This window comes from Pedobacter sp. GQ55 (assembly GCF_059758925.1).
Window position 1 is genome coordinate 1 of sequence record NZ_JCAXEI010000017.1, and the last position, 57,671, is coordinate 57,671.

General features: G+C 37.2%; 50 protein-coding genes and 6 tRNA genes (1 of these 56 running past the window's edge). 38 read left to right on the forward strand and 18 right to left on the reverse strand.

The window, feature by feature from the left end; translation table 11 throughout:
• The 3 genes from AC6CH7_RS25190 to AC6CH7_RS25200 all read right to left on the reverse strand — a co-directional run.
• Window positions 1-685, reverse strand: a 685-nt coding sequence (locus AC6CH7_RS25190) for a phage integrase SAM-like domain-containing protein (protein ID WP_498265345.1), incomplete at its 3' end; no start/stop codon positions are given.
• 185 nt (window positions 686-870) lie between these two features.
• Window positions 871-943: transfer RNA gene (locus tag AC6CH7_RS25195), tRNA-Phe, on the reverse strand.
• Window positions 944-1,067: 124 nt separating this feature from the next.
• Entirely contained in the window at window positions 1,068-1,970 is a 903-nt protein-coding gene (locus AC6CH7_RS25200; protein ID WP_498265346.1) for an AraC family transcriptional regulator, read from the reverse strand.
• A 326-nt stretch (window positions 1,971-2,296) separates the two neighbouring features.
• Between AC6CH7_RS25200 and AC6CH7_RS25205 the strand changes: the two genes are divergently transcribed.
• From AC6CH7_RS25205 to AC6CH7_RS25225, 5 genes are all read left to right on the forward strand, one after another.
• Window positions 2,297-4,633, forward strand: a complete 2,337-nt coding sequence (locus AC6CH7_RS25205) for a glycoside hydrolase family 95 protein (protein ID WP_498265347.1) — start codon at window positions 2,297-2,299, stop codon at window positions 4,631-4,633.
• A gap of 136 nt (window positions 4,634-4,769) precedes the next feature.
• Complete coding sequence (locus AC6CH7_RS25210) at window positions 4,770-8,018, forward strand: SusC/RagA family TonB-linked outer membrane protein (RefSeq protein ID WP_498265348.1); 3,249 nt, start codon at window positions 4,770-4,772, stop codon at window positions 8,016-8,018.
• Between the two features lie 11 nt (window positions 8,019-8,029).
• Window positions 8,030-9,445, forward strand: coding sequence for a SusD/RagB family nutrient-binding outer membrane lipoprotein (locus AC6CH7_RS25215; protein WP_498265349.1), 1,416 nt, complete (start codon window positions 8,030-8,032; stop codon window positions 9,443-9,445).
• 378 nt (window positions 9,446-9,823) lie between these two features.
• The gene (locus tag AC6CH7_RS25220) at window positions 9,824-10,189 is read left to right on the forward strand and encodes a hypothetical protein (protein WP_498265350.1); all 366 of its coding nucleotides are present in this window, start codon (window positions 9,824-9,826) and stop codon (window positions 10,187-10,189) included.
• A 101-nt stretch (window positions 10,190-10,290) separates the two neighbouring features.
• Window positions 10,291-10,821, forward strand: coding sequence for a ferritin (locus AC6CH7_RS25225; protein WP_498265351.1), 531 nt, complete (start codon window positions 10,291-10,293; stop codon window positions 10,819-10,821).
• Between the two features lie 230 nt (window positions 10,822-11,051).
• Here the strand turns inward: AC6CH7_RS25225 and AC6CH7_RS25230 are convergent, their stop codons facing one another.
• Window positions 11,052-11,645, reverse strand: coding sequence for a thymidine kinase (locus AC6CH7_RS25230; RefSeq protein WP_498265352.1), 594 nt, complete (start codon window positions 11,643-11,645; stop codon window positions 11,052-11,054).
• A 98-nt stretch (window positions 11,646-11,743) separates the two neighbouring features.
• Between AC6CH7_RS25230 and AC6CH7_RS25235 the strand changes: the two genes are divergently transcribed.
• On the forward strand, window positions 11,744-12,670 hold the full coding sequence (locus tag AC6CH7_RS25235) for a DUF8457 domain-containing protein (protein WP_498265353.1): 927 nt from the start codon (window positions 11,744-11,746) through the stop codon (window positions 12,668-12,670).
• Between the two features lie 2 nt (window positions 12,671-12,672).
• Here the strand turns inward: AC6CH7_RS25235 and rodA are convergent, their stop codons facing one another.
• From rodA to purN, 7 genes are all read right to left on the reverse strand, one after another.
• Window positions 12,673-13,941, reverse strand: coding sequence for a rod shape-determining protein RodA (gene rodA, locus AC6CH7_RS25240; RefSeq protein ID WP_498265354.1), 1,269 nt, complete (start codon window positions 13,939-13,941; stop codon window positions 12,673-12,675).
• Window positions 13,934-15,880: a penicillin-binding protein 2 gene (gene mrdA / locus AC6CH7_RS25245; protein ID WP_498265355.1), complete on the reverse strand. Its 1,947-nt coding sequence runs from the start codon at window positions 15,878-15,880 to the stop codon at window positions 13,934-13,936. Before mrdA ends, rodA begins: the two co-directional genes overlap by 8 nt.
• Window positions 15,880-16,302, reverse strand: coding sequence for a rod shape-determining protein MreD (locus AC6CH7_RS25250; RefSeq protein WP_317044320.1), 423 nt, complete (start codon window positions 16,300-16,302; stop codon window positions 15,880-15,882). Before AC6CH7_RS25250 ends, mrdA begins: the two co-directional genes overlap by 1 nt.
• 82 nt (window positions 16,303-16,384) lie before the next feature.
• Window positions 16,385-17,224: a rod shape-determining protein MreC gene (gene mreC, locus AC6CH7_RS25255; protein ID WP_498265356.1), complete on the reverse strand. Its 840-nt coding sequence runs from the start codon at window positions 17,222-17,224 to the stop codon at window positions 16,385-16,387.
• Window positions 17,225-17,267: 43 nt separating this feature from the next.
• Complete coding sequence (locus tag AC6CH7_RS25260) at window positions 17,268-18,290, reverse strand: rod shape-determining protein (protein ID WP_048907325.1); 1,023 nt, start codon at window positions 18,288-18,290, stop codon at window positions 17,268-17,270.
• 88 nt (window positions 18,291-18,378) lie between these two features.
• Window positions 18,379-19,905 carry a bifunctional phosphoribosylaminoimidazolecarboxamide formyltransferase/IMP cyclohydrolase gene (purH, locus tag AC6CH7_RS25265; RefSeq protein ID WP_498265357.1) on the reverse strand — a complete coding sequence of 509 codons (1,527 nt, stop codon included), beginning with the start codon at window positions 19,903-19,905 and terminating at the stop codon, window positions 18,379-18,381.
• Window positions 19,906-19,978: 73 nt separating this feature from the next.
• Entirely contained in the window at window positions 19,979-20,557 is a 579-nt protein-coding gene (gene purN / locus AC6CH7_RS25270; RefSeq protein ID WP_498265358.1) for a phosphoribosylglycinamide formyltransferase, read from the reverse strand.
• Between the two features lie 397 nt (window positions 20,558-20,954).
• On the opposite strand from purN, the gene rpsT reads away from it, so the two are divergent.
• The 9 genes from rpsT (at window position 20,955) to AC6CH7_RS25315 (ending at window position 31,810) form a co-directional block, all read left to right on the forward strand.
• Complete coding sequence (rpsT, locus tag AC6CH7_RS25275) at window positions 20,955-21,209, forward strand: 30S ribosomal protein S20 (RefSeq protein ID WP_048907321.1); 255 nt, start codon at window positions 20,955-20,957, stop codon at window positions 21,207-21,209.
• A gap of 72 nt (window positions 21,210-21,281) precedes the next feature.
• Complete coding sequence (gene radC / locus AC6CH7_RS25280; RefSeq protein WP_498265359.1) at window positions 21,282-21,980, forward strand: RadC family protein; 699 nt, start codon at window positions 21,282-21,284, stop codon at window positions 21,978-21,980.
• Between the two features lie 80 nt (window positions 21,981-22,060).
• Window positions 22,061-24,460 carry a phenylalanine--tRNA ligase subunit beta gene (pheT, locus tag AC6CH7_RS25285; protein WP_498265360.1) on the forward strand — a complete coding sequence of 800 codons (2,400 nt, stop codon included), beginning with the start codon at window positions 22,061-22,063 and terminating at the stop codon, window positions 24,458-24,460.
• Between the two features lie 53 nt (window positions 24,461-24,513).
• On the forward strand, window positions 24,514-24,804 hold the full coding sequence (locus tag AC6CH7_RS25290; protein ID WP_048907317.1) for a coiled-coil domain-containing protein: 291 nt from the start codon (window positions 24,514-24,516) through the stop codon (window positions 24,802-24,804).
• 33 nt (window positions 24,805-24,837) lie between these two features.
• Window positions 24,838-25,128: a cell division protein ZapA gene (locus AC6CH7_RS25295; protein ID WP_068891351.1), complete on the forward strand. Its 291-nt coding sequence runs from the start codon at window positions 24,838-24,840 to the stop codon at window positions 25,126-25,128.
• A gap of 273 nt (window positions 25,129-25,401) precedes the next feature.
• Complete coding sequence (gene rny, locus AC6CH7_RS25300; protein WP_048907315.1) at window positions 25,402-26,955, forward strand: ribonuclease Y; 1,554 nt, start codon at window positions 25,402-25,404, stop codon at window positions 26,953-26,955.
• A gap of 103 nt (window positions 26,956-27,058) precedes the next feature.
• Window positions 27,059-27,559, forward strand: coding sequence for an Mpo1 family 2-hydroxy fatty acid dioxygenase (locus AC6CH7_RS25305; RefSeq protein ID WP_172661239.1), 501 nt, complete (start codon window positions 27,059-27,061; stop codon window positions 27,557-27,559).
• Between the two features lie 112 nt (window positions 27,560-27,671).
• Window positions 27,672-30,488 (forward strand): TonB-dependent receptor, encoded by a 2,817-nt coding sequence (locus AC6CH7_RS25310; RefSeq protein WP_498265361.1) that lies wholly within the window; start codon window positions 27,672-27,674, stop codon window positions 30,486-30,488.
• Between the two features lie 125 nt (window positions 30,489-30,613).
• Complete coding sequence (locus AC6CH7_RS25315) at window positions 30,614-31,810, forward strand: beta-helix domain-containing protein (protein WP_498265362.1); 1,197 nt, start codon at window positions 30,614-30,616, stop codon at window positions 31,808-31,810.
• Window positions 31,811-31,879: 69 nt separating this feature from the next.
• On the opposite strand, the gene AC6CH7_RS25320 is transcribed toward AC6CH7_RS25315, so the two are convergent.
• Together AC6CH7_RS25320 and AC6CH7_RS25325 are read right to left on the reverse strand one after the other, a co-directional pair.
• Window positions 31,880-33,082, reverse strand: coding sequence for a hypothetical protein (locus AC6CH7_RS25320; RefSeq protein WP_498265363.1), 1,203 nt, complete (start codon window positions 33,080-33,082; stop codon window positions 31,880-31,882).
• Between the two features lie 222 nt (window positions 33,083-33,304).
• Window positions 33,305-35,056, reverse strand: coding sequence for a bifunctional lysophospholipid acyltransferase family protein/GNAT family N-acetyltransferase (locus AC6CH7_RS25325; protein ID WP_498265364.1), 1,752 nt, complete (start codon window positions 35,054-35,056; stop codon window positions 33,305-33,307).
• 14 nt (window positions 35,057-35,070) lie between these two features.
• Here AC6CH7_RS25325 and AC6CH7_RS25330 point away from each other — a divergent pair, with 14 nt between their 5' ends.
• The 4 genes from AC6CH7_RS25330 (at window position 35,071) to AC6CH7_RS25345 (ending at window position 37,223) form a co-directional block, all read left to right on the forward strand.
• Window positions 35,071-35,469 (forward strand): hypothetical protein, encoded by a 399-nt coding sequence (locus AC6CH7_RS25330; RefSeq protein WP_498265365.1) that lies wholly within the window; start codon window positions 35,071-35,073, stop codon window positions 35,467-35,469.
• Window positions 35,439-35,714 (forward strand): ComEA family DNA-binding protein, encoded by a 276-nt coding sequence (locus AC6CH7_RS25335; protein WP_498265366.1) that lies wholly within the window; start codon window positions 35,439-35,441, stop codon window positions 35,712-35,714. Before AC6CH7_RS25330 ends, AC6CH7_RS25335 begins: the two co-directional genes overlap by 31 nt.
• Window positions 35,711-36,238 carry an adenine phosphoribosyltransferase gene (locus AC6CH7_RS25340; RefSeq protein ID WP_498265367.1) on the forward strand — a complete coding sequence of 176 codons (528 nt, stop codon included), beginning with the start codon at window positions 35,711-35,713 and terminating at the stop codon, window positions 36,236-36,238. Before AC6CH7_RS25335 ends, AC6CH7_RS25340 begins: the two co-directional genes overlap by 4 nt.
• Before the next feature lie 247 nt (window positions 36,239-36,485).
• On the forward strand, window positions 36,486-37,223 hold the full coding sequence (locus AC6CH7_RS25345) for a LuxR C-terminal-related transcriptional regulator (protein WP_498265368.1): 738 nt from the start codon (window positions 36,486-36,488) through the stop codon (window positions 37,221-37,223).
• Here AC6CH7_RS25345 and AC6CH7_RS25350 read toward each other — a convergent pair whose 3' ends face one another.
• Window positions 37,224-38,273 carry a hypothetical protein gene (locus tag AC6CH7_RS25350; protein WP_498265369.1) on the reverse strand — a complete coding sequence of 350 codons (1,050 nt, stop codon included), beginning with the start codon at window positions 38,271-38,273 and terminating at the stop codon, window positions 37,224-37,226.
• A 209-nt stretch (window positions 38,274-38,482) separates the two neighbouring features.
• On the opposite strand from AC6CH7_RS25350, the gene AC6CH7_RS25355 reads away from it, so the two are divergent.
• On the forward strand, window positions 38,483-39,643 hold the full coding sequence (locus AC6CH7_RS25355) for an acyl-CoA dehydrogenase family protein (RefSeq protein ID WP_498265370.1): 1,161 nt from the start codon (window positions 38,483-38,485) through the stop codon (window positions 39,641-39,643).
• 102 nt (window positions 39,644-39,745) lie between these two features.
• Here the strand turns inward: AC6CH7_RS25355 and AC6CH7_RS25360 are convergent, their stop codons facing one another.
• Entirely contained in the window at window positions 39,746-40,117 is a 372-nt protein-coding gene (locus AC6CH7_RS25360) for a hypothetical protein (RefSeq protein ID WP_498265371.1), read from the reverse strand.
• A 155-nt stretch (window positions 40,118-40,272) separates the two neighbouring features.
• Here AC6CH7_RS25360 and rpsU point away from each other — a divergent pair, with 155 nt between their 5' ends.
• The 18 genes from rpsU to AC6CH7_RS25450 all read left to right on the forward strand — a co-directional run bounded on the left by rpsU (window position 40,273) and on the right by AC6CH7_RS25450 (window position 55,654).
• Entirely contained in the window at window positions 40,273-40,467 is a 195-nt protein-coding gene (gene rpsU, locus AC6CH7_RS25365; protein ID WP_008243148.1) for a 30S ribosomal protein S21, read from the forward strand.
• 128 nt (window positions 40,468-40,595) lie between these two features.
• Window positions 40,596-41,480 (forward strand): tyrosine-type recombinase/integrase, encoded by an 885-nt coding sequence (locus tag AC6CH7_RS25370; protein ID WP_498265372.1) that lies wholly within the window; start codon window positions 40,596-40,598, stop codon window positions 41,478-41,480.
• A gap of 16 nt (window positions 41,481-41,496) precedes the next feature.
• The gene (gene hpf / locus AC6CH7_RS25375) at window positions 41,497-41,844 is read left to right on the forward strand and encodes a ribosome hibernation-promoting factor, HPF/YfiA family (RefSeq protein ID WP_498265373.1); all 348 of its coding nucleotides are present in this window, start codon (window positions 41,497-41,499) and stop codon (window positions 41,842-41,844) included.
• A gap of 209 nt (window positions 41,845-42,053) precedes the next feature.
• A tRNA-Thr gene (locus AC6CH7_RS25380) sits at window positions 42,054-42,126 on the forward strand.
• Window positions 42,127-42,134: 8 nt separating this feature from the next.
• Window positions 42,135-42,217, forward strand: a tRNA-Tyr gene (locus tag AC6CH7_RS25385).
• A gap of 10 nt (window positions 42,218-42,227) precedes the next feature.
• A tRNA-Gly gene (locus AC6CH7_RS25390) sits at window positions 42,228-42,300 on the forward strand.
• 86 nt (window positions 42,301-42,386) lie between these two features.
• Window positions 42,387-42,458, forward strand: a tRNA-Thr gene (locus tag AC6CH7_RS25395).
• Window positions 42,459-42,583: 125 nt separating this feature from the next.
• A complete protein-coding gene (tuf, locus tag AC6CH7_RS25400; RefSeq protein WP_048907301.1) occupies window positions 42,584-43,771 on the forward strand; it encodes an elongation factor Tu in 1,188 nt (395 codons plus the stop codon).
• Between the two features lie 117 nt (window positions 43,772-43,888).
• A tRNA-Trp gene (locus tag AC6CH7_RS25405) sits at window positions 43,889-43,959 on the forward strand.
• Between the two features lie 13 nt (window positions 43,960-43,972).
• A complete protein-coding gene (gene secE, locus AC6CH7_RS25410) occupies window positions 43,973-44,170 on the forward strand; it encodes a preprotein translocase subunit SecE (RefSeq protein WP_498265374.1) in 198 nt (65 codons plus the stop codon).
• Between the two features lie 9 nt (window positions 44,171-44,179).
• The gene (gene nusG / locus AC6CH7_RS25415; protein ID WP_048907300.1) at window positions 44,180-44,722 is read left to right on the forward strand and encodes a transcription termination/antitermination protein NusG; all 543 of its coding nucleotides are present in this window, start codon (window positions 44,180-44,182) and stop codon (window positions 44,720-44,722) included.
• Between the two features lie 71 nt (window positions 44,723-44,793).
• On the forward strand, window positions 44,794-45,237 hold the full coding sequence (gene rplK, locus AC6CH7_RS25420) for a 50S ribosomal protein L11 (protein ID WP_008243137.1): 444 nt from the start codon (window positions 44,794-44,796) through the stop codon (window positions 45,235-45,237).
• 23 nt (window positions 45,238-45,260) lie between these two features.
• Window positions 45,261-45,959, forward strand: a complete 699-nt coding sequence (rplA, locus tag AC6CH7_RS25425) for a 50S ribosomal protein L1 (RefSeq protein WP_048907299.1) — start codon at window positions 45,261-45,263, stop codon at window positions 45,957-45,959.
• Between the two features lie 2 nt (window positions 45,960-45,961).
• A complete protein-coding gene (gene rplJ, locus AC6CH7_RS25430) occupies window positions 45,962-46,483 on the forward strand; it encodes a 50S ribosomal protein L10 (RefSeq protein ID WP_498265375.1) in 522 nt (173 codons plus the stop codon).
• Window positions 46,484-46,545: 62 nt separating this feature from the next.
• A complete protein-coding gene (gene rplL, locus AC6CH7_RS25435; RefSeq protein WP_041878234.1) occupies window positions 46,546-46,920 on the forward strand; it encodes a 50S ribosomal protein L7/L12 in 375 nt (124 codons plus the stop codon).
• Between the two features lie 154 nt (window positions 46,921-47,074).
• A complete protein-coding gene (gene rpoB / locus AC6CH7_RS25440) occupies window positions 47,075-50,878 on the forward strand; it encodes a DNA-directed RNA polymerase subunit beta (RefSeq protein ID WP_172661228.1) in 3,804 nt (1,267 codons plus the stop codon).
• 89 nt (window positions 50,879-50,967) lie between these two features.
• A complete protein-coding gene (rpoC, locus tag AC6CH7_RS25445) occupies window positions 50,968-55,254 on the forward strand; it encodes a DNA-directed RNA polymerase subunit beta' (protein ID WP_498265376.1) in 4,287 nt (1,428 codons plus the stop codon).
• 85 nt (window positions 55,255-55,339) lie between these two features.
• Window positions 55,340-55,654 (forward strand): DUF3467 domain-containing protein, encoded by a 315-nt coding sequence (locus tag AC6CH7_RS25450; RefSeq protein WP_498265377.1) that lies wholly within the window; start codon window positions 55,340-55,342, stop codon window positions 55,652-55,654.
• Here AC6CH7_RS25450 and miaA read toward each other — a convergent pair.
• The 3 genes in view from miaA to AC6CH7_RS25465 are tightly spaced (at most 57 nt apart) and all read right to left on the reverse strand, a layout consistent with a single transcriptional unit that may run on beyond the window.
• Entirely contained in the window at window positions 55,651-56,559 is a 909-nt protein-coding gene (miaA, locus tag AC6CH7_RS25455) for a tRNA (adenosine(37)-N6)-dimethylallyltransferase MiaA (RefSeq protein WP_498265378.1), read from the reverse strand. The two genes, AC6CH7_RS25450 and miaA, sit on opposite strands and share 4 nt — an antisense overlap.
• A gap of 8 nt (window positions 56,560-56,567) precedes the next feature.
• Window positions 56,568-57,221, reverse strand: coding sequence for an IS1096 element passenger TnpR family protein (locus AC6CH7_RS25460; protein WP_048907293.1), 654 nt, complete (start codon window positions 57,219-57,221; stop codon window positions 56,568-56,570).
• 57 nt (window positions 57,222-57,278) lie between these two features.
• Window positions 57,279-57,671 carry the end of a CCA tRNA nucleotidyltransferase gene (locus tag AC6CH7_RS25465; protein WP_498265379.1) on the reverse strand. It continues 1,014 nt past the right edge of the window, so only the last 393 of its 1,407 coding nucleotides appear in the window; the start codon falls outside the window, past its right edge; it ends in the stop codon at window positions 57,279-57,281.

Here is a 57,671-nt window from a genome sequence, read left to right on the forward strand (position 1 = left end):
ATTTTTGAAAGCGATTTGGATATTTTTCAAAAGGATAATGTTTGATGATCTCTATACCTTTCTCCATATCATTATAAAATTTCACAGCGTCTTTAAAGAGAGTACGCAAATCTCTCATGTGATTATGAAGGCCTCCTTCAGTTACCCCTTTAGAGCGTATAGAGCGCAGGTTCCCGAATTGATCGGGTCGAAACATTAATCTCGGTGTCTTAAGATGCTGTTCGTATTTAACAAGCATTTTTGAAGTGATCTCGGTAATAGGAGCGTTATCTGACTTAAAGAAATCCTGTAAACCGTACATAACTGCTTTGAAATTACCTATAGCTCCTTTACGCTTTTTCAGTTTGACAAGCTCAACCACACTCCAACCAAATGCAATAAAATTGATGTTTTCAGCTTTGATCTCCTTTTGATCAAGGTAGTCGGCCAAAGTATTTGCGTTATAAAGTTCTAGTTTTTCTCCTAGCGCAGAGATCTTATCTCTATAGATTTTGAGCACTGGATACAACGCATCAAGGATAAATTGATCCTTGATGGAATAATCTTTTTTGAGCTGTTTTCCGACCACGTAATGTTGCGTGTCAATGTGCGCTCTTTTTCTGTTTAGTGTTACTTCGATTTTTACGTTCCACGTATCATCTTTCCTTTTGTTGTGGGGAATTACCACGCCGCAAACTGTTACCATTTCGCATAATTTTTTGCGATTGAATTTTAGTAGCACCTATGTAGCACAAATTCAATCAAATTCAACAAGAAAACTTGTTTAGTTGAGATGAGCCTATTGAAAGACTTACATGGAAGTGTCGGTCAAATATAGCGTTTAAAACGCAAAAAGCCCGATTCCGTTATGAAATCGAGCTTTTTAAGTTGTGGTATGGGCCGGGATCGAACCGGCGACACATGGATTTTCAGTCCATTGCTCTACCGACTGAGCTACCGTACCTACTTCCCGTTTGGGATTGCAAATGTAGTGTCTTTTTTTGGATGACAAAATCTTTTTTTAAAATAATTTCAATTTGGTGTATTAGTGGTTGATTATCTGTGTGTTTATTTTTTTTCATTATTCTCTACCCAAGCTTTTTTCTTCTGTTGGTTCGATACTGATTTGGGGAAATGTGCATGTTTTTTTTAAACAATCGGGAAAAATGAAAAGGGTCGTCATAACCAAGAGAAGCAGCTATCTCTTTTACCTTGGTCTCTGAATTGTATAGCTGTACGCATGCCCTCTGTAATTTTAGGTGAATCAGATAATCCATTGGAGACATACCTGTAGACTTTTTAAACATTTTTGAAAAATGTGAAGTAGACAAATTGTTTTTATTCGCAAGATCTTCAACTGTAAGTTTCCTATTTAAATTGCCTTTCATGTACGCCACAGTTTCTTTAATCATATTCTTCTCGTCCTGAACTTTAAGGTTACTATGCTTGTCGGGATAAAGAAAAGTAGCCAGAAGATGATACATGCATAGATTTGTGTTTGTTAAATTTTCTTTACTATAACCAAGTTCTAAATTTTGGTACATGGATTCCCAAATCTGAATGCCCTTTTCATTTAATAAAATTTGTTGTGCACCATCATAAAGATTAATGTTAAATCCCTTGTTAAAAGAATCAATATCCTTTCCGCTAAAGTGTACCCAATAAATTGTCCACGGATCATTTATATCTGCCCCATAGCTCATCGGTACTTTTGTGGCGGGTACAATAATAAACTCATTCGGCCCAACATCTAAGCGTTTGTTGTTAATGATGAACCATCCTTTCCCTCTGGTACAATAGATCAGTATATTATCGCTGCAGCCTTCAGGCCTCTCTCTGTAATGGTAGGCGGCTTTAGGAAAATAGCCTATATAGGTAACATAAAGCTGATTCATTATGGGATTACCTTTAATTGCGCTTTTCCATGCTGAGGCCGGGATACTGATGTACTTTTCTCCCTCAAACCCATCCTGTATTTTTTTCTCGTTCATACGCTGTGTATCTAACAAGTATAAGGATTATTCCTCTTATTTGGCTTCTCTATTTGATTGGATTAATCATTCATGATCCAGGAATGCTATTTTATTTACCTATTCTTAGCGTGTGAAAAATCTGCTGGTGAGTGAATAGTTCATGAAGATGAATGTTTCCACTATTTTTTTATTTGCGGACTTCACCTATTTTTGTTTAATGCCGTAACTTTTTTCAGTAGAGGATAAGATAGTTTAATCCATTCTTTTTCAAAGTTTGTACATTTTAAACGAAATCAATGTCAGCTATTTTTACCTTCACATAACAACCAAGTATAACAAACCGAATGACTAGAAAACTATTTTCGCTATTTTTTTTATTAACCCTTGCTATCTTAAACATCAGTGCGCAGCAAAAACAATTAAAACTATGGTACGATAAACCTGCACAAATGTGGGAAGAAACCTTACCCCTTGGTAACGGAAGATTAGGCATGACTCCAGATGGGGGGATATCGAAAGAGAAGATTGTATTAAATGACATTACACTTTGGTCGGGTGGTTCTCAGGATGCTAATAATTACGAGGCTTACAAAAGTTTGCCGAAGATAAGAGAGTTGATACTTCAAGGAAAAAATGATGAAGCCCAGGATCTTGTGAACAAAGATTTTGTTTGTAAAGGACCAGGTTCTGGAGGTGCAAAATGGGGTAAATACCAGATGCTTGGAGACCTTGAAATTAATTTTAGCTACGGAAATCTAAAGCCTGATGAAATAGCTCCTGAAGCATATTACAGAGAATTGTCTCTGGATAAAGCGATTGCCAGCTGTAGTTATAAGGTAAATGGCGTAAACTATAAAAGAGAGTATTTCACAAGTTTTGGTGGCGACATTGACGTGATTAGAATAACTGCTGATAAACCTGGAAAGTTAAATTGCAAAATATCGATTAGCCGACCAGAAAAATCAGCAGTAAGAACCGAGGGGACTGAACTGCAAATGTATGGTCAACTTGATAATGGGACCGATGGGAAGGGGATGCAATATCAGGCTAGAGTTAGCACTAAGTTAAAGGGAGGAAAAGTTACAGCAGATAAGAATGCTCTTGTTGTAAAAAATGCAACAGAACTGATCATTTACGTTTCTGCTGCAACAGATTTTAAAGGCTTTGTTTTTAAAGAGAAAACAAAGCAATTGTTGTCTGCTGCTTTGAAAACTCCTTATGAACTCCAAAGAAACAAACATATCGCAAATTATACCAAACTGTTTAAAAGAGCAAGCATTGATTTAGGAGAAGGTAAATCTGCGAAGCTTCCAACAAACAAAAGATTGGAGCTTTTTTATAAGAACTTTGCCGATGATAAATCTTTACCTGCCTTATTTTTTCAGTTTGGCAGATATTTAAGCATAAGTAGCACCAGAGTAGGCTTGCTCCCCCCAAATCTTCAGGGCTTATGGGCAAATCAAATCAATACACCATGGAATGGCGATTACCATTTAGATGTGAATGTGCAAATGAACCATTGGCCGGTTGAAGTATCCAATCTTTCAGAATTGAATTTGCCATTGGCGGAATTGGTTAAGAGCCTGGTAAAACCAGGCGAGAAAACTGCAAAAGCATATTACAATGCCGATGGATGGATTGCACATGTTATTACCAATGTATGGGGCTTTACAGAACCAGGAGAGAGCGCGTCGTGGGGAGCAACAAATGCAGGATCAGGCTGGTTGTGTAATAATTTGTGGGATCATTATGCTTTTAGTCAAGATATTAATTATTTAAAAAGCATTTATCCTGTTTTAAAAGGCTCTGCGAAGTTCTATAAAAGCGTATTGATAAAAGACCCAAAAACAGGTTGGTCAGTAACCTCGCCATCTGTGTCGCCAGAAAACACTTTCTACCTTCCAAATGGTAAAACGGCAAGTATATCCATGGGACCTACCATTGATAATCAGATTGTAAGAGAATTGTTTACCAATGTGATCATAGCCTCAAAGCTTTTAAATGTAGATGCAGAGTTTAGAAACGAACTGCAGGAAAAACTGAAATCCGTTCCTCCGGCGGGAGTGATCAGTAAAGATGGAAGAATTCAGGAATGGATAGAAGATTATAAAGAAACAGACTTACAGCACCGCCATATATCGCATTTATATGGTTTATACCCAGCGTCTTTAATTACACCTCTTTCAACACCGGATCTTGCTGAGGCCGCAAAAAAAACACTTGAAGTAAGAGGTGATGATGGACCTAGCTGGACCATTGCTTATAAACTATTGTTCTGGGCAAGGTTACATGATGGGAACCGTGCATTTAAGCTATTTAAAGAGATTTTAAAACCCACCTTGAGAACTGATATCAACTATGGTGCAGGTGGTGGTGTTTATCCTAATATGCTTTCGGCAGGTCCTCCATTTCAAATTGATGGAAACTTTGGTGCAACGGCAGGAATCGCAGAAATGCTAATACAAAGTCATGACGGCTTTATTGATCTTTTGCCTGCTGTACCTGATGCATGGAAGGCTTACGGATCGATTAAAGGTTTAAGAGCAAGAGGAAATTTTACAGTGGATATGAGTTGGAAAGATGGCGAAATTATCAGCTATCACATTCGTTCAAGCAATCCAAAGAAGGTAAAAGTTAAGGCAAATGGAAAGGTCAGTGAGATAATGGCTTCAAGATTGTAATAAAGTTGATAGCTCCCGGCAATTAGTGCTGTATTTTCATAGAAGCTAACCCTGTTTTGAGCTGAATTGAACGGGTTAGTCGTATTTTCTTCATTTTTTTAGTATTTTTCTCTAACAAACCTAAAAACTAACCGACATGAAGAAATTTTTCCTAATTTTTTCCTGTTTCTTTTTTCTCGCATTTTATAGTTTTGCCCAGCAAGTTATCAGGGGCAAGGTAACGGATGCAAGTAATGGAACAGGAATTCCGGGCGCAAGTGTGCTCGTTAAAGGCGCTTCAACTGGCACCTCAACCCAACCCAACGGGTCTTATAGTATTTCAGTCCCGGCAAATGCGACAACACTTGTTGTAAAATATCTTGGGTTTATTAGTCAGGAGGTAGTCATTGATGGCCGAACTGAAATCAATATCGCATTGATGCAAGATTCTGAATCATTATCAGAAGTGGTAGTAACAGCCCTTGGTATTAAACGAAGTGAGCGCTCTCTGGGCTACTCCACTCAGGAGGTAAAAGGTGATAACCTAACGCTTACCAAAGAACAGAATGTAATTGGTTCTCTAGCTGGTAAAATTGCAGGGGTGCAAGTTGTGGGTTCATCTGGAGCCAGTATGGGAGGTACCCAAAAGATTAAAATCCGTGGCGTTAATTCCCTTGCAGGTTCAGATCAACCCTTAATAGTGGTTGACGGAACGCCAATATCCAACAGTAATTTCTCTAATGGTGGTGGAGGTGCTTCGGGTAGTGACGGGAGTTATACCGGTGCCGATTACGGAAACGTTGCTCAGGATATAAATCCTGACGATATAGAATCTGTGAACGTATTAAAAGGGCCGGCTGCATCAGCACTTTATGGATTACGCGGGCAATATGGAGTTATAATGATCACTACAAAAAAGGGAGCAAAAGGGCCTAAAAAAGTTGATGTTCAATTTAGTTCTGCATTTTCAATTGAAAAGGTAGGGAATCTGATGCCGATGCAAAATTTATATGGAGCAGGCTCTAAACAGACCTGGAATACCCTTGATAATGGCCAGAAATATGTTCAGATGGACTATGATGAGAGCTGGGGCCCTAAAATGGATGGCACTCCTGTTAGGCAAGTATTTAGTTTCTATCCACAGGATCCTACCTACGGACAAGAAACTCCATTTGTCCCCCATCCGAATAATATTAAGGATTTTTTCGAGACAGGAAACAATGCGGTGAATAGTATATCTGTTTCCGGAGGTGGCGAAAATTCTACATTCAGGCTGAGTTATACCAACGGAAATATAAATGGAATTGAACCAAATACCTGGCTTAGAAGAAATAATCTTGGCTTAAATGCTTCCCTTGACCTAACCCCTAAGCTAACTGCATCTGCAAATATAAATTATGCAGGTAATAAAGGTCAACGGCCTGCACAAGGATATGACGGAGGCTCAAGAAACTTTGTGCAATGGTTTCAGAGGAATGTAGATATGAAACGTTTGAAGGACTATAAATACGCTGACGGCACGTTTTTGCATTGGAATTTGGATGTGCCTAATTCAGATGGTTCATTAGACAGCTTCCAGCCTTTGTATTGGAATAACCCATATTTTGAAGCGAACGAGAATTTAAATAATGATGATAGGGATCGCATATTTGGCGATATTGGCTTAACCTATCAGGTCTTGCCGGAATTGAAATTAAGTGGCTTTGTCAGGACTGATAGCTATATTCAGAATATAGAGGAACGGTCTGCAGTAGGAGGACGTTATTTAAGTTCATTCTCTACTGGCAAATACCAAAACAAAGAAATGAATTACGAATTTCTTGGTCAGTATACTAAGACCTGGAACGACTTTTCATTAGCCGCCAATGTTGGTTCTAATATTTATACCCGCAAGTATAACTACTTACTCGAAAAAACCGAAGGTGGATTAATTAGTCCCGATTTTTATAATATTGCAGCCTCAAAGGACCGTCCTACCGTTACATCTTACCTGCTTAGGCAACAAATACGAAGCTTATATGCAATGGCGTCTTTTGGATATAAAAACATCTATTATTTAGATGCGTCAATTAGAAACGATAATACATCCACCTTACCTGAAAAGAATAACTCTTACTACTATCCATCGGTTTCGGGTAGCATTGTTTTTGGCGAATTGTTAAAATGGAAGCCACTTTCATACGGAAAAGTGAGACTTAGCTACGCAATAGCCGGATCAAATGTTAATCCTTATAGAACATCATTTGTATATGGAATTGGGGGTATCTATGATGGGCCTTTAGGAACTATAAATACTATTTATGTTCCCGATGATATTAAAAATCCAGATTTACAGCCATCATTTGCGCATTCCTACGAAGCTGGTCTTGATTTGAAGTTTTTGAATAATCGTTTCGGTGTTGACTTTACTCTTTACAAACAAGAAAATAAAAACCAGATTATTGATCTAAAAGTATCAGGTACAACCGGATATAACACTACTATAATTAATGCAGGGGTTATAGAAAATAAAGGGGTTGAACTTACACTAAATGGTTCGCCGGTTAGATCTGAAAACTTCTCATGGGATGCAGCTTTTAATTTCGCACACAGTAAAAATCTGATAAAAAAATTGGGCACGAACTCAAAGGTTTATCCAATTAGTTCGAATACCTATGCGGGCAAATCAGTGTTTCTTAATTCTTATGAACTCGGATCGTACGGAAGCCTTATTGGGCAGGCCTACCAGCGTGATCCTGCAACAGGTAAAATCCTGCTAGGAGCCAATAATATGCCGCTTTACACGCCTGCTACTCATAATTTTGGAACAGTATTGCCCCAATATACCGGCGGATTCTTAAATACATTTAACCTCTGGAAGTTTAATATAGGGGTAATGATTGATTTTCAAAAAGGAGGCCGATTCTTTAGTTGGTCCAAAATGCTTGCTCAAAAATCAGGACAAGCAGAAGAAACCGCTGCTATGAACGACAGGGGACATAACATTCGAGATGCCGTAGCTGAAGGTGGGGGGATAAAGATTAATGGCGTTTATGCTCCAGGCACTGTAATAAATGGTGCTGATGTTAGTGGACAGGAGGCCAGTCCTTATGTCGAGGCAAGGGCATATTACAGAAATACACTAGGTACTAATGTTTATGAAGAGTATTTATATGATGCCTCATATGTCAAGTTAAGAGAGCTAAGCGTAGGGTACACGTTCGATAAAAAGTCGTTCTCTAAACTCCCCTTCCAATCACTCAAGCTTGCCTTTATTGCCCGTAACCCTGTTATGATTTGGCAAAAAGCACCAAAAGGACTGGATCCTTCAGAATTGTCAAGCGGAAGCTCATCCATTAGCTGGCTTGAAACGGGAGGGTTGAATACCGTTCGTTCATATGGGCTTAATTTGAATATTAACTTTTAACATAGGTAGTCATGAAAAAGATAAATAAATCAGTATTATTCATAACGGCAACCCTGTTCTTGTTTTCTGGTTGTAATAAATTCGACGAATCGATAAACAGAAATACAAATAATCCAACTGTTGCGTCTGGAACCCAATTAATAGCAAACTCAGAACTTAGTTTGTCTACTTTGAGTTCATCTCCTCAGGGAGAGTATTATGCTCAATTTCTGTCAGAAGCACTATATCCGGACCTATCTCTTTATAATAATGTTAACTTCAGTTTTTATACTTTATATACAGGCCCCTTGCAGAATTTGGAATCTGTTTTAACTTCTCCATCCTTAGTGCCATCAGAAGGCCCTGTAAGTAATCAGCTTGCGGTTGCAAAGATCTTAAAAGCTTATTTTTTCTGGCACATAACAGATAGATGGGGAGATGTTCCATTTAGTGAAGCGTTACAGGGGAAAGATAATTATACTCCCGCTTATGATACGCAACAATCAATTTATAGTAGCCTCTTTAAGTTACTCGATGAAGCAAATTCACAAATTGTTGCAGGTGACATCTCAAATGATATTGTCTACAATGGAAACATGGAGCAATGGAAAAAGCTGGGTAATACTATTCACTTATTAATGGCACTCAGACTTTCAAAGATAGATCCGAATACAGGAAAAGTGGAATTCAATAAGGCTTTGACAGGAGGGATTATGGAATCAAATGAAGATAACCTTATTTATAAACATTTGGCAAACGCAGCGAACGAAAATTATTGGTATGATCAGGTTTCAAATCAAAATCGTAAATGGTGGGCTTTGAGTAAACCATTGGTAGATTATATAAAACCGCTTGACGACCCAAGACTCAAGGTTTATGGAGATGCTAATAAAACTGGAGATTATACAGGATTGGAGTTTGGACTTGTGGAGGGCGTTGATAAAAAAGACCCCTCGTTACTGGGCTTAACCATTCGTAAACAGGATGCCCCGGTTTACCTGGTTACTTTTGCTCAGGCTCTTTTTGCCAAAGCTGAAGCTGCAAAAATGAACTGGATTCCAGGGGCTGATGTTGAAGCTAAAACAAATTACGACATGGGAATTGAACAGTCTGTTCGACAATGGAACAATGACGATATTAGTGGTTTGGCAAAAATGAAAGCGCATGCTGAAATTCAATACAATCCTGCAAATGGCCTTAAGCAGATCGCCTACCAGCGTTGGGTTCATTTATTCATGAACGGGTTTGAAGCATGGGCTGAGTGGAGGAGGACTGGTTATCCTGAACTGAGTTCGCCTGTGGGTAATCCCACTAAAGCAATTCCAAGAAGGCAGGCCTATCCAACAGAAGAAGCATCCAATAACCAGGCGCATTATTCTGAAGCCGTTCAGCGCCAATTTAATGGTGCCGACGATTTAAATGGACGGTTATGGTGGGATAAACCTTAATAGTTAGCGGGTTATGTCAAAATCGCTTAATATTTAGACAATTATGTAAATCTTTTTATAAGGAATTCATCCGTTCTTTGAATTAACCGAGACACAAGCCAAACCTGAATAAGAAACCATCGTAAGTAGTACTTTAAAAAGTCTGCTTATGATGGTTTCATCTCTTTAACGCCCTATCTGCTCAATGCAATCGTTGTTCTAATTATAGGTAATTGTTATTTTTTATTGGCATCGTCCGAAGCGGACGACCTGTATTTCTTTTAATGCCAGGCTCTCTGAATGACGATCATTTAATGTTTTTTAAAATAAATCACCAAACGATTTGGATTAATTCTAAATAATAGTAACCTTTGCAATATCAAGAGTTTAAATGTGAACATGCAGGATTTAGTAATACTACCTTCAACCAATTTTACAGAAGTATTTAACACTAACAAAGGTGCCATCTACCAATCAGACAGTGAGAGCTGCTGGTATATAGATTTTGCCGGTAAACTTGCCCGTTTCGATTATCGTAACTTACTTAAACTTAAAAAAGCAGTTTATCATATCGATATAGAAAACCTACTTTTAAATAGTACCAAAGCACCGGATCTTGAAATCATTTTCATCTGCGCTTGTGATCATTGCTATGTACTTTCCATTCTAGAAATTATTGCTTTAAAGGAGCTATTACAGGGCACATTTGTAATGTTGGAGCTTAATCACATCATATTCGATCGTTTGCATCGTATAGTTGCCTGATTAACTTAGAATTAGAATCTTTCCATATTACTCTAATATTATCTATTCTTAATTTATTGCATTATTTTTGATGTTATAATATCATTAAAACGATAGTAATTATGAAAGATATCATTCGCGCAAAGTGCTTACTCTCATCAGATGTAGAGACACTTATTAACCAGCAAATAAAAAAAGAAGCCCACTCATCAGCTATTTATCTTTCGATGGCTTCATGGTGTAATCGCAATGGATATGATTTTTCATCTGATTACTTTTTCAAGCAAGCCGAAGAAGAGAGAATGCATCAACTTAAATTCTATAAATATGTTTTAGATATGGGCGGTACAGCAATTTCTCCTGATATCACAAATATCAAAATTGAATATAACTCTTTTCGCGAGGTTTTTGAAGAAGCTTTGGATCAGGAGATTAGTGTAACCCAATCTATTAAAAGCATAGCCGCTCGATGCCATAAAGAACAGGATTATGTGACTCTTGAGTTCTTAAACTGGTTCTTTAGAGAACAAAGAGAAGAAGAATATAAAGCTCGTCGTGCGCTTGAATTGTTTGATGTAATCGGAGAAGAAGGAACTGGAAGATGGCAGATTGACAAACACGTTGGCCAGATTAAATACGAAAGCGAGGCTTAATCTAATTTAGCCAGTTTACCCTGGTATTTTAAGGTACATACTGATGAAACAGTATGTGCCTTTTTTTGTTTATTGATAATATAGGCCATGTCAAAGAAACATAAAAAGAGCAAACACTCAAAGCAGGAAAAAAAGGATAAAAAGAAAAAAGACTGCTGTGAGAAATACCTCAGAGGGAAACGATGTAAAAATTGTCCTCTGGCTTAGTTTTGGCTTGATCTCATGTTTTTTTAATTCAGGATAATATTATCGTCGGCTAAATGATAGCAGCGCCTGCAACGAGGCTCATAACTCTCTTTCTCTCCTAATAATATTTTGGATTCGCTGGCTACTTTACGGAAAGAGTACATGGCAGGACTGCCACAACGAACACAAACTGCATTTACTTTTGTTACCAATTCTGCAATAGCCATTAATGCTGGAATCGGACCAAAAGGTTTGCCGAGAAAATCCATATCTAACCCCGCTACAATAACCCTTATGCCTTTTTGAGCAAGCTTGTTGCAAACGTCGGGCAGGTCCTCATCAAAAAACTGAGCTTCATCAATGCCAACTACTTGAGTGTTAGCATCTAAAAGTAGTATTGCCGATGATGTTTCAACCGGTGTTGATTGAATTGAGTTTAAATCATGAGATACGACAGCATTTTCGTCATACCTGGTATCTGTTTTAGGTTTAAAGATTTCAACATTCAGCTTAGCAATTTGGGCCCTCCTTAATCTCCTTAATAATTCTTCTGTTTTACCCGAAAACATAGAGCCGCAAATTACCTCTATGCTACCGCAAAACTCTCCTCGTCTGTAATTTTGTTCGCTGAATAACATCGTATTGTAGTACTTATAGCCTGCTAATATCAGAATTTTGTAGTACTTTTGAATGGCAAGTTACCAACATAAAAAGTCAATTCTTCCGTTATTAAACTATGATGAACCAAGGTGATATTTTCAAAAAAATCGGACAAATACTAAACGAACTTCAAGATCAGTACGAGTTTTTAGCTCATAATCCGGAGCAACTTAATGAATTAGAGCTGGAACTGTTTATGGCAAATGCCAATTTTTTGTCGGATCATGTTCAAATTGTAAAGAAACTGAATAACAATAAACCTGTAAAGGAAATTCCTGAACATAGTTTAGATGCAGTTGTAGAAAAGGACGAGTCTTTAATTCAGAATAATACTCCATCTTTTGAATTTATCTTAAATGATAATCCATCAACTGATAAATTTGACTTTGAAGAAAAATCTGTTGATAGTATTTTTGACCGACCTTTAAGTAAGGAAGAAGAGCGCATTATTGCCGAAAAGCAAAGGTTAATGGAAAGCAAGTCACAGTTGGAAACAACTGATGAGCAACCGACCGAGAAAGTAACTCAGGAGCCTTCTCTTGTAACTAGTGGAATTGAAGAAGCAACAATCGACGAGGAGCCAGAACCAATTCAGCAACCCGTTGCTTTTAAAGCCCCTGAACCTGCTAAGGTTTTTGTAAACGAGATTACACCAGAGCCAATACAACAAGAGCCTGTAAGTAATGTTAGGCCTACTCTAAACGATATTTTGGCGGGCAAGAACAATAATAGCTCTGTTAATTTGAATTTGGATAGCAGCAAGCCAACAATAACAGACCTTAAAAAAGGAATAACCCTTAACGAAAAACTATTATACATTAAGGATTTGTTTAATGGTTATAATCTGGCTTATTCCGAAGCTATAGACCTGATCAATAAAATGCCAGATCTAAAAACCGCTGATACGTTCCTGAAAAATAACTATGCAGAGAAGAACAACTGGGCTTCAAAACAGACTACTGTAGATAAATTTTATGAATTGCTAAATCAACGGTTTTCATAGGCCTATATAAAGCCCATTCTATTTGAGTCGAGCTTAAGGAATATAAACAGCAATATTGTAAAACTCCAAAGCGATGATCCTCCATAACTGATAAAGGGTAAGGGTATACCAATTACAGGCACAATGCCTATGGCCATACCAATATTTATAAATACGTGAAAGAACAGGATACTTGCAACACAATACCCGTATACTCTGGAGAATGTAGATCGCTGTCGTTCGGCTAGGTTAATTAAACGAAGTAACAGAAATAGGAATAGTCCGATTACTACAAAGCAACCTGCAAAGCCCCATTCTTCTCCAATTGTAGAGAAAATAAAATCAGTACTCTGAGCAGGAACATATCCATATTTAGTTTGAGTTCCCTGTAAAAACCCACGGCCTGTAAGTTGACCAGAACCGATGGCTATTTTAGATTGTATCACATTATAACCAACACCCTTTGGGTCTATCTTTAATCCTAATATCAGCTCTATCCTTGTGCGCTGATGCTGTTTTAAAACCTTTTCGTAGGCTAGTTTTACCACAAATAAATAAGCAATTGCAATTATTGTTACAAGAATTGCAGAAAACATAACCTTCTGTTTTCGCTTATTTTGATAAACAAAGAAACCCCCAATAAGAAGAATAGTGGGGATTAATACCTTTAATGGTACAAGGAAGTCGGCTACAAATAACACAATCATTCCTAAAAAGATCAGTAAAAAGTAACCAGATAAACCTTCTCTGTACATTGGGAACATGAAAGCCAAAAATACAAGAGCCGATCCAGCATCAGGCTGAAGCATAATAAGCACAAGAGGAATCCCCATAATCAATCCTGCAAATGCTATAGATTTTAAATCTCTGAATTTAGGACTGAAACTGCTAATATACCTTGCAAGCAAAAGAGCCGTGCCAAATTTTGCGAATTCAGATGGTTGAAGTCGAAAACCACCTCCCAGAGATATCCAGGCCTGGTTACCTCCTACATTCCTCCCCACTACCAAAACAATAATGAGCAGTAAGACTGTAACACCATACACAATGGGCGAGAAGACGCTAAAGAATTTTGCATCCAATAACAAAATTGAAAAGCCAAGTACCAAGCCTGCTATAACGTAGATTAATTGCTTTCCGTAATTGCTGCCAAAATTAAACACAGAGGTGTCAGTCGTGTTATGTACCGAAGCATAAATATTTACGTAACCAACCGCACACAAAGCAATGTAAATTAGGATAGTAATCCAATCTACATTGAAGAAGAATCTGTTGCTTTGCTGATTAGTCATTTTTTTTATCTATCACTTTTTTTGGTTCAATAGCATTAATGTTTTTTTTAAGCGAATCCGCTTTTTTAGTAGAATCAATAAGAGCTGCCTTTGATTTCACCTTCGGTTTTGGTAGTGCAGGAAGAATAACTTGCTTTTTCATCCATTCTACTCCACCTCTTCTGTTTGGAGGTATACTATCTTTAAGATACTTCTCTGTAATATAACTTGCAATTGGTGCTGCATACGTACCCCCATATCCAGCATTTTCTACAATAACGGCGATTGCAATTTTTGGATTATCTCTGGGGGCAAAGCCAATAAATACGGAGTGGTTTTTGCCACGTGGATTTTGCACGGTACCTGTTTTTCCACACATTATAATTCCATCTATTCTCGAAGCCAAAGCAGTGCCCCATGGCGAATTTACTGCTTCCTGCATCCCATCAATTACAGGTCCGAAGTGTGCTGCATCAACACCAACGTAGTTTTTCTTTAGATATTCCTTTTTAATGACATGATCTTTTCCGATAGATTTAACCAGGTGAGGTTTTATATAATATCCCTTATTAGCAATGGCGGCCATAATATTTGCCATCTGTAAAGGGGTCGCATCCATTTCACCCTGCCCAATAGCCAATGAAATTACAGTTGAATAGCCCCAAGACTTGTTGTATTTTTTTGAATAATAAGAGGCATCATATAGCCTTCCTTTACGCTCTCCCGGCAAATCTATACCAAGGGTATCGCCAAGGCCCCACAGCTTTACTTTCTTTTGCCAGTAATCATATGCTACTTGCTGATTCCTGTTAAACTTTTTCTGTGTTAATAGTTTCTGGAATACATAACATGCATAGGTATTACATGATCTGGCAAGACCCCTTCGCAATGCGATATTTCCGTCAACATGCTCACATTTAGTAGTGTGGTTTCCAACACGGAAATAGCCTGGACAATTAAATGTGGTGTTCTCATCAATAACTCCTTCCTGCAGCCCAATTAGTGCATCTAAAGGTTTAAAAGAAGATCCTGGCGAATAATAACCCTGGATGGGACGAATATTAAGCACCCGGTTCGGATTTTTAAGTAACTCCATATAGTTATTGCCCTGTTGGCGACCAACCATTAAATTTGGATCATAGCCCGGACTACTTACAAAAGCCAGGATCTCGCCAGTAGAAGGCTCTATTGCTACTATACTCCCTACCTTATTTTTCAATAATTCTTCACCTAGTTTCTGAATTCCTACATCAAGAGAGGATATCAATTGTTCCCCAGATACCGCCGAAGTATCGAATTTTCCCTCAGCATAACTACCTTTCGGTACGTTATGTACATCATAAAGCATATTTACAACGCCTCTTTCGCCTCTTAGCGCAGTTTCATAAGCTTTCTCTACACCGGTTTTTCCGATGTAATCTCCGGGTCTGTAGTAACCTTCAGATCTTTCAATATCAGTAGGGCTTACTTCTTTTATATATCCTAAAAAGTGACCCGCTATGCTATCGGGATATTGTCTTATCGTTCTGCTTTGCACAAAAAAACCAGGGAAACGATAGAGTTTTTCTGATAAAGTCTGATAAATACTTACAGAAAGTTGTTTTTCAAATATGCTTGGTTGGTATCTGGATTGATTTAAAGCTTTCTTGAAGTTCTTTCGGAATTTTACGGTATCGATACCAATAATTTCACAAAGGGCAAGCGTGTCAAATTCCTTTACGTCGTTAGGTATAACCATTAAATCATATACCGGTTCATTCTGTACAAGAATCTTTTCGTTTCTATCCAAAATAACCCCACGGGCGGGGAAAGTGTAGAGCTTGCGCAGTACATTACTTTCTGCAGAAAGGAAATATTTGTCGCTAAATACCTGTATATAAAAAAGTGTACCTAATAATATCAATGAAACAACAATGAACAATCCTTGTACAATATATTTTCTGTTAAACAGATTATCCATTAGCGTACCTTTCTATTATAAAATATAAACTCGATTAAGGTAACAAGAAACAGCGTAAAAATTCCGCTTAAAAGGCACTTCAGTAACGTATATGAAAATTCCGTTAATCTAAATGTTTCTAAAAAGAACAACACAATATGATGTGCAAAGGTGCATAAAAAGGCATATAGCAGAAACCATTTAATACCCATATTTCCCAAAGTAGGTTCTGGTTCGTCAAAGCCATCTCTGCTTACCGTTACGGAAATGAACAGTATTCTTACAAATACTAAAGTTACACAAGCTGCGGTATGCACACCTAATGTATCATAAAAAGCATCAAGGGTTAAGCCAGTAATAAAAGCGATTAAATAAAGCAACAGGTTCGGAATCCCAAATGGAAGCAAAAGCAGAAATAATATGTAAACAAAAGGAGTTGCCATATTGTAGAAACTCAAATTCCTTAGCAAAAGGATTTGAAATAAAAGTAGTATAAACCACCTGACTATGTTTGTTAATACTAATCTACTGCTCATTGGGTAATTTCGCTTCTAATTCTGTTTGTTCCTTTGCTAGTTTATCTTTTACGACGTAAACATATTGTAAGGTACTAAAATCATTAAAGAGATTAATTTCAATAGTCATGAAGTTATCTCCGGTAGAGATACCTGGATTACTAACTATACCCACAGGAATGCCCGACGGAAAAGATGAGAACCCTGATGTAACCACAGTATCCTTTAGATTAATTTTAAAATGATTAGGAATTCCTTTAATGTAGGCCTTTCTGTAATCAGAGTTCCTATCACCCCATACTAATGAGCCTACAGCATTGTTTCTTTTAAGGCTTACACTGATGTGCGTATCCTTATGCAATAAAGATCTTACCGTTGCCAAATGATCAGAAACATCCTGTACAAAGCCCACAACACCTCTTCCTGGTGAAATAACAGGCATGTTGGTTTCCATCCCGTCGGCTTTACCACGGTTAATAGTGATAAAGTTATTTCGGTTTGTAATGGAGTTTTTAATAACTCTGGCCGAAAGATAAGTGTATTGAGGTACTCCGGCCGTGTCTTTTACTACAACATCTTCAGCCGTGTCTATATTTTTAAGGGCAAGTATCTCCGTCTTCAGTTTCGCATTCTCTACTGCCAGGCTATCATTTACAGAACCTAGGTTAATGTATTTTTTTAATACATTAAGATTGTTGTAAACATCACCAACAACTTTATTTGTTGAGTTAATGGTTACACTACGCTGGTAGGAGTTGTTTCTCACAGTAAGAACAACCCCAATAGTAAAGAAAATGATGAAGAAGAAAAATGCGTTATATCTGCTTATAAAAATCCAAAGGTTACGCATATTCTAAATATAAGAGGGAAGCCCTTAGTTTATCTTCATTTAATTATTGCATTAAAAATTTGAAACCGCCAATGTTTTTTAAGGCGATACCTGTACCACGTACTACCGCACGAAGAGGATCTTCTGCAACGTGAACCGGCAATTTCGTTTTAGCAGCTACGCGTTTATCTAAACCACGAAGCAATGCACCACCACCTGTTAAGTAAATACCTGTTTGGTAAATATCAGCAGAAAGCTCAGGTGGAGTAATCTCTAAAGCTTTAAGGATAGCCTCTTCAATTTTTGAAATTGATTTATCTAAACAATGTGCAATTTCTGTATAAGACACAGTGATCTGTTTAGGAACACCAGTCATCAAATCTCTTCCTTGTACAGCAAAATCAGCCGGTGGATCCTGCAGTTCAGGTAATGCAGCACCAACTTCAATTTTGATTTTTTCAGCAGTACGATCACCAATCATAATGTTGTGCTGGCGACGGATGTAATTTACAATATCAGAGTCAAAGTTATCGCCCGCAACGCGGATAGACTGATCGCACACAATGCCTGATAAAGCGATTACCGCGATCTCAGTTGTACCACCGCCTATATCAATGATCATGTTACCCATTGGTTCTTCCACGTCGATACCGATACCCACAGCAGCAGCCATAGGCTCATGAATCAGGTAAACCTCTTTAGCACCTGCAATTTCAGCAGAGTCTCTTACTGCACGTTTTTCAACTTCAGTAATACCAGAGGGAATACAAATTACCATTCTTAACGAAGGAAACATCCAGCCTTTACCGCCATTTAACATGCGGATCATACCTTTGATCATGGCTTCAGCAGCATTGAAATCAGCAATAACACCGTCTTTAAGTGGTCTTACTGTTCTGATATTATCGTGGGTTTTACCCTCCATTTGCATGGCCTGTCTGCCAATTGCTATAATTTTATTTGTTTGTCTGTCAAAAGCAACAATTGAAGGTTCATCAACTACTACTTTGTCATTATGTATAATCAAGGTGTTTGCTGTACCTAAATCGATAGCAACTTCTTGTGTAAACCAATTAAATAGACCCATTTATAGGTGATAATTTAAGTATTAAAAATTCTGTGTACTATAGTAATGTAAAACTACGTCTTTTTATTGTATTGAGAGACAAATAAAGTTAGTGTTTGAAATGTCTGATACCAGTAGTAACCATCGCTATGCCTTTTTCATTAGCCATATTTACAGAATCAGCATCTTTAATAGAGCCACCAGGTTGTAAAACTGCAGTAATTCCTGCTTCAGCAGCAATTTCTACACAATCAGGGAATGGAAAAAATGCATCTGAAGCCATTACAGAACCTTTTAAGTCAAAACCGAAAGCCTCAGCCTTTACAATTGCTTGTTTTAATGCATCAACTCTTGAAGTCTGACCAACACCACTAGATAATAACTGATCGTTTTTAACAAATACGATGGTGTTTGATTTTGTATGCTTTACAATTTTATTAGCAAAATGCAGATCAATTAATTCCTGAGCAGTAGGTGCTTTTTCTGTTACAGCGGTCATTTGATCCGGACCTTCAATAACTAAATCCTTATCCTGTTCAATAACTCCGTTTAACAAAGTTTTAAATTGTTTTTTGGTCAGTTCTACATCGTTTCTCTGCAAAATTACCCTGTTCTTTTTAGCGCGGAAAAGCTCAACAGCTTCAGGCTGATAAGAAGGGGCAATTAATACTTCGAAAAACAATTTATTGATTTCAGTTGCTGTGGCAAGGTCAACTTCTCCATTGGCAATTAATACACCACCAAATGCCGAAACCGGATCACAAGCTAAAGCTACATTCCAGGCATCTAAAAGATTTGTTCTTGAAGCTACACCACAAGCGTTTGTATGTTTTAAAATAGCAAATGTAGGCGCTTCAAATTCGTCAATTAAAGCAACAGCAGCGTCAACGTCAACAAGGTTGTTGTAAGAAAGTTCCTTGCCATTTAATTTAGTGAACATTGCATCTAAATCGCCATAAAAAACACCTTGTTGATGTGGATTCTCGCCATATCTTAGGATTTGTGCTTTGCTGATGCTTTGTTTAAATACGCTAAGCGGCTCTTCAGTATTGAAATAATTGAAGATAGCAGTATCGTAGTTAGAAGAAGTATGGAATGCTTTTTTTGCGTATGCCTTACGTTGAGCTAAAGTAGTTTCGCCATTCTGATTTTCCAGTTGCTCCTGTAAAGTTGAATAATCATCTTTAGAAGCTAGGATTACTACGTCATTAAAGTTTTTAGCTGCTGCTCTGATCAGTGAGATGCCACCGATGTCTATTTTTTCAATAATTTCTTCTTCAGAACCACCAGCTTTTAGTGTTTCTTCGAAAGGATATAAATCAACAATAACAAGATCTATTTCAGGAATCTCATACTGAGAAATTTGTTCCTGATCTGAACTTAAAGCTCTGCGGTTTAAAATACCACCAAAAACTTTAGGGTGTAAAGTTTTAACTCTTCCGCCTAAAATTGAAGGGTAGCCCGTAAGGTCTTCAACTGCGGTAACAGGTAAATTTAAATCTTTAATAAATTGTTCTGTACCTCCGGTAGAAAACAATTGAACACCTTGTTTTGCCAGTAGGCGAACTAAAGGCTCTAAACCATCTTTGTAATAAACTGAAATTAAAGCGTTTTTGATCTTTATCGATTGACTCATTAGAGAAAAATTTTGAGCCGCAAAATTAGTTTTTTTAACCGAGAAATTAGTATGTCAAAATAATAAAAATATACTATTTTTTTATCTTTTTAATAATCCCATCTATGATACGGGGATAATGCTGGTGTTCTAATTGCTGGCCTTTAAACTTAATCATTTCCAAATTATCGTCTTTGTCAATGCGATATTTTGCCTGATAAATATATTCTCCTTCATCGTAATTTTCATCAACATAATGTATCGTTATTCCGCCCTCAGTTTCCTTGGCGGTCATCACTGCATTATGTACATGATCTCCATACATTCCTTTTCCGCCAAACTTAGGTAATATAGCAGGGTGTATGTTTACAATACGTCCAGGATATTCATTTATTAAATTTTTAGGGATTAGCCATAAAAATCCTGCTAATACAATCAGATCAACATCCAGATTTTTTAACAGATCAATAATATTATCGGTTTGATAAAATTCATGTCTGTCAAAAATATGTGAAGGGATTTCAAAATTGTCCGCCCGCTGTAATACGTACGCATCAGGGTTGTTTGTAAGCACCAATGCAATTTCTACTTCAGGGTTATTTTTAAAATGCTCCATTAGCTTTTGGGCGTTAGATCCTGACCCTGAGGCAAATATGGCTATACGTTTTTTCATGGGGCAATATAAATTGAGGCTATTTATTCTTTTTCAAAGGTAGTAATGTTATCATTATGTCCAAAAATAGCATTTTAAGCGTTTAATGAAAGCTTTTAATTCGGTTTTTTGGTTGATAAATATAGCTCATTATTAGTGAGCAGCTCTGCATTAGAATGTAGCTGATTCGACAATAGTTCGATGTTGCTTGTGAAACAGGTACTTTTTCCGAACAATCGGTGTTTTAAGGCCGATTTATACTAATATCCAACACGCATCTATTTATGTTGGAGAAGATTAAAAAAAATATTTATGTTCTGATTTTGCATTTTAAAAACATTAGTTCTATATTTGCAGTCCGAAAAATAAGAAGAAATAAAAGAGCTGGTCTCAACATAAAATATTTTAATAACAAAAAATGGCAAATCATAAATCTTCATTAAAAAGAATTAGAGCAAACGCAACTAAACGTTTACGTAATAGATATCAAGCAAAAACAACTCGTACGTTTATTAAAAGACTGCGTGCTGCTGAAGATAAAAAAACAGGACTAGAATTACTTCCTAAAGTAGTTTCTATGTTAGATCGTTTAGCCAAAAAAAGCGTTATTCACAAAAATAAAGCAGCTAACAACAAATCTAAATTAACTAAGTTTGTTAATAGCTTAAAATAAACATAGCTTTACTATATTGTAAAAGGGATATGCATTGCATATCCCTTTTTTTATATTCAAAAAAGCCTTCCAATGAAACCATATCAACCAAAACTGGGGATAAAATTATGGGCTGAGGCAGATAGGCCTCGGGAAAAGCTACTGCTTAACGGCCGCAGGCATTTAACTGATGCTGAGCTTATCGCTATTTTAATTGGTTCTGGAAACAGAAATGAAAGTGCTGTTGATCTAAGCAAGCGAATACTTGCCGAGTATGGAAATGATCTGGATGCACTAGGCAAAGTTTCTGTTAAAAGCCTGTCGAAGTTTAAAGGTATTGGGGAAGCAAAGGCCATAGCTATAGTTGCCGCATTAGAACTCGGTAGAAGAAGAAAGGATACAGGAGCAACAGAGGTGGTGAATATTGTGTCGTCAAAGGATGCCTTTGAAGTAATGATGCCGGTCTTTGCCGATTTAAATCATGAAGAGTTTTGGATCTTGATTTTAAATACTGCAAATAGGGTAATTGGAAAGCAGATTATTAGCAAAGGTGGATTGGCAGGCACAGTGGCAGACCCAAAAATTATTTTTAAAACTGCAATTGAGCATAACGCAGCTTTTATTATTCTTGCTCATAATCATCCTTCAGGAAATCTAAAGCCTAGCAGTCAGGATTTGCAGCTTACAAAGAAGCTGGTCGAGGGAGGGAAGATGCTTGATTTACAAGTATTGGACCACCTTATTTTTACAGATAAGGGATATTATAGCTTTGGGGATCAAGGGTTAATCTGATAATGGTATTTCTCTTTTAGCATTCCCTTTTAAAATATTATCTTTGCGTTTTCCCCGTATTTCATACTAGATACCAGATAATGAAGATTTCATACAATTGGCTTAAACAATTCATACAAACTGATAAAACACCTCAGGAACTTTCTCTTATATTAACAAATATTGGACTGGAAGTAGAAAGCTTGGAAACCGTACAGCCTGTTGCTGGTGGTTTAGCCGGATTGGTTATAGGTTATGTGTTAACTTGCGTACAACATCCTAATGCAGATCGTCTTCGTGTAACAACTGTTGATGTTGGCGGACCAGATATTTTACAAATTGTTTGTGGTGCTCCAAACGTAGCTCAGGGCCAAAAGGTTGTGGTTGCTACTGTTGGTACTACCGTCTACCCAAATGAAGGAGAGCCTTTTAAAATCAACAAATCAAAAATAAGGGGAGAGGTATCTGAAGGGATGATCTGTGCAGAAGATGAGATCGGTTTGGGCGTTTCTCATGACGGAATTCTTGTTTTGCCAACTGATACTGCAATTGGTCTTTCTGCTAAAGAATATTTTAAACTGGAAGACGATTATCTTTTTGAAATAGGTTTAACACCTAACAGAGCAGATGCTGCTTCGCATTTGGGTGTAGCAAGAGATTTAGCCGCTTATTTCCGCACCAGTATTCAGATGCCTGATATTTCTGGCTTTAAAACAAATAACGAAAACCTTAAAATTGAAGTTAAGGTTGAAGATACCAGTGCTTGTCCGCGTTATAGCAGTGTTACCATAAGTGGGGTTACTGTTAAAGCTTCTCCAGACTGGCTTCAGGATAAATTAAAAGTAATTGGCATCAGGCCGATCAATAATATCGTAGATATAACCAATTATGTTTTACATGATCTGGGTTTACCTCTTCATGCTTTTGATGCCGATCAGATAAAAGGAGCTAAAGTTTTTGTTAAGAAGTGTGCTGAAGGAACACCTTTTGTAACACTTGATGGAGTTGAGCGCAAGCTTTCTGCTGAAGATTTGATGATCTGTAATGCAGAAGAACCTATGTGTATTGCAGGCGTTTTCGGCGGCAAAAGCTCTGGGATAACTGAAACTACTAAAAATGTATTTCTGGAAAGTGCTTACTTCGACTCTGTTTCTGTGCGCAAAACATCTAAACGCCATGGTTTAAAAACAGATGCCTCGTTCAGATATGAGCGTGGTGCTGATCCGGAGATAACAACTTTTGCTTTAAAACGTACAGCGTTATTAATTCAGGAATTGGCAGGTGGCGAAATTGCCTCGTCAGTTTCAGATGTTTACGCTAATCCTATAAAGCCTTTTGATGTTGAAGTTAGCTATCAGAACATCAATAAATTAATTGGAGCTAGTATTCCTGATGCAGAAATTAAAGGTATAATTACAGCATTAGGGATTGAAGTAGCCAAAGAAACAACCGAAGGCTTGGAACTTAAAGTGCCAAGTTTTAAAGTTGATGTAACCCGCGAATGCGATATTACTGAAGAGGTTTTAAGGATTTATGGCTATAACAATATTGAGATCCCTAATAAAATAAACGCATCGCTGTCTTATAGCGCTAAGCCAGACAAAGAGCAAACACAGCATGTGATTGCTGATATGTTAACTGCTAATGGCTTTTTAGAGATCTGGTGTAATTCATTAACCAAGGGAGCTTATTCAAAAGTGCCTGAAGAAGCAGTACAGATCTTAAATCCATTAAGTTCAGATTTAAATGTAATGCGTCAGGAATTGCTATTACCTGCCCTGGAGAGTGTTGCTTATAATTTAAACAGGAAAACTGCCGACATTAAATTTTATGAATTTGGTAAAACCTACCATTTGATAGATGAGAAATATGTAGAGCGTGCGAGGTTATTAATCGTGTTATCAGGTTCTAATCAATCTGAGCAATGGAACCATAAGGCCGCTCCGGTAAGTTTTTATAATTTAAAAGCCGCAGTTGATGCAGTTATTGGTCGCCTTGGCATAACAAACTATCAAACCGAAGAAGTTAAAAACGAAAGCTTTGCTTTTGGTTTAAAATACTTTAGAGGTGATAAAGCAATTGTAACTTTTGGAGCTGTAACAAATGCCGACAAAAAGAAAGCTGACATTGATAAAGATGTTTATTATGCAGATTTTGACTGGGCACAGCTTTTAGATATTGTAAAGAAAAATAAAATTATAAATAAAGAAGTTCCTAAGTACCCATCAGTAAGAAGAGACCTATCTATGTTGGTAGATACTAATGTGACTTTTGATGATTTAAAGACCATAGCGTTCAAAACAGAGCGGAAACTGATTAAGAATGTACAGGTGTTTGATGTGTACGTTGGAGATAAATTACCTGCAGGAAAGAAATCATATGCACTTAATTTTACCCTTCAGGACGAAGAGCAAACATTAACTGATAAGCAGATTGATTCCGTTATGCAAAAGATTATATCTAACTTAGCGCAAACAGCGAAAGCAGAAATCAGAAAATAGATTAGCCTTTTCTGAAAAAATAAAATTTTTAAATAAAAAACAACTTTAGTAGAATGTCTTCCGTAGCAGATCAATTAAATTCAGTATTGCAAAAAACAACTCGTTTAATAGAGCTTTGTAATGCTTTGCAGGAAGAAAATGATTTACTAAAGCTTGAAAACCAGTCAGTAAAAGTTGCCCTTGATACATCAAAAAACAAGAACACTGAGCTTGAAGAAAAGCTTAGAGTTTTGAAGCTTGCGAAAAGTATTGAAGGAACAAGTGAAAAGACACTTGATATAAAGCAAAAAATTAACGATTTTGTGCGTGAAATAGATAAGTGTGTTGTATTACTTAAGAAATAAGGAATACTTGAAAAAGTGAAACAAAGCTAAAAAATGGGAGAAATCTCTATAAAAATAACTATTTCCGATCGTATCTACCCCTTAAAGGTTAATACAGAAGAGGAAGAAATTGTAAGGCGAGCAGCCAAGATTATTAACGAGCGCATAAAAGATTATCAGGAAAATTATGCGGTTCGCGATAAACAGGATTTGCTTTCTATGGCAGTACTGCATTATGCAACGGCAGTATTGAGGGTAGAAAACAAAGTCCAGGATCAGGATACAGCTGTTGCCGAGAAGGTGGAAGAATTGGATAGTTTATTAAATGATTTTTTTTCGAAATAAGATCGTTCTTTATATTAGTTAAGACAACAAAGATATTAGCCGCAGCTAGGTTTTTGAGTTTCATTATTTTTAAAACTTAACACTTCAATATTTATAGGATTAAGAAGGTGTATTTCATTTGCATTTATGTACCTGAAAATGACTTAAATCCTAATTATAATTAGTTGAGGTTTTTAAAACTTTGGGGCTCAATAAAGTTAGTTGCGGTTTTTTTTTAAACGAATTTTTAACAGTGATGCAGCGTGTATGAGCTGATTTATATAGAAAAATAGAATGGAAATATTAGGATACGTACTTGCCGGATTAGTAATCGGCATTTTAATAGGTAGATATCTGCTGCGTAGCCTGCTTAAGAAGCAGGAAATTGCAGTTCAGAGCAAGGTAAAGAAGATACTTAAGGATGCGGAAAGTAACGCTGAGATCTTAAAAAAAGATAGATTGCTAGAGGCAAAAGAGAAATTCCTGCAAATGAAATCTGAACACGAGCAAGAAGTAAATTCCAAAAATAACCAGATCAATCAACGAGAGAATACACTAAAACAAAAAGAGCAGTCTTTAAATCAGAAGCTTGAAAATGCTACCCGCAAAGATCAGGAACTTGATAATCATAAAAAGAACCTGGAAAAGCAAACTGAAATTGCATTAAAGAAACAGGAAGAAGTTGAGTTGTTGAAAAACCAGCATGTAAAGCAATTAGAAACTATTGCAGGTTTAAGCGCTGACGAGGCAAAAAGCCAGTTGGTTGAAACAATGAAACAGGAGGCGCGCACACAGGCGATGATCCAGGTTAAGGACATTGTTGATGAAGCGAAGCTTACTGCAACAAAAGAAGCAAAGAAAGTAGTTATACAGACCATACAGCGTACAGCAGTTGAGGCTGCTATTGAGAATACAGTTTCAGTTTTTCATATCGAAAGTGACGAAATCAAGGGACGTGTTATTGGGCGAGAAGGCCGTAATATCCGTGCTTTGGAAGCGGCAACAGGTATTGAGATTATTGTAGATGATACTCCGGAAGCGATCATCTTATCAGGATTTGATCCGGTAAGAAGAGAGATTGCGCGTTTAGCTTTACACCGTTTGGTAACTGATGGTAGAATTCATCCTGCCCGTATTGAAGAGGTAGTTGCTAAAACCAAGAAGCAGATTGAAGATGAAATTGTAGAGATAGGGGAACGTACTGTAATTGATTTGGGTATCCACGGCTTACATCCTGAATTGATCCGAATGGTTGGTCGTATGCGTTACCGCTCATCTTACGGACAAAATTTATTACATCACTCGCGCGAGGTTGCTAATTTCTGTGCTACTATGGCGGCAGAACTTGGTTTAAATGCAAAAATGGCAAAACGCGCAGGTCTGTTACATGATATAGGTAAGGTACCTGATGATAATCCGGAATTACCTCACGCTATTTTAGGTATGCAACTGGCTGAGAAGTATAAGGAACATCCTGAAATTTGTAATGCAATTGGAGCTCACCACGACGAGATAGAAATGACTTCTATGATATCTCCTATTGTACAGGCTTGTGATGCAATATCAGGAGCACGCCCAGGTGCAAGACGCGAGGTGGTTGAAAGTTATATTAAACGACTAAAGGAGTTAGAAGAACTTGCGCTTTCTTATCCAGGTGTGGAGAAAACATTTGCGATACAGGCGGGTAGAGAGCTTAGAGTTGTGGTTGAAAGTGAAAGGGTAACTGATCAGCAAGCAGAACTATTGGCAGCTGATATTTCAAACCGTATTCAAACCGAGATGACTTATCCAGGTCAGATTAAAGTAACTGTTATCAGAGAGACCAGGTCGGTTTCTTTTGCGAAATAGCATAAGCGAACCTGCAATTATTATTGCAGGCTATTAATATTTTATAAAAGCGACGGTTTATTCTGTCGCTTTTTTTATTTTTACTCAGTAAACTTATAACGATATGAAAACGGAGCAAAGAAGTGAGGTAGATGTCCTTTTTGATAAATATGCTGAAAGCCATCAAAACCCTTCAAATGAAATTATTCACTGGATTTGTGTCCCTCTAATTGTGTTTAGTTTATTAGGTTTGGTTTGGGCCATTCCTTTTCCGCATATCGGATTTTTGGGTAGGTACAATGGTTACCTGAACTGGGCTTCGTTCTTAATCGCCTTTTCTGTTTATTACTATTTAAAACTTTCTCCTGTACTATCGTACCTGATGCTGTTGCTCATTTTTGGAATGAGTATGATCATTGTTCAGCTGGAGAAGTGGGAAGCTAGTGGTGGACCAGCATTGTGGCTGGTGTGTTTGGTGATTTTTGTAATTGCATGGATAGGACAGTTTATAGGCCATAAAATTGAAGGAAAGAAGCCTTCGTTTTTAGATGATGTTAAGTTTCTATTAATCGGGCCGATTTGGTTATTGCACTTTATTTGCAAAAAAGTAGGGCTAAGATACTGAGCCTAATGGTACTTAACATAGGGTTAACATTCTGGTAAACGAATGGTAATTTATACCTAACATATACCTAACATTGTGGTAATAACTTTGCTGGAAATTAATATACGGCAAATTGAAATCACAACTAAATCTTAAAAAGGCAATAATTACGGCCTTATTTGTAATTATCGGCACAGCAGTACTTGCACAAACGGGCAAAATTTCAGGAAAGGTATCTGATAAGAAAACCGGTGAAACACTTATTGGTGTTACGGTTAAGATTGCGGGTACAACAAAGGGTGTAGCAACAGATGTAGAGGGGAAATATGTAATTGGAACTTTAGCTGCAGGGAAATATGAGCTTGAAGCCTCTTATGTAGGATTCACTACAAAAAGGATTACGGATGTAATCGTGAAGGAAGGAAGCACAACAGTAGTTGATGTGACAATGGATGACTCCAATGATCAAAAACTTAATGAAGTTGTAGTAACTGGAGTGGCTGGAAAGGAAAGTCAGACTGCAATTCTAATGAGCCAGAAAAACGCAACTGAAATCAAACAAGGTATCGGAATTCAGGAGTTATCAAGAAAAGGAATAAGTGACGTTGAAGAAGGATTAACCAAGATTACTGGTATTACAAAAGTAGATGGCAGGGGCCTTTTTGTAAGGGGACTGGAAGACCGGTATAACAATTTGTTGATAAATGGTTTAGCGGTTCCTTCTAACAATCCATTTAAGAAAATAATTCCTTTAGACCTATTTCCGACAGATATCGTAAGTGTGTTAGAGACTTACAAGACTTTTAACTCAAGTCTATATGGTGATTTTGCGGGTGGAACTTTTAATATCGTTACATCGAGAGCAGATAAAAGCATAACTAAAATTAATATAGGAACAAGCTTTATTTCTAACAGCAGCTTTAAGAAATTCTTGAAGTCGGAAGATGCTACCTCTATTGGTGACTATTTTGGCTTTACTGGAAGCGACAGAGAATTGCCAAATGTGTTTGGAAAGGTTCCCTCTGCGTATACGATGTCTGCAAATGAGGCAAATACGCAATTTGGTTCGGGGTTTGATGTGAATAATGATAAAGCACCATTAAACAGCAATATTGGTATTTTACACGGTAATAGAATAGAACTGAAAAACCAACGCTTTTTCCAATATCTAATTTCAATCAATACAGATAATAACTACCAAGCTAGAGAAGGAGTAGACCGTTTTTTCAGTACAGCACAAGGTATTTACGACAATAATTTGTACACAAAGGTTTATAGGTTTTCTACCAATTCGTCTTTGTTAGGGGCTTTAAGTTATGCGAGCAATCGATTAAATCTTAATTTGAATGCTTTTTATCTGAAAGGCACTGAGAGTATGATCCAGGACCAGCTAGGTTATACCAACAGTCAATCAACAGTTAATAATGCTTTTATCAGGTTAAATCAATTACAGAAAACAGATTTGTTCACTGGACAGCTGTTTGCGAATTATAAATTGACCGAAGACGATGCTCATAGCATAAGAGCCGGAGTTTCATACTCAAAAGCGAAATATCAATTGCCCGACAGAAAGTTTTTCAGAGGAACGCAAATTGATGAAAATACCACAGCAATAAGTTATTCAGGTAATAGTGTTGTTAGACAATACATGGACTTTAATGGAGATTTCTTTGCATCAGGGTTGTTGGAGTATAATTGGAAGTTTGGAAATGCAGATTTAGCAAAGGCCCACAAACTATCGGTAGGCTACAATGGCTCGTTTAATAAAATGGAATCTGATTTTAGATTTTTAATATCACAAAGCTTAGGATCTAATGGTGCTACTTTTCCAACAAACGAGCCCGATGCGATTTTAGCTTCAGAAATTTCTAGTGGAAATTTCAGCTATATGGAGGGTTCCAATTCAACCTATAATGCAAGGATGCAGGAAGGTGTTAATGCGGGTTATTTTGATCTGGCTTTAAGATTTAATGATAAGCTGAATTTAAACTTAGGAAGTAGATTCGAGCAGTCGCAACGGATTACGAGATATAGAAACCCTGGAAGTTTTGACGATCCATTTCAGAAAATCACAAAAGATAATTTTGATATCTTGCCCTCGGCGAACTTAAAATATGCTTTAACAGAGAAGGCAAATTTTAGAGTTTCTGCTTCTAAAACGTTAACAAAACCAGTGGTAATGGAAGCTTTTCCATTGGAATTTGTTAATCCAGATGCAACAATAGAAAATGGTAATCCTAACGTAATTAATAGCAAAAATTATAACATAGATGTGAAATATGAATTGTTTCCTACTAGCAAGGAGATGATAGCCATCACTGGTTTTGCCAAATATTTACAGGACCCGATCGAAAGATTGTTTAAACCGTCAGCTGGTAGCGGAGGTTTGGCAATTACCTATGATAATTCCAAGAAGGCAATTCTTTATGGAGCAGAGCTAGAGTTACTGGTTCAATTAAGCAGGATACATGAATCACTATCTAAATTTTCACTTGGTTTCAATACTTCTTTGATGTTTACAGAAGCGACTATAGATAGAGTTAAAAATAATGCCGAGGTAGCAACTCTAGGGGATAAAAGTACAAGGAAACTTCAAGGTGCTTCACCTTGGTTAATTAATGCGGATATCAAATACGAAACTGATTTCAGCAAAAAATGGAAAAATACAATGACTTTGGCCTACAATGTATACGGGGAGCGCATTTACGCGGTAGGTACCAATGGGTTGGATAGTTATTATGAAAAACCTTTTGGTAAACTCGATTTTATCTGGAATAATAAGATCTCAGATAAATGGGACGTCAAGTTTGGAGTTGAGAACATCTTAAATCCAACCTATAAAATAGAACTGGGTGATAAAAACAAAATTAATGTTTTGGAAGATGATTTAACGGTTAAGGATTATAAACGAGGCGTAGGTGTATCATTAGGTCTAGGATATACACTCTAGTAAATAGTCGTTAACGTTGCCTTAACAAATCAGTAACATAAAGGTAAACCTGTGTTAATGTGGAGGCAATATGTATGAGGTAAATTTGAAATAAATATAAACGGATAAAAACAAATCTTATAAAAATGAAAAAAGTATTATTTGCACTAGCAATTTCGGCGTCAATATTCACTGGATGCTCTAAAGATGATGATGAACCTATTATAAAAGTTCCTGTTGAAGGTGAGATCACAGGAGATATCACTGCCAACAAAACCATTGCTTATGGCAACTATACGCTAAAAGGAATGGTTAAGATAGCTGCAGGTGTAACTGTAACTATTGAAAAAGGTACTACCATTACTGCAGATAAATCTAATGGTGAAGATGGTTTTGTTGTTTTAAAGAACGGAACCTTAATTGCTAATGGAACTGCTGACGAGCCTATTGTTTTCACAGAAAAATCTAAAGTAAGTGGATCATGGGGCGGTATCATCATGTACGGCGATGCGCCAATTATTGGTTCTGGTGGTGTTACTTCTGTAACATCTGAAGATGGCTTACTTCAAACCTATGGTGGCACTAACAGTACTCACAGCAGTGGTTCGTTAAAGTATGTTAGAGTTGAATATGCTGGAATGGTGATTACTTCTAATAGTAAAGAACATAATGGTTTTTCTTTTTATTCAGTAGGTTCTGGTACTGTGCTTGAAAACCTGGTTTCGTATAAAGGTAATGACGATGGTTTCGAATTTTACGGAGGTACTGTAAGTGCGAAAAACTTAATCTCATACGGTAATTCTGATGATTCTTTCGACTGGCAAGATAGCTGGAGAGGAGAGAACAATACAAACTGGTTCGCTTATCAAACTGGTAAAGGAAACTATGGTATGGAAGTAGAAGCAAAAGGTAATAATAATGCATTCTGGCCAAAAGTTACTAATATCACTTTAAAAAGAGCTGCTGGTACGACAACTGAAGCACCGGCTGGAGAAATTCAGTTAGATGCCTTCCAGTTTAAGTCTAATGGAAATGGCGATTTTAGCAATATTGTTGTCGATGGATATGTAAGCCAAACAACTCCTACTGCTTTCAATGGCGGGGTAGTTCAGATTTTAGATTTGAACACATATAACAACCAAGTCTTAACAGGTAAAATTAAGTTAACTAATATTAAGGTAACTAATTCACCTAATTTGTTCATCACTGGTGCCACTGGTTTTACAGTATCTGCTACTAGCTTCGGAGCAAATTGGGGGCTTACAACTACAGCAACTGGTGCAGCTCTTACAGCTGGTAAATGGGCTACAGTTGATGGTGTGAATTTGTTAGCTAATTTATAGTATTAATAAGCGCTTTAAGAAGCAGTACACAAGGCGGTTGTTCTCCCAACATTGGAGAACAACCGCTTTTTATTTTGAAAGTGGCTCATAGGCATAAACAACCTTATAAGGTAAGTGCTTTAAGTTCGAAGAGAGCTGTCCTATGTTTAAATTCTCCTTTTGTGGAGTAGGCTCACATATAGAATACGTTTTGCCTTTGTAAACAATGGGTTGACCGATGGGTTTGTCAAATTGTACGGCCATGGTAATGTGTGTAGGGTAGAGCATGGCAATCATTGGCAGATCGTATATCTCTTTGACCAGGTAAAAGAAAAGTGCAGCCCTGTCGTCACAATCACTATATTTAGAGAATAGCGTTTCTTCTGGTGAGAGCCTTTTTTCTTTACCAAAATTTTCATCATCATCTTCATATAGAAAAGCATATCTGGTAAAGCGCATTAAATAGTCTATACCTTTTTTCTGTTTCATGCCACTCAAATTCTTTTTTAACAAGGGAATAAGAGAACCGTAAGTTTCTTTACTTAGAGGGATATTGAAATAAGATTCAAAGTCTACCACGGGATAATTGGTGAAAATAGTTTCTACTTCTTGATTTAGCTTAATATTGAAATGATAAGTTTTGTGCTTATAACTGAATTGAATTGGTTTTTCGTAATAATCCTCAGGCTTAAAATCTGGCATTCTAGTCACCTTATAAGAAAAAGCCTGTTTGGCATCAGGTATACTTAACATACCGTAAGGGGGCACTTTATTTAAATCAGCGAAGGCATAATCGTGATGATTTAAACACATATATTTTCTGCCTTTGAACATCGCAAATGGTATGTCAGAAATATCTTCATCGTTAAAAACATAAAATATGATGCGGTTATCTGCAATGGTAAGCCTGGCATCGTATCCCGATTTACCTAAAAGAAACCATTTGTAAAAAGTATATCGCTCATAGTTATCTTTTTTAGGGCTAATCTGCTGAGCTGTTTTTCTGATCAGTTGATAATAAAGCCAATCATTTAGCTGATGTTTCGTTTTGTAGGCAGTAAGCGTTTTTATTATAGACGAGTACTGGCCTGCATTTACTTTATTGTAGCTCGATTTAATGTATCGTTCTGAAAGCTCTGTTGGCGCATTTACAATTATAGAGGAATCGACTTCGAGGTTGAAGGTGTCGTTATAAAACTCAAAACTAATATTGTAGCTGCTAGTCTGACTGTACGCAAGTTGCGTAGTCAGCAGTAAAATTAGTGTACCGAATATTTTTAGCAAACGGCCCATGACTCTGTAGATTAATTAATATTATGGTAACATTAAATATACACAGAATTAACAATAGTTGCATATTAAGTTTTCGGCTTTAAAAAATTATATAATAATCAATAGTTAACAAGTACTTAACATCGTGCCACTACTTTTGTGGCATAAATATTTGGTTAGTATTTATATACGTTTAGGTTTAGTTGATAAAAAAAGCCCCGATGGATGTCAGGGCTTTTTTATTTAAAAATTCTTACCAATTTTCTCCAACATTTCAGGTGGGATATTTTGCATATCCACTACCAAAAAGCCATCAAGACAATCAGAAAATTTAGGATCAATATTGAAACAAATGATTTTGGCATTCAGATTCATATATTGTCTAAGCAATACCGGTATCTTAATGTGAGAGTTCTCAATGTCAGATATTAAGCTGTCAAGGTCTTTTAAAGAGTCACTGCTTTCAATTAAAAGATCCTTATCAATTGCAGAAAGATCTGCTTTAAATTTATTCTTAGGCTTTACATAATGTGCCAGCTCATAATCGAAGTGGTTCTTTGTAATATAGTCTACAATTAAAGACTTAGAGAACTTTGAAAAATTATTGCTGATACTTACCGGGCCAAACATATAGCGATAGTGAGGGTTATCTAGCAGGTATTTTAAGATGCCTTTCCACAACAAGAAAAGAGGAAGTGGTTTTTGCTGATATTCTTTTCGGATCCAAGATCTGCCCAATTCAATTCCACGTCTTAAGATTGGGTAAAAAGGTTCTTTGATTTTGAAGAGTTCAGATAGGTAGAACCCGCGTCGGCCCATGGTATTTAAAATCTCGTCGCCTTTACCTATGCGATAAGCACCTACAATATTTTGCAGGTCTTTATCCCAGATGAAAAGATGGCTATAATAGATATCATAGTTATCCAGGTCAATCTTTTTATTTGTTCCTTCACCAACTTCTCTAAAGGTTATTTCTCTTAAACGGCCAATTTCTCTTAAAATATTTGGAATTGCTACTGTAGGGGCAATATATACTTCGTAGTTCTTTTCCTGCCATACTCTGAAGTTTTCAAGCTGATCAACTTCTTCTACAATTTTATTTCGATCCGTTTCGGTAATAACCTCTTCTGGCTTTTTCTTTATTTTAAATAGATTGATCGGATTGAACAATTTCTTCTCTTGTTCTAAACCAGTTCCAAGAGCATAGGTACGCGCCCTAAGAAAATCGAGTAGTTTATTGGTGTTATTCCTGTAAGAAACATCTTCTATATTAATAGGCTTACCAATTCTTACTTTTATTTTTAAACCTTGTTTGTTTAAAAACTCTGAAGGCAATTTAGCTGTTCTTAATGTGGGATGGATAAAGCTAAGGATATTGAATAAAACGCCATTGTTACCATGGAAATAGATGGGCACTACCGGTAATTTGGCCCGGGCAATCAATTTTCCTACTACCGGATGCCATATTCTATCTGTAATTTCCTGCTTATCTAAGCTAAAGGTTGAAACCTCACCTGCCGGAAATATTCCTATTGGTGTGCCACTTTGCAGGAGATCGAAGGTAGCTTTTAGACCGCTAATGCTTGAGGTGTGCTGAACATTTTCAAAAGGGTTTACTGCTACAAAGAACTCACTTAGATTAGGGATCTTTTTAAGTATAAAGTTAACCATCACCTTTGCCTCGGGCCTTACAGTACAAAGTAATTTTACAAGAGCAAGGCCTTCAACACCACCGTAAGGATGGTTTGCTATTGCAATAAAACCTCCGGTTTTGGGAATGTTTTTAAGGTCGTCCTCGTCAAAGTCGATACTAACGCCTATGGTTTCTAAAATCTTATCGACAAATTCTAAACCACTAAAGTGCTCATTCTGCGAAAAAACCTTGTTGATGTCATTAAGTTTCATCATCTCCATGAGTAAAGCAGCAAGTCCGGGTACGCCCAGTTTATCTATTTTAGTAGCTTTTGCAAACTCTTGGGTAGTTATGATCTTCATTTAAATTCCAGTTTGTGAAACATTATCCAACCTCAAAAGTAAGATTTATATTTTTAATCGTTGGCGACATACTAAAATATAATACTATTCCTATTGTGGTTGGTATTTATAATATTCTGCTAATGTATATGATTACTGAGAAAATGCATGAAAGGCTATCTGCTTATGTACGAATTGAGGATAAGTATGTCGGAAATACAAAAGTACCGGAGAAAAATTTTAAGAGTAATGCCCAAAGCCCGGTTTCCCGCGAACATGAAATAATTGAAATAAATGGGACAGATAGTACAGCACTTATTGAGGTAAAAGGAATTGGGGCGGCTTTTGCCAGGAGGATAATAAATACAGGGAACGGATTGGAGGCTTTTATAAAAAGGAGCAGTTGCTTGAAGTATTTGGACTGGACTCGGTAAAATATGATGAGATCAGGAGTCAGGTTTCTGTGGATGATCAAAAATTGAAAAGAATTAATATTAATGCTGCAAGGATAGAGGATTTTAAGGGACATCCATATATAAGGTATAAACAAATAAATGCTATTATGGAGTATAGAAAACAACACGGAAATTATAGTAATATTGCTGACTTAAATAAGGTTGCTATTTTGGACCCGGAAACGGTGGGACGTTTGGCACCTTACCTTACTTTTTTGTCATGATAGAATCCAGAATAAAACAAACTGTACGCGATGTACATGATTTTCCAAAGCCGGGGATCATTTTTAAAGATATAACTCCCATACTAAAGGATCCGGGCTTGTGCATCGATATTACAGCCGCTTTGGCTAAACAACTTTCGAATGTGGCCATTGATGTGGTTGCAGGCATAGAGAGCAGAGGCTTTTTGTTTGGTCCATCTTTGGCCCAGCTATTAAATGTACCTTTTATACCAATTAGAAAGGCGGGCAAGTTGCCTTACAAAACTGTGCAGGAATCATATGATCTGGAATATGGTAGCGCAACCATAGAATGTCATCAGGACGCATTGCTTAAGGGGCAAAGGGTTTTAATTCATGACGATTTACTGGCCACAGGAGGGACAGTTGTTGCTGCATCTAAACTTGTAATGCAGATGGAAGCAACAGTAACTGCTTATTCTTTTATTATATCGTTGGATTTTCTGAACGGCAGGGATCGATTGAACCCATATGGTAATGAGGTTTTTTCTTTGGCCTCGTACTAGTTTTGTTAATCGATTAGATTACTGGCTTGATATAAGCACAAGATTAATAGAGTAAGTGCAATTAATTTTAAAATTAGAATAGAAAAACGAGGGCTAAGGATAGGCATAATTCTGCAGCTTATTTTTTGTATGCTGAAATGAGCGGGATTTTTTTTAAACTTGTTGCAAAATTAGCAACGCTTTTAATTAAAATCAACTGAGTAAATACGCAGGTTTTATTGAGGGGATTTCTCTAAATTGATATAAAATGAAATCGAAAGGGAATTTTGGAGATTATTCAAGGAACTTTATTACTGATGTTCCTGCCGACTTAAAGAGTGAACAAGCATTGTTCTTTGAGCAAACTATTCCAAGATTTGCCGAAGAAGCCATTTATATCTATTCATTTAAAGAGAACAGAATGATTTTTGCCAGCGGCTGGGAAGAGGTTGTTGGATATAAGGATGATGAAATAAATATGCTGGCGATAGTAAATATGTCGGCCCCGGAATTTGCTCCTTTCTCACACGATCTTAATGATAAAGCTCTCAAATTTATTCATAACAAGTCAAAAGATCTGGAGAAGTATAGTTTTACTATAGAACTTAAAAAGATCCATAAAAATGGTCAGGAAATCCCTATCTCAGCAAGGGTAGGTGTTTTTAGTTCTGAGAATGGTAAAATCGAATCTATTATAGGCCGTTTTCAAATTAACAAAAGTCTTATTTTTGGAAAGATAATGAGATATGCGGCTTATGGCCCTGATAAGGAAAAATTTGAAGAGGAATTAAACAAGATATTGTTTTACCACTTGGCTATATCTAACAAAGAGAAGGAGGCACTTTCGCTTGTGGCAAAAGGCTACTCCTTCAAAGAAATTGCCCATGAATTGGGTGTTTCGCATTCGGCAATCGAAAAAAGGATAATTCCTCTTTACAAACGCTTTGATGTTAAAAGCTTAACGCACCTGGTTAGCTTTGCATATGATAATAATATACTTCCTTAATTAAATTGCATCGAGGTTTACGGTTGTAATATTTGATCTCTCTACACCTATATTTTCTAATAATGTTTCCCAGCGTTCTTCAGAGTGCCTGTCTGGGTCGTCATTACCCATAACCCAGATAATACTCTTTTCCTTGATGGCTTTTTTATTTAATTCGCCACAGCTTAAATTATTAAGGATGTTATAGAATTGTTTTGCGCTTAAAATGTCGTCTTGTACATTTCCACCTGGATTAATATCATCAATAACCAGTAATGAAGAGTTTCTCCATGACCAGGCTCCAGGTTTTGTAATTGGTGGGTTATCTTCATCCTCAAAAAATAAACAAAGTAGTTTTACTGCTGTAATGTAACTGCAGCTGTTATTTTTAATAGATGATTCTGTTGCAATTCCGACTGATAGCATTGTTTTACCACTGCCTCTGGAGCCAAATAGCAACATATGTTTTCCGGGTTCATTGTGCTTCAGAAAGTTTAGAATTAGTGTTTTATTGTCTTCTTTTATTTGTTGGTTCCATTGACTTAATCGCAACTGAAAAGGATAGCCAGCATTTTGGATAAACATTTTTGTAGTATACCAATAGTAGAAGGGATAGATAACCAATAATACTAACACAATAAGGCCAATTAACATACCTTGGTGAAACTCACAGATCAGACCTGCAGCGAGTGCACCCATTCCAAAATAAACCAGATCAGTTAAAGTATCGAACGCAACATTTGTCCATGCTGGTTGAAATGTGTATTTGCCAGCTCCAAGAGCCTTACGTATGGATTCTGTTTTAAATAATAACGGCCATAGGAAATTAAAAAGTTCAAACAAAATCCAGCCACCCCAAACACCAAATGCCGCCCACAATTCAGGTTGGGACATATTGGTTTTTGCTTTAAGTACATTAAAAAGAAGTATTGTTGGAATAAAGCCTAAAGAAAAATGACCAAACTGGTTTGCCAGCCAAGAGTAAGTAAGCGTTACTCCTCTATAAGAATCTTTGCCTATAAGGTCGTTCTTTAATTGAGCGACAAGGTCTTTTACAGTAATAAACTTCATGAGATGCTTTAATTAGATAGTTCTAAGGGGGTAAAGCTAAAAAAAATAAAAAAAGTTTTCAGTGTATTTGACTTACTTAAAATCAGGAGGTAAGGTTAATGAACTAAATACCATTTCGTTCTAGTATTCTGCAAATTTAAACTTGTGTTTCTGTTGTTTTATTTGTTTATAATTGTCGGGATTCAATCAATAAAATTATGTTAGAAACAATGGATAATTCTGTAGGCTATAACTTTAGTATCTCAGAAAATCAGGAAATGATAAGAAAGGTGGTACATGATTTTGCGGAAAAGAATATTCGTCCAAATGTAATGGAGTGGGATGAAGTACAGCATTTTCCGATAGAAGTTTTTAAAAAACTTGGTGAATTAGGGCTGATGGGAGTACTAGTTCCGGAGGTTTATGGTGGATCTGGTTTGGGCTATCAGGAATATGTAGATGTGATTGTTGGGGTATCCAAGGTTTGCGGTTCAATAGGTCTTTCGTTAGCGGCTCATAATTCTTTATGTACTGGTCATATCCTTGCTTTTGCCAATGAGGAACAAAAAATGAGATGGTTGCCTAAATTAGCAACAGCAGAATGGATAGGAGCATGGGGCTTAACTGAAGCAAATACCGGATCCGATGCTTTGGGTATGATAACCGTTGCTACATTGGATGGAGATGATTATGTTATTAACGGGTCCAAAAACTGGATTACTCATGGTAAAACGGGAGATATTGCAGTTGTTATGGCAAGAACCGGAGAAAAAGGAGATTCTAACGGCATTTCGGCTTTTGTTGTTGAAAGGGGAATGCCAGGGTTTGCAGCAGGAAAGAAGGAGAATAAGTTAGGTATGAGGGCCTCCGAGACAACTGAAATGATATTTGACAATTGTCGTATTCCAAAAGAAAATCTTTTAGGGAATATAGGTGGGGGCTTTAAACAGGCGATGAAAGTTTTAGATGGCGGACGAATCTCTATTGCCGCATTGGCGTTAGGTATTGCAAAAGGTGCTTACGAGGCGGCTGTTGCTTATGCCAAACAACGGCATCAGTTTGGGCAGCCAATAGCAAGTTTTCAAGGCATTAGTTTTAAGCTGGCAGATATGGCTACTGAGATTGAGGCGGCGGAACTGTTGATTAGACAGGCAGCTGATTTAAAGAACCGTGGTTTACCTATGACTAAAGAATCGGCCATGGCCAAATATTTTGCTTCGGAAGTTGCAGTAAGGACGGCAACTGAGGCAGTGCAGATTTTTGGAGGTTATGGTTATACCAAGGATTTTCCGGTAGAAAAATTCTATAGAGACAGTAAATTATGTACCATTGGAGAAGGAACTTCAGAAATTCAGAAAATAGTTATTGCGAGAGAAGTTTTAAAACATTAGATTAGTGTAACAAAATAAAAGAGAATATTCTAACCAAATATAAAACCAATTAATCCGGCATATTTAAATATGCCGGATTTTTGGTTTTAAAGAGCTATAGCTCTATTTAATGGATATGATACGGTCTACTACATAAGGGCTATAACCTCTCCATGGAAGCGTGCTTACATATTCTCTATAGTGCAGCTCGAATGTCTTTCCGCTGTTCATCATCATTTTTTCGGCGATGGCTTTGTCATCGACAGAAAATTCAAATTCATTTGATTGTATGGTGCCTGTTTGTTTGGATCGAAGTCCTGTTTGAATCAGTTTGCCTTCGTAGGTTTTAAATACATAACCTTTTCTTACCACATAATTCAGCTCACCGGCTTTAACACCATCGCCAAATACAAAATAATAACGATAATAAATGAATCCTGATAGGATAACAATTATAATAGCAAGAATAATAAACAGCGGCTTTTTAGATTTCATGATAGATTTGTTTTTATATTAAAAATAAGTATAAAAAGTGTACCATGTATTTTCAAATTCAATATTATTAATTAAAATAAACATAGTGTTTTGATTATCAAATGAAATACCTATCTTTGCAGTCCTAAAAACAACGAGAGGAGGTATTTTACGTTATGATCATTATTAATATTAAAGACGGTGAATCACTAGATAAAGCGTTAAAACGTTTCAAAAAGAAATTTGAAAAAACAGGAGTGTTAAGAGAATTACGTAGCCGCCAAGCTTACGAGAAAAAATCTGTAGCACGTCGTACGTTAGTGAAACACGCTATTTATAAGCAAAATATGCAACTAGAAGGAACAATATAGTTCTTGTAGTTTAACATAATAATATTAAAAGCCATCAATTGTTTGATGGCTTTTTTTGTTCAAATAAAAAGGAATTGTTAAGATAATGTTTTGTATATTCACTCTATCGAGCAATACAAATAGTTTCTATGACTGTTGACCAATTTCTAACATATCTCCAGCACGAGAAGCGATATTCTCCACACACAGTCCAGTCCTACAGAACCGACCTGATTCAGTTTAGAGATTTTATGCTCCAAACATTTGAGTTGCGACTTAAAGATGTAGCTTATATTCACGTAAGGAATTTTATGGTTTGGCTAATGGAGGAGGGTGTTGCTGAGAATTCTATAGGAAGGAAGTTGTCTACCTTACGCAGTTTCTATAAATACCTTGTTCGCGAGCAAATAATCCTATCAAGTCCAATGGCGCTTGTAAAAGCTCCTAAAGCTCCCAAACGTCTTCCTGTATTTGTAGATGATCAGAAGCTGGATCTGTTGCTTGATTCTGAAGAGTTTTTTGATGGAAGCTTCTCATCGGTAAGAGATCGATTGGTTATTGAAGCTTTATTTGGAACAGGTATGCGACTTGCAGAACTGTTGGCCTTGAAGGAATCTGATATTAACTTTTACGACTCAAATATCAGGGTTTTTGGGAAAAGAAATAAAGAACGGATAGTCCCGATAAGCAAACCGCTTGAGGATCAGCTAAGAACCTACATAGAGTTAAAAACATTACAAAAATTTGATAACAAAACGGGAGGCTTATTCGTTACAGATAAAGGAGCGGATGCATATCCTAAATTGATATACCGAATAGTTCAGCGTTATTTAAGTTTCATTTCAACGCAGGATAAGAAGAGCCCACATGTGTTGCGCCATTCTTACGCCACCAGTTTGTTGAATAGGGGGGCAGATTTAAATGCAATAAAAGAATTGTTGGGGCATGCAAGTCTGGCTGCTACTCAGGTTTATACCCACAATTCAGTAGAGAGATTAAAATCAATATATAAACAAGCCCATCCAAAGGCATAAAAAAGAGGAGGAAAATATGAAAATTACAGTTCAATCGATCCATTTCAATGCAGACCAGAAGTTATTAGATTTCATTCAAAAGAAAGTAGATAAGCTAGATCAGTTTTTTGATCAGATTATTAGTGGCGAAGTTTATTTAAAATTAGAGAATGTAGATGATGAAGCCAATAAAATAAGTGAGATTAAATTGATCGTACCGGGCGTAACAATGTTCGCAAAGGAACAGTGTAAATCATTTGAAGAGGCCACAGATTTAGCAATTGAGTCGTTAAGAAAGCAAATTACCAAACATAAAGACAAGACGAGAATAAAATTAAGTGAACATAAGGCAATTTTGAACGCGAATGAAGTATCTGATTATTAGGTACATATTTTAGCGATATTTTAATATTGAATTGGCGGAGTTAGTTTCGCCAATTTTTTTTTAAAATAAATTTTGCGTCTATCATAAATTCTTGTAGATTTGCATTCCATTTCAGAGAGGGCGTTACCTCAACAACTAAAATGGAATGTTCTATGAAAGATTAATATTATAAAATTTGTTGCTTCCTTTGTAAGCGGCACATGATATAAGCCTCCTTAGCTCAGCTGGTAGAGCAACTGACTTGTAATCAGTAGGTCATTGGTTCGATCCCGATAGGAGGCTCTTTTTTTGGGGGGATACCAGAGTGGCCAAATGGGACAGACTGTAACTCTGTTGTCGCAAGACTTCGAAGGTTCGAATCCTTCTCCCCCCACAATAAAGAAGCGGAAGTAGCTCAGTTGGTAGAGCGATAGCCTTCCAAGCTATAGGTCGCGAGTTCGAACCTCGTCTTCCGCTCTTAAATGGAAAAGGTGGGCAGTCGGCAGGGATTGTGAAAAATTATTCCAAAAGGAATGATCGGAATAAGCTGCTAGAGATTAAAAGCCGAAGTAGCTCAGCGGTAGAGCACTTCCTTGGTAAGGAAGAGGTCGTGGGTTCAAGTCCCATCTTTGGCTCAAAAAAAATAAAAATAGGCTTTGTTGAATCTGTTTAAACGCAGGGTGAACAAGGTTTTTTGTATTGAATTGTATCAAAACAATAAATAAATAAAAAGTTATAACCTACTAATAAGTATAAAAACATGGCAAAAGAAAAGTTTGACCGCAGCAAGCCGCACTTAAACATCGGCACAATCGGTCACGTTGACCACGGTAAAACAACCTTAACAGCAGCTATCACTAAAGTGTTATCTGATGCTGGTTTATCTGAGGCGCGTTCATTTGATTCAATTGACTCAGCTCCTGAGGAAAAAGAAAGAGGTATCACCATTAATACAGCACACGTTGAGTATTCAACTGCTAACCGTCACTATGCACACGTTGACTGTCCAGGTCACGCGGATTATGTGAAAAACATGGTTACTGGTGCTGCACAAATGGATGGAGCTATCATTGTTGTAGCTGCTACAGATGGTCCAATGCCACAAACTCGTGAGCACATTCTATTGGCTCGTCAGGTAGGTGTTCCTTCGTTGGTAGTATTCATGAATAAAGTGGATATGGTTGACGATCCTGAGTTATTAGAATTAGTAGAGATGGAAGTTCGTGAATTGTTATCATTCTATGAATTCCCTGGTGATGATATTCCTGTTATTCAAGGTTCAGCTCTTGGTGGTTTGAACGGAGATCCGAAATGGGTAGCTAAAATCATGGAATTAATGGATGCTGTTGATAGCTACATTCCAATTCCTCCACGTTTAACTGATCTTCCATTCTTAATGCCTGTTGAGGACGTATTCTCGATCACTGGTCGTGGTACTGTTGCAACTGGTCGTATTGAGCGTGGTGTAATCAACTCTGGAGATCCAGTTGAGATCTTGGGTATGGGTGCCGAAAATCTTAAATCAACTGTAACAGGTGTTGAGATGTTCCGTAAGATCCTTGATTATGGTGAAGCAGGTGATAACGTAGGTTTATTGTTACGTGGTATTGAGAAAACTGATATCCGTCGTGGTATGGTTATCTGTAAACCAGGTTCAGTAACTCCTCACACAGATTTCAAAGCTGAGATCTATGTATTATCAAAAGCAGAAGGTGGACGTCACACTCCATTCTTTAACAAATACCGTCCACAATTCTATTTCCGTACTACAGATGTTACTGGTGAGATTACACTAGCTGAAGGAACTGAAATGGTTATGCCAGGTGATAACGTTACTATCAATGTTAAATTGATCAACGCAATCGCAATGGAAAAAGGTCTACGTTTCGCTATCCGTGAAGGTGGTAGAACAGTAGGTGCTGGTCAGGTAACTGAAATTGTAAAATAGTTCTTAGGTATCCTAAGGATACCGGACAAATTTATAAAGCAAAGTACTTAGGCTTTAACAGCCTGAGTACTTTGTTCTAATAGCAAAACGATTCGCTTGGAAGAGTGGAAATTATACACGGGAATAGTTCAACGGTAGAATAGAGGTCTCCAAAACCTTTGATCAGGGTTCGAATCCTTGTTCCCGTGCAAAAAATTAATTATGGCTAAAGTAGTTCAATTTGTTAAAGAATCATATGAAGAAATGACCCAGAAGGTTACCTGGCCTACATGGGGAGAATTGCAAAATTCTGCAGTGTTGGTTTTGATAGCTTCGCTTATTATTGCATGTGTTATTTTTGCAATGGATAAGGGTTCTACATTCGTTTTGGATACTTTTTATAAATCACTTTCTAATTAATATAGCTAAATGAACGATCAGTTGAAATGGTATGTAGTTAGGGCCGTTAGTGGAAAAGAGAAGAAAGTAAAACAGTATATTGATTCTGAAATTAGCCGTTTAGGGTTTTCACATTTGGTTCCTCAGGTTTTAATACCAATGGAAAAATATTACCAAATGAAAGACGGGAAAAAGATTGCAAAAGAGCGTAATTTTTATCCTGGCTATGTTTTAATTGAAGCTATTTTAGATGGTGAATTAGAACACATTATTAAGAATGTTAATAGCGTTATTGGTTTCTTAGGAGATAAGGGTGGAAATCCTGTTCCTATGCGCCAGGCGGAAGTTAACCGTATTTTAGGTAAAGTTGATGAGATGAGCCAACAAAGCGAAATCATGAACGTTGCATATTATGTTGGAGAGAACGTTAAAGTAATGGATGGACCGTTTAACGGTTTTACCGGCGTTATTGAAGAGGTTAACGAAGAGAAAAAGAAATTAAAGGTTATGGTTAAGATCTTCGGAAGAAAAACTCCGTTAGAACTTAACTATATGCAAGTAGAAAAGGAATAGAATAAAGATCTTAATTGTTACATGCTTCCAACATTTTAACATTGAGTATTACAAATTAACAAAAACAGAAAATGGCAAAAGAAGTCAGTGCACTTGTTAAATTACAGATCAAGGGTGGAGCTGCAAATCCATCGCCACCAGTAGGACCTGCTTTAGGTGCTAAGGGGGTGAACATAATGGAGTTTTGCAAACAATTCAATGCTCGTACCCAAGATAAGCCTGGTAAAGTATTACCTGTTGTAATTACTGTTTATGCTGACAAGTCTTTCGAATTTATCATCAAAACCCCTCCGGTTGCTATCCAGTTAAAGGATGCTACTAAATTACAGAGTGGTTCTGCTGAGCCCAACCGTAAAAAAGTTGGTTCGGTGACTTGGGATCAGGTTAAGTCAATTGCTGAAGATAAAATGACTGATTTAAATGCTTTCACTATCGAATCGGCAATGAGTATGGTTGCCGGTACAGCACGCAGTATGGGAATCACCGTTAGCGGTGATGCGCCTTGGACAAATTAATTAACAAATAACAGTTTACAACAGTGGCTAAATTAACAAAAAATCAAAAAAAGGCACATGCTAAACTAGAATCTGGTAAAACGTATTCTTTAAAGGATGCGGCTGCTTTGGTTAAAGAAATAACTACTACTAAATTTGATGCATCGGTTGATATCGATGTTAGTTTAGGTGTAGATCCACGTAAAGCCAATCAAATGGTACGTGGTATTGCAACTTTACCACATGGTACAGGTAAAACTGTACGTGTTTTAGTTCTTTGTACTCCTGATAAGGAAGAAGAGGCTAAAGCGGCTGGCGCAGATTTTGTAGGTTTAGACGAATATGTAGCCAAGATTGAAGGTGGATGGACTGATGTTGACATTATTATCACTACTCCTGCTTGTATGGCAAAAGTAGGTAAACTGGGCCGCGTTTTAGGTCCACGTAACCTTATGCCAAACCCTAAATCAGGTACTGTAACTAACGAAGTTGGTAAAGCAGTAACTGACGTAAAAGGCGGTAAGATTGATTTTAAAGTTGACAAAAGTGGTATTATACACGCTTCAGTAGGAAAAGTATCATTCCCAGCAGATAAAATATATGAAAATGCTTTAGAAGTTCTTCAAGTAATTTCTAAGTTAAAACCATCTGCTGCAAAAGGAACTTATTTTAAGAGCATACATGTTTCTTCAACTATGAGTCCTGGAATTGCAATCGAAACTAAATCAGTAGCGGGGATCTAATTATGAACAGAGAAGAAAAACACGAAGTCGTTTCGGCTCTTCAAGTGAAGATGCAGGAATTCGGTAATTTTTATATTGCCGATACATCAAGCTTATCTGTTGAGAAAGTAAACAGTATCCGTCGCAAATGTTTCGAAAGTGGGATTGAAATGCAGGTTGCTAAAAATACTTTAATCAGAAAAGCGATTGAAGGATTAGATGGCGATGCATCAGAGATCTTTGTTGCGCTTAAAGGTCAATCAGCATTATTATTCTCAACAGTAGGTAACGGTCCAGCTAAGCTGATCAAAGCCTTGAGAAAAGGATCTGACAAACCTCAGCTTAAAGCTGCATATATCGATTCAACAGTATTTGTTGGTGATAATCAACTTGATACTTTAGTGAGCTTGAAATCAAGAGAAGAGCTTATTGGAGATATCATTGGGTTATTACAATCACCAGCTAAAAACGTTATTTCGGCTTTACAGTCTGGTGGTAACAAAATTGCAGGAATTGTTAAAACTCTTCAAGAAAGAGAAGGTTAAGGACACCTTAAAAGTTCATATTAAACAAATTATTTTTACGTAAATTTTTAAAATCTATAAAAATGGCAGATTTAAAAGCGTTTGCTGAGCAATTGGTAAACTTAACAGTTAAAGAAGTTAACGAATTAGCTCAAATCTTAAAAGACGAGTATGGTATTGAACCAGCTGCTGCTGCAGTTGCTGTTGCAGGTCCTGCTGGTGATGCTGCTCCTGCGGCTGAAGAAAAATCAACTTTCGATGTAATCTTGAAAGAAGCTGGTGGTTCTAAATTAGCAGTTGTTAAATTGGTAAAAGACTTAACTGGTTTAGGTTTGAAAGAAGCTAAAGACTTAGTTGACGGTGCACCTAAAGAATTAAAAGCTGGTGTTGCTAAAGACGAAGCAGAAGCTTTGAAAAAACAATTAGAAGAAGCTGGAGCTGTAGTTGAAATTAAGTAATCACTTAATTTTAATATAACTTTAACCATAGACTCCGACTGTATAGTCGGAGTCTATACCTGTTTATAAACATTTCATCTTGTTTGGTTGGTGGAATTGTTTAACGGCTAACCAAACAAATAGTTTATTCTTAAAGTAAATTAACTTTAGTCCATTGGCAAATAAAGTCGACCAAAGAGTAAATTTTGCACGTAGTAAGCATATCATAGATTACCCAGATTTTCTAGATGTGCAGTTGCAATCATTCAGAGAATTTTTTCAGATCGAGACAACTTCAGATAACCGTCACACTGAGGGTTTATTTAAGGTGTTTGCTGAAAACTTCCCAATCACCGATTCAAGAAACATCTTTGTTCTTGAGTTCCTTGATTATTTTATTGACCCACCACGTTATGATATACCTGAGTGTATCGACCGTGGGTTAACTTATAGTGTTCCATTAAAAGCGAAGCTTAAGCTTTCTTGTAATGATGCTGAACACGAAGATTTTGAAACGATCATTCAAGATGTATATTTAGGAACCATACCTTATATGACTCCTAAAGGTACTTTTGTGATTAACGGCGCAGAGCGTGTAATTGTTTCTCAGTTACACAGGTCTCCCGGTGTGTTCTTCGGTCAAAGCCGTCACACTAACGGAACTAAGCTTTATTCTGCCCGTGTAATTCCTTTCAAAGGATCTTGGATTGAGTTTGCTACTGACGTAAATAACGTCATGTATGCATATATCGATCGTAAGAAAAAGTTCCCGGTTACCACCTTATTGCGTGCTATTGGTTACGATTCTGATAAGGATATCCTTGAATTGTTTGACTTAGCCGATGAGGTTAAGGTTAGCAAATCTGGATTGAAGAAATATATCGGTCGTAAACTTGCTGCAAGAGTATTAAGAAAATGGGTTGAAGATTTTGTTGATGAAGATACTGGTGAGGTAGTTTCTATAGATCGTAATGAAGTGATCTTAGACAGGGATACTGTTTTAGAAGATGACCATATTGATATGATCATTGATGCTGGTGTTAAAACTATTATCTTATCTAAAGATGATGGTGCAAGTCAGGCTGATTATACCATTATATATAATACATTACAAAAGGATACTTCTAACTCTGAAAAAGAGGCTGTTGAAAACATCTATCGTGCTTTGCGTAATGCAGAACCACCTGATGAGGAAACTGCAAGAGGTATTATCGAACGTTTGTTCTTCTCGGATAAACGTTATGATCTAGGTGATGTAGGTAGGTACCGTATCAACCGTAAGTTGAAAATGGATACTCCTGATCACGTAAAGGTTTTAACAAAAGCTGATATTATTGCTATTGTTAAATACCTGATCAAATTGATCAACTCTAAAGAAGAAGTGGATGATATTGATCACTTGTCGAATCGTCGTGTTCGTACAGTAGGTGAGCAATTATACGCTCAATTTGGTGTTGGTTTAGCACGTATGGCGCGTACTATCCGCGAGCGTATGAACATTCGTGACAACGAGGTATTTACTCCAACAGACTTAATTAATGCCCGTACGTTATCGTCGGTTATTAACTCTTTCTTTGGTACTAACCAGTTGTCTCAGTTCATGGACCAGACAAATCCTTTGGCAGAGATTACGCACAAGCGTCGTTTGTCAGCCTTAGGCCCAGGTGGTCTTTCACGTGAGCGTGCTGGTTTCGAGGTGCGTGACGTTCACTATACTCACTACGGTCGTTTATGTACAATTGAAACTCCAGAGGGACCAAACATCGGTTTGATCTCGTCTCTTTGTGTTCATGCGAAAATAAACAACTTAGGTTTCATTGAAACGCCTTATAAAAAAGTAGATAATGGTGTTGTGTCTGTTGACGAACCGGTTATTTACCTTTCTGCTGAGGATGAAGATGGTAAAACAATTGCACAGGCAAATGCCGAGTATGACGATAAAGGTAATTTCACTACTCCTCGTGTAAAAGCACGTTATGAGGGTGACTTCCCGATTATTGAGCCTGAGAAATTAGACTTAATGGACGTGGCACCTAATCAGATTACTTCAATCGCTGCTTCGTTGATTCCTTTCCTTGAGCATGATGATGCGAACAGGGCATTGATGGGATCGAACATGCAACGTCAGGCCGTACCTTTGTTACGTCCTGAAGCTCCAATTGTTGGTACAGGTTTGGAAGGTCGCGTAGCCCGCGATTCAAGAACTCTGATCAATGCAGAAGGTGATGGTGTTGTTGAATATGTTGATGCAAATGAGATCACTATTAAATATGTAAGAAACGATGGAGATCGTTTAGTATCGTTTGAAGGTGATAGCAAAACTTATAAATTAATCAAATTCAAGAAAACCAACCAGAATACTTGTATCAACTTGAAACCAATTGTTAAAAAAGGTCAGAAAGTTGTTAAAGGACAAGTACTTTGTGAAGGTTATGCTACTGAAAATGGTGAGTTGGCATTAGGAAGAAACTTAAAAGTTGCTTTCATGCCTTGGCAAGGATATAACTTTGAGGATGCGATCGTAATTAACGAGCGTATTGTTCGTGAAGATATCTTTACTTCTTTACACATTGAAGAGTTTGAATTGGAAGTACGTGATACGAAACGTGGAGAAGAGGAATTAACACCAGATATCCCTAACGTTTCTGAAGAAGCTACTAAAGATTTAGATGAGAACGGTATTATCCGTATCGGTGCTGAAGTTAAAGAGGGCGACATCCTTATCGGTAAGATCACTCCTAAAGGAGAGTCTGATCCTTCGCCGGAAGAGAAATTACTACGTGCGATATTTGGAGATAAAGCTGGTGATGTTAAAGATGCATCATTAAAAACTCCTCCATCTATTAAGGGTGTTGTAATTGATACTAAGTTATTCTCTAGAGCTAAGAAAACTACTAAAGCTGAGGAAAAATCAGCAATAGAGAAATTAGACAAGAGATATGAACTTGCTACTACAAATCTTAAAAATGAGCTTGTAGATAAATTATTCCAGATTGTAAACGGTAAAACATCTCAAGGTGTATACAACGTTTATAAGGAATTGTTATTCCCTAAAGGAGCTAAGTTTACTCAAAAGAGTTTAGCAGATTTAGAATACGCGCACATTAATCCATACAAATGGACTACTGACGATGACAAAAATGAGCAGATCAAATTGTTATTGCACAACTATGGTATTCGTGTAAACGAAGAACTTGGTGCTTACAAACGTGATAAGTTTGCGATTAGTGTGGGTGATGAGCTGCCTTCAGGTATTGTTCAGATGGCTAAGGTTTATGTAGCTAAAAAACGTAAGTTGAAAGTAGGCGATAAGATGGCTGGTCGTCACGGTAATAAGGGTATTGTAGCTCGTATTGTACGTGATGAAGATATGCCATTCTTAGAAGATGGAACTCCTGTTGATATCGTGTTGAACCCACTGGGTGTACCTTCACGTATGAACCTTGGTCAGATTTATGAAACTGTATTGGCATGGGCCGGTAAAGAATTGGGCGTTAAATTTGCAACTCCAATTTTTGATGGTGCTAAGCACAATGAGGTTGAAGATTGGATCGCTAAGGCTGGATTACCTGCTTCCGGAAGAACCTACTTAAATAACGGTTTAACAGGTGAGAAATTTGATCAGCCAACAACTGTAGGTATTATCTATATGTTGAAATTAGGACACATGGTTGATGATAAGATGCACGCTCGTTCTATCGGACCATATTCATTAATTACACAACAACCATTGGGTGGTAAAGCTCAATTTGGTGGTCAGCGTTTTGGTGAGATGGAGGTTTGGGCATTGGAAGCATTTGGTGCTGCCAACATTCTACAAGAGATATTAACTGTTAAATCAGATGATGTTATCGGTAGAGCTAAAACTTACGAAGCGATTGTAAAAGGCGAAAACCTTCCTACACCTGGTGTACCAGAATCGTTCAACGTATTGGTACATGAGTTACGTGGATTAGGTTTAGATATTACGTTAGACTAATGTTGAAAGTTATTTTGTTGGAGTGTTCACATGCATGTCAGAAAAGCACTCCAACTTTTTAAATTTTTCAACTTTCAAACAAAAGAGCTATGTCTTACAAAAAGGATAATAAATTAAAAAGCAATTTCACATCGATCACCATTAGTTTGGCATCGCCTGAGGCTATTTTAGAGCGCTCAAGTGGTGAGGTGTTGAAACCTGAGACCATCAATTATCGTACTTACAAACCTGAACGTGATGGTTTGTTTTGCGAGCGTATTTTTGGTCCTGTAAAAGATTACGAATGTCATTGTGGTAAATACAAGCGTATCCGTTATAAAGGTATTGTTTGTGACCGTTGTGGTGTTGAGGTAACTGAAAAGAAAGTACGTAGAGAGCGTATGGGACATATCAATCTGGTAGTTCCTGTTGCGCATATCTGGTATTTCCGGTCATTGCCAAATAAAATCGGTTACTTATTAGGTTTGCCTACTAAAAGATTAGATCTGATCATTTACTACGAGCGTTATGTAGTAATTCAGGCAGGTTTGATGTCGGAGGAAGGTATTCAGTACATGGATTTCCTTACTGAGGAAGAATATTTAGATATTCTTGATAAATTACCTAAAGAGAACCAATACCTGGATGATAAAGATCCTAATAAATTCGTAGCCAAAATGGGTGCGGAAGCATTAGAGGATTTATTGAAACGTATTGATTTAGATACATTATCATATAACTTACGTCACCAGGCTGCTAATGAAACTTCTCAACAACGTAAAAACGAGGCATTAAAACGTTTACAGGTTGTTGAAGCATTCCGTGGTTCAAGATCACGTATCGAGAATAACCCAGAGTGGATGATCATTAAGATCGTTCCGGTTATTCCACCAGAATTGCGTCCATTAGTACCTCTTGAAGGTGGTCGTTTCGCGACTTCAGATTTAAATGATCTTTACCGTCGTGTGATTATCCGTAACAACCGTTTGAAGCGTTTGATCGAGATCAAAGCTCCGGAAGTAATTTTACGTAACGAAAAACGTATGTTGCAGGAAGCGGTTGACTCGTTATTCGATAACTCACGTAAAGTAAACGCTGTAAAAACTGAAGGTAACCGTGCTTTAAAATCTCTTTCAGATATCCTGAAAGGTAAACAAGGTCGTTTCCGTCAGAACTTATTAGGTAAACGTGTGGATTATTCTGCTCGTTCTGTAATTGTTGTAGGTCCTAACCTTAAATTACATGAATGCGGTTTGCCTAAAGATATGGCTGCTGAGCTATTTAAACCGTTTATCATCCGTAAGATGATAGAAAGAGGTATCGTTAAAACAGTAAAATCTGCTAAGAAAATTGTAGATAGAAAAGATCCATTAGTTTGGGATATTCTTGAAAATGTTTTAAAAGGACACCCTGTATTACTAAATCGTGCGCCTACATTGCACAGATTGGGTATACAATCTTTCCAACCTAAATTGGTTGAAGGTAAAGCAATTCAATTACACCCGTTAGTATGTACCGCATTTAACGCGGATTTTGACGGCGACCAGATGGCAGTACACTTACCATTAGGACACGCCGCAATATTAGAAGCACAAGTATTAATGCTTGCTGCACACAACATTCTAAACCCTGCAAACGGTACTCCTATTACTGTACCTTCACAGGATATGGTTTTGGGTCTTTATTATATTACTAAAGGCCGTAGAACTGACGAAGGGCGTGTAGTTAAAGGACAAGATTCTATATTCTATTCTCCTGAAGAGGTAATCATTGCTTACAATGAGAAAAGAATTGACCTTCACGCATTTATTAAAGTTAAAGTAAATGTTAAAATAGAGGATGGATCTATAGTTAATAAATTGACAGAGACTACTGTTGGACGTGTACTATTTAATCAAATGGTTCCGGAAGAAGTTGGTTATATCAACGAACTGTTAACTAAAAAATCTTTAAGAGACATTATTGGTGAGGTTGTTAAAATCACCGGTATGGCTCGCGCATCAAGATTCCTTGATGATATTAAAGAACTAGGTTTCCAAATGGCATTCAGAGGAGGTTTATCGTTTAACTTACAAGACGTAAACATTCCTGTTGAAAAACATACTTTATTGGAACAAGCTTCTGCAGAAGTTGAAGAAGTAAGGAATAACTATAACATGGGATTCATTACCAACAACGAGCGTTACAACCAAATTATCGATATCTGGACTCGTATCAATAACCGTTTAACATCATTCGTGATGAATCAGTTATCGAACGATAACCAAGGATTTAACTCTGTATATATGATGTTGGATTCTGGTGCCCGTGGTTCGAAAGAGCAGATTCGTCAGTTGTGTGGTATGCGTGGTTTGATGGCAAAACCTCAAAAATCTGGTTCTGGTGGTGAGATTATTGAAAACCCGATCTTATCTAACTTTAAAGAAGGATTATCGGTACTAGAATACTTTATCTCTACTCACGGTGCTCGTAAAGGTTTGGCGGATACGGCGTTAAAAACTGCCGATGCTGGTTACTTGACACGTCGTTTACATGATGTGGCACAGGATATGATCGTTAATTCTGAGGATTGCGGTACATTGAGAGGTATGTATACTACTGCGTTGAAAGACAATGAAGATATCGTTGAGCCATTATATGACAGAATTTTAGGACGTATCTCTCTGCATGATGTATTCAATCCATTGGATGGAGCATTATTAGTAGCAGCTGGACAAGATATTGACGAGGAGGTTGCTAAAACAATCGAAGAATCTCCACTAGAGGGCATTGAAATACGTTCTGTATTAACCTGCGAAAATCAAAGAGGTGTTTGTGCCCTTTGTTATGGACGTAACTTAGCGACCGGTAAACGTGTTCAAAAAGGTGAAGCTGTTGGTGTAATTGCTGCACAGTCAATCGGTGAGCCGGGTACACAGTTAACATTACGTACATTCCACGTGGGTGGTACTGCATCGAACATTGCTGCTGAATCTCAGATTATGGCTAAGTTTGATGGTGTTATTGAATTTGAAAACGTTCGTACAGTTGAGAATGATACTGAAGATGGAGTAAAACAAATTGTTTTAGGCCGTTCAGGAGAGTTCAAAATTGTTGAACCGGAAACAAACAAGACTATCATGACCAGCAACATTCCTTACGGTGCATTCTTGTACGTAGAGGATGGAGCTAAAATCGCTAAAGGCGACAGGATTTGTTCGTGGGATCCATATAATGCTGTAATTATCTCGGAATTTGCCGGTAAAATCGAATTTGATGCAATTATTGAAGGTGTAACCTTCCGTGAGGAGTCAGATGAGCAAACTGGTCACCGTGAAAAAGTAATTATAGATACACGTGATAAAACTAAAAACCCTTCCGTAAGAGTTGTAGATAAAAAAGGTGAACTAATCAGAGGGTATAACATCCCGGTAGGTGCTCACATTGCAATTGACGAAGGTGATGCTGTTAAAACAGGTCAGATCTTAGTTAAAATACCTCGTGCAACTGGTAAAACAAGGGATATTACGGGTGGTTTACCACGTGTAACTGAGTTATTCGAAGCACGTAACCCATCTAACCCTGCTGTAGTAACAGAAATTGATGGTGTGGTAACTTTAGGTGGTGTGAAACGTGGTAATCGTGAGATGACCATCGAATCTAAAGACGGAGAGATTAAAAAATACCTTGTTCCATTGTCTAAACACATCCTTGTACAGGATAATGACTTTGTGAAAGCTGGTATGCCATTATCCGATGGTTCTATCTCGCCTGCTGATATCCTTGCAATTAAAGGCCCTGCGGCTGTACAAGAATATCTTGTTAATGGTATCCAAGAGGTTTACCGTTTACAGGGTGTGAAAATCAATGATAAACACTTTGAGGTTATTGTACACCAAATGATGCAGAAAGTACATATCGAAGATCCAGGTGATACCAGTTTCTTAGAGAATAACTCTGTAGATCGTTGGGACTTTATGATCGAGAATGATGAGATCTATGACAAAAAAGTTGTAGTAGAAGCTGGTGATTCTAACACAGTTAAACCTGGTCAGATTCTTTCTTTACGTAAACTAAGAGACGAAAATTCTCAATTGAAACGTAAAGATCTGAAACAAATTGAAGTTCGTGATGCAAGACCTGCAACTGCGAGTTCAGTTCTGCAAGGTATAACACGTGCATCATTAGGTACGAAATCATTTATCTCTGCAGCATCGTTCCAGGAAACAACAAAAGTATTGAACGAAGCAGCTATTGCTGGTAAACGTGACAGTATGCTTGGACTAAAAGAAAACGTAATTGTTGGACACTTAATCCCTTCAGGTACGGGTGTACGTGGATATGAGCGTATCATCGTTGGTTCTCAGGAAGAATACGATAAATTATTAGCTTCTAAACAAGAAGAAATAGAAGCTTAATTTTAAATACATTTTTCTACAAGTCCCCCTTCTTTAAAAGTCGGGGGACTTTTTTTATACTATAAAAAATATCTAAGTTTGTTATATGGAAGAACAAAATAACGAGAACCAACTAAATATAGAACTTTCTGAAGAAATAGCAGAGGGTATATTTTCTAATCTGGCTATTATTACTCATTCAAATACAGAGTTTGTGCTCGATTTTATAAGAGTAATGCCGGGTGTTCCTAAAGCAAGGGTAAAGTCACGTATTATTCTTACTCCAGAGCATGCAAAGAGATTATTGGCTGCAATGCAGGATAATATAGATAAATATGAAGCTATAAACGGACGTATTAAGACTCAGGAAGAGCCTCCGGGTTTTCCCATGAACTTTGGTGGACCAACAGCCCAGGCTTAAGCCAGTGTCTGTTTAATGTAAGTGATGACTTCATCAGTATGGTTTGGCTCAAACCAGGTGGTGTGGTCATCTCTTCTGAACCATGTTAATTGCCTTTTGGCAAAGCGACGTGTATTTTGTTTGATTTTATCTACAGCCTGCTCCAGATCAATATCTCCATCCAGATAGGCAAAAAGTTCAGAATAGCCTACGGTATTTAAAGCATTGTAGCTTCTATAACCCTTTAAAGCCTTTACTTCATCCAGTAAACCCGCATCCATCATCAGATCAACCCTTGAATTGATTCTATTGTAAAGTATTGAACGGTCTGTATTTAAGCCAATTTTAATGATATTAAAAGGTCTTGTTTTTTTATTGTTGGTAAGAAAAGACGATAGTTTCATTCCGGTTGAAAGGAAAAATTCCAAGCCCCTTATCATTCGTTGGGGATTAGATTGATCCACTTTTGCATAATATTCAGGATCATTCCTCCTTAACTGATCTTTTATTGCCTCAATCCCCTCTGTTGCGAGTTGTTGATTGAGTTGTTCACGAATGTTGATGTCCGTTGCTGGAAGATCATCCAAACCTTTACATACAGCGTCTATATAAAGACCTGAACCTCCAACCATAACCAAAAGATCATGCTTTTTAAACAATTCATCCATTAGTTTAAGCGCTTGTATTTCAAAGTCGCCGGTACTAAATAATGTACTTACACTATGTGAATTGATGAAATGATGTGGCGCGGCAGCTAGTTCTTCGGCAGAAGGTTTAGCCGTGCCAATTTCCATTTCTTTAAAAAATTGTCTGGAGTCTGCAGAAATTATTTCGGTACAAAACTGCTTAGCTATTTCGATAGCTAAGGCAGTTTTACCTATTGCCGTTGGGCCTACAATAACAATTAAGGTTTTACCTGATGCCATAGCCGGCACTAATAATCCTCTTTGCTATTGTATTCTTCGTCTTCGTAGTTGTCATTATCAGAGAATTCATCTGCTCCTTCTTCCGATTCCTCTTCAGCATCCTCATCTTTTTCTTCGGTGTTAATTCCTCTGCCACCCATTGCTTCGATTTCATCTGTGTCTTCAGGTACAAAGTCCATTTCATTTAAGAAATCGAAATCTGTGGACACCGGATTCGAGGATACGGCAACCGACCCGAAATTGTTCTTGTCGATAATTTTAGGAGCCTCTCCAGTACTTTTAACAAGGTAGGGGTATTCGATGTTAGGATCTGTTTCCAGGATGATCTTTATCAGTTCAACATGAAAATCGAAAGGGCGGTCAAAATTATATATGTAATAGAATTTTTGATGTGGGTCTTCAATGAAGCTGCTTAATTTGGAGTTTTCCATTAAAGCTACGCCTCGATCAGTTTTGCGCTGATTAGGTAAATAAGCTATTTCATCGCCTTTTATCCAATTATCTGTACTCACAAAAAAGGAAGAAGATTTTTCAGCAGAATACCCCGTAGAGCGGTGAACTGCTTTATGTAAATCTTCAAATGTTTGGGTCGATTTAATATCTATTTCCCTTACTACTTCATCGAAATCTTCGAAACTTATTCTAAATCTATAAATTGCCATTTGAGCTTATTTTCTAGCTATAAAATTAAAAAATAAAATATACTTTATATAATTGTATTAATGAGTTACTGGTAAAAGCCCCAGTTCCTTTGCTTTTTTAAGCATAAACTGTAGCGCTTCCTCGTAAGAATTGGTTATTTCTCCCTCCAAAATGGCCTCACGAATGGCATTTTTTATGATTCCCACTTCTTTTCCTGCTCCCAGCCCAAATACCTTCATAATGTCATTTCCTGTAATTGGTGGCTGCCAGTTTCTGATCTTGTCGCGTTCTTCAACATCTTTGAGCTTTTGCTTAACCAGTTCAAAGTTGTTTCTGTATTTTTTTACCTTGTACTCATTTTTGGTGGTTACATCAGCATTGCAGAGCAGCATCAAACTCTCGATATCCTCTCCGGCATCAAATAATAACCTTCTAACTGCCGAGTCGGTTACTACTTCCTGAGCCAGCAC

Coding starts and splice junctions, on each gene's coding strand:
- AC6CH7_RS25200 (WP_498265346.1), bottom strand. CDS start 1,970: ATGAACGAGAAAAAAATACAGGATGGGTTTGAGGGAGAAAAGTACATC.
- AC6CH7_RS25205 (WP_498265347.1), top strand. CDS start 2,297: ATGACTAGAAAACTATTTTCGCTATTTTTTTTATTAACCCTTGCTATC.
- AC6CH7_RS25210 (WP_498265348.1), top strand. CDS start 4,770: ATGAAGAAATTTTTCCTAATTTTTTCCTGTTTCTTTTTTCTCGCATTT.
- AC6CH7_RS25215 (WP_498265349.1), top strand. CDS start 8,030: ATGAAAAAGATAAATAAATCAGTATTATTCATAACGGCAACCCTGTTC.
- AC6CH7_RS25220 (WP_498265350.1), top strand. CDS start 9,824: ATGCAGGATTTAGTAATACTACCTTCAACCAATTTTACAGAAGTATTT.
- AC6CH7_RS25225 (WP_498265351.1), top strand. CDS start 10,291: ATGAAAGATATCATTCGCGCAAAGTGCTTACTCTCATCAGATGTAGAG.
- AC6CH7_RS25230 (WP_498265352.1), bottom strand. CDS start 11,645: ATGTTATTCAGCGAACAAAATTACAGACGAGGAGAGTTTTGCGGTAGC.
- AC6CH7_RS25235 (WP_498265353.1), top strand. CDS start 11,744: ATGATGAACCAAGGTGATATTTTCAAAAAAATCGGACAAATACTAAAC.
- rodA (WP_498265354.1), bottom strand. CDS start 13,941: ATGACTAATCAGCAAAGCAACAGATTCTTCTTCAATGTAGATTGGATT.
- mrdA (WP_498265355.1), bottom strand. CDS start 15,880: ATGGATAATCTGTTTAACAGAAAATATATTGTACAAGGATTGTTCATT.
- AC6CH7_RS25250 (WP_317044320.1), bottom strand. CDS start 16,302: ATGGCAACTCCTTTTGTTTACATATTATTTCTGCTTTTGCTTCCATTT.
- mreC (WP_498265356.1), bottom strand. CDS start 17,224: ATGCGTAACCTTTGGATTTTTATAAGCAGATATAACGCATTTTTCTTC.
- AC6CH7_RS25260 (WP_048907325.1), bottom strand. CDS start 18,290: ATGGGTCTATTTAATTGGTTTACACAAGAAGTTGCTATCGATTTAGGT.
- purH (WP_498265357.1), bottom strand. CDS start 19,905: ATGAGTCAATCGATAAAGATCAAAAACGCTTTAATTTCAGTTTATTAC.
- purN (WP_498265358.1), bottom strand. CDS start 20,557: ATGAAAAAACGTATAGCCATATTTGCCTCAGGGTCAGGATCTAACGCC.
- rpsT (WP_048907321.1), top strand. CDS start 20,955: ATGGCAAATCATAAATCTTCATTAAAAAGAATTAGAGCAAACGCAACT.
- radC (WP_498265359.1), top strand. CDS start 21,282: ATGAAACCATATCAACCAAAACTGGGGATAAAATTATGGGCTGAGGCA.
- pheT (WP_498265360.1), top strand. CDS start 22,061: ATGAAGATTTCATACAATTGGCTTAAACAATTCATACAAACTGATAAA.
- AC6CH7_RS25290 (WP_048907317.1), top strand. CDS start 24,514: ATGTCTTCCGTAGCAGATCAATTAAATTCAGTATTGCAAAAAACAACT.
- AC6CH7_RS25295 (WP_068891351.1), top strand. CDS start 24,838: ATGGGAGAAATCTCTATAAAAATAACTATTTCCGATCGTATCTACCCC.
- rny (WP_048907315.1), top strand. CDS start 25,402: ATGGAAATATTAGGATACGTACTTGCCGGATTAGTAATCGGCATTTTA.
- AC6CH7_RS25305 (WP_172661239.1), top strand. CDS start 27,059: ATGAAAACGGAGCAAAGAAGTGAGGTAGATGTCCTTTTTGATAAATAT.
- AC6CH7_RS25315 (WP_498265362.1), top strand. CDS start 30,614: ATGAAAAAAGTATTATTTGCACTAGCAATTTCGGCGTCAATATTCACT.
- AC6CH7_RS25320 (WP_498265363.1), bottom strand. CDS start 33,082: ATGGGCCGTTTGCTAAAAATATTCGGTACACTAATTTTACTGCTGACT.
- AC6CH7_RS25325 (WP_498265364.1), bottom strand. CDS start 35,056: ATGAAGATCATAACTACCCAAGAGTTTGCAAAAGCTACTAAAATAGAT.
- AC6CH7_RS25340 (WP_498265367.1), top strand. CDS start 35,711: ATGATAGAATCCAGAATAAAACAAACTGTACGCGATGTACATGATTTT.
- AC6CH7_RS25345 (WP_498265368.1), top strand. CDS start 36,486: ATGAAATCGAAAGGGAATTTTGGAGATTATTCAAGGAACTTTATTACT.
- AC6CH7_RS25350 (WP_498265369.1), bottom strand. CDS start 38,273: ATGAAGTTTATTACTGTAAAAGACCTTGTCGCTCAATTAAAGAACGAC.
- AC6CH7_RS25355 (WP_498265370.1), top strand. CDS start 38,483: ATGGATAATTCTGTAGGCTATAACTTTAGTATCTCAGAAAATCAGGAA.
- AC6CH7_RS25360 (WP_498265371.1), bottom strand. CDS start 40,117: ATGAAATCTAAAAAGCCGCTGTTTATTATTCTTGCTATTATAATTGTT.
- rpsU (WP_008243148.1), top strand. CDS start 40,273: ATGATCATTATTAATATTAAAGACGGTGAATCACTAGATAAAGCGTTA.
- AC6CH7_RS25370 (WP_498265372.1), top strand. CDS start 40,596: ATGACTGTTGACCAATTTCTAACATATCTCCAGCACGAGAAGCGATAT.
- hpf (WP_498265373.1), top strand. CDS start 41,497: ATGAAAATTACAGTTCAATCGATCCATTTCAATGCAGACCAGAAGTTA.
- tuf (WP_048907301.1), top strand. CDS start 42,584: ATGGCAAAAGAAAAGTTTGACCGCAGCAAGCCGCACTTAAACATCGGC.
- secE (WP_498265374.1), top strand. CDS start 43,973: ATGGCTAAAGTAGTTCAATTTGTTAAAGAATCATATGAAGAAATGACC.
- nusG (WP_048907300.1), top strand. CDS start 44,180: ATGAACGATCAGTTGAAATGGTATGTAGTTAGGGCCGTTAGTGGAAAA.
- rplK (WP_008243137.1), top strand. CDS start 44,794: ATGGCAAAAGAAGTCAGTGCACTTGTTAAATTACAGATCAAGGGTGGA.
- rplJ (WP_498265375.1), top strand. CDS start 45,962: ATGAACAGAGAAGAAAAACACGAAGTCGTTTCGGCTCTTCAAGTGAAG.
- rplL (WP_041878234.1), top strand. CDS start 46,546: ATGGCAGATTTAAAAGCGTTTGCTGAGCAATTGGTAAACTTAACAGTT.
- rpoC (WP_498265376.1), top strand. CDS start 50,968: ATGTCTTACAAAAAGGATAATAAATTAAAAAGCAATTTCACATCGATC.
- AC6CH7_RS25450 (WP_498265377.1), top strand. CDS start 55,340: ATGGAAGAACAAAATAACGAGAACCAACTAAATATAGAACTTTCTGAA.
- miaA (WP_498265378.1), bottom strand. CDS start 56,559: ATGGCATCAGGTAAAACCTTAATTGTTATTGTAGGCCCAACGGCAATA.
- AC6CH7_RS25460 (WP_048907293.1), bottom strand. CDS start 57,221: ATGGCAATTTATAGATTTAGAATAAGTTTCGAAGATTTCGATGAAGTA.